Source organism: Marinobacter sp. HL-58, from assembly GCF_001314605.1.
Classification (GTDB): Bacteria; Pseudomonadota; Gammaproteobacteria; order Pseudomonadales; family Oleiphilaceae; genus Marinobacter.
Genome location: NZ_LIHP01000008.1, coordinates 57672 through 109445, shown reverse-complemented (window position 1 = coordinate 109445; position 51774 = coordinate 57672). Strand labels below are relative to the sequence as shown.

The 51774-nt window shown below is 58.8% G+C and carries 43 protein-coding genes; 19 read left to right on the top strand and 24 right to left on the bottom strand.

The features are described from left to right. Positions 1-139: 139 nt before the first annotated feature. Positions 140-409: a hypothetical protein gene (locus HLUCCO03_RS07100; RefSeq protein WP_027830590.1), complete on the bottom strand. Its 270-nt coding sequence runs from the start codon at positions 407-409 to the stop codon at positions 140-142. A 74-nt stretch (positions 410-483) separates the two neighbouring features. Then, positions 484-735, bottom strand: a complete 252-nt coding sequence (locus tag HLUCCO03_RS07095; RefSeq protein WP_155939867.1) for a hypothetical protein — start codon at positions 733-735, stop codon at positions 484-486. 269 nt (positions 736-1004) lie between these two features. Between HLUCCO03_RS07095 and HLUCCO03_RS07090 the strand changes: the two genes are divergently transcribed. Genes HLUCCO03_RS07090 through HLUCCO03_RS07080 form a run of 3 tightly spaced genes read left to right on the top strand, consistent with a single transcriptional unit; the run spans position 1005 to position 5735 of the window. Continuing rightward, positions 1005-2366, top strand: a complete 1362-nt coding sequence (locus tag HLUCCO03_RS07090) for a TolC family outer membrane protein (RefSeq protein ID WP_027830589.1) — start codon at positions 1005-1007, stop codon at positions 2364-2366. After that, positions 2363-3610, top strand: coding sequence for an HlyD family efflux transporter periplasmic adaptor subunit (locus HLUCCO03_RS07085; protein ID WP_197025634.1), 1248 nt, complete (start codon positions 2363-2365; stop codon positions 3608-3610). The genes HLUCCO03_RS07090 and HLUCCO03_RS07085 overlap by 4 nt, the downstream gene beginning before the upstream one ends. Before the next feature lies 1 nt (position 3611). Next, positions 3612-5735, top strand: a complete 2124-nt coding sequence (locus HLUCCO03_RS07080) for a peptidase domain-containing ABC transporter (RefSeq protein ID WP_027830587.1) — start codon at positions 3612-3614, stop codon at positions 5733-5735. Positions 5736-5749: 14 nt separating this feature from the next. Here the strand turns inward: HLUCCO03_RS07080 and HLUCCO03_RS07075 are convergent, their stop codons facing one another. The 13 genes from HLUCCO03_RS07075 to HLUCCO03_RS07015 form a co-directional block, all read right to left on the bottom strand. Continuing rightward, positions 5750-6706, bottom strand: coding sequence for a branched-chain amino acid ABC transporter permease (locus HLUCCO03_RS07075; protein ID WP_155940007.1), 957 nt, complete (start codon positions 6704-6706; stop codon positions 5750-5752). Between the two features lie 41 nt (positions 6707-6747). Next, positions 6748-7635 (bottom strand): branched-chain amino acid ABC transporter permease, encoded by an 888-nt coding sequence (locus HLUCCO03_RS07070; protein WP_027830585.1) that lies wholly within the window; start codon positions 7633-7635, stop codon positions 6748-6750. Positions 7636-7737: 102 nt separating this feature from the next. After that, positions 7738-8952 (bottom strand): ABC transporter substrate-binding protein, encoded by a 1215-nt coding sequence (locus HLUCCO03_RS07065; protein ID WP_027830584.1) that lies wholly within the window; start codon positions 8950-8952, stop codon positions 7738-7740. 85 nt (positions 8953-9037) lie between these two features. Further along, positions 9038-9760, bottom strand: a complete 723-nt coding sequence (locus tag HLUCCO03_RS07060) for an ABC transporter ATP-binding protein (protein ID WP_027830583.1) — start codon at positions 9758-9760, stop codon at positions 9038-9040. After that, positions 9757-10533, bottom strand: a complete 777-nt coding sequence (locus HLUCCO03_RS07055) for an ABC transporter ATP-binding protein (RefSeq protein WP_027830582.1) — start codon at positions 10531-10533, stop codon at positions 9757-9759. Before HLUCCO03_RS07055 ends, HLUCCO03_RS07060 begins: the two co-directional genes overlap by 4 nt. A 77-nt stretch (positions 10534-10610) precedes the next feature. Continuing rightward, positions 10611-11414 (bottom strand): alpha/beta hydrolase, encoded by an 804-nt coding sequence (locus tag HLUCCO03_RS07050; RefSeq protein WP_027830581.1) that lies wholly within the window; start codon positions 11412-11414, stop codon positions 10611-10613. 4 nt (positions 11415-11418) lie between these two features. Further along, a complete protein-coding gene (locus HLUCCO03_RS07045; RefSeq protein WP_027830580.1) occupies positions 11419-11835 on the bottom strand; it encodes a PaaI family thioesterase in 417 nt (138 codons plus the stop codon). Continuing rightward, on the bottom strand, positions 11832-13481 hold the full coding sequence (locus tag HLUCCO03_RS07040; protein ID WP_027830579.1) for an AMP-binding protein: 1650 nt from the start codon (positions 13479-13481) through the stop codon (positions 11832-11834). The genes HLUCCO03_RS07045 and HLUCCO03_RS07040 overlap by 4 nt, the downstream gene beginning before the upstream one ends. A 158-nt stretch (positions 13482-13639) precedes the next feature. Continuing rightward, complete coding sequence (gene mmsB, locus HLUCCO03_RS07035; RefSeq protein ID WP_027830578.1) at positions 13640-14533, bottom strand: 3-hydroxyisobutyrate dehydrogenase; 894 nt, start codon at positions 14531-14533, stop codon at positions 13640-13642. 52 nt (positions 14534-14585) lie between these two features. Next, complete coding sequence (locus HLUCCO03_RS07030) at positions 14586-15671, bottom strand: enoyl-CoA hydratase/isomerase family protein (RefSeq protein WP_027830577.1); 1086 nt, start codon at positions 15669-15671, stop codon at positions 14586-14588. A gap of 12 nt (positions 15672-15683) precedes the next feature. After that, positions 15684-16463 carry an enoyl-CoA hydratase gene (locus HLUCCO03_RS07025; protein ID WP_027830576.1) on the bottom strand — a complete coding sequence of 260 codons (780 nt, stop codon included), beginning with the start codon at positions 16461-16463 and terminating at the stop codon, positions 15684-15686. 29 nt (positions 16464-16492) lie between these two features. Then, complete coding sequence (locus HLUCCO03_RS07020) at positions 16493-17659, bottom strand: acyl-CoA dehydrogenase family protein (RefSeq protein ID WP_027830575.1); 1167 nt, start codon at positions 17657-17659, stop codon at positions 16493-16495. Positions 17660-17668: 9 nt separating this feature from the next. Next, on the bottom strand, positions 17669-19159 hold the full coding sequence (locus HLUCCO03_RS07015; RefSeq protein WP_027830574.1) for a CoA-acylating methylmalonate-semialdehyde dehydrogenase: 1491 nt from the start codon (positions 19157-19159) through the stop codon (positions 17669-17671). Positions 19160-19308: 149 nt separating this feature from the next. On the opposite strand from HLUCCO03_RS07015, the gene HLUCCO03_RS07010 reads away from it, so the two are divergent. The 4 genes from HLUCCO03_RS07010 (at position 19309) to HLUCCO03_RS06995 (ending at position 22877) form a co-directional block, all read left to right on the top strand. Further along, positions 19309-20184 (top strand): AraC family transcriptional regulator, encoded by an 876-nt coding sequence (locus HLUCCO03_RS07010; RefSeq protein ID WP_027830573.1) that lies wholly within the window; start codon positions 19309-19311, stop codon positions 20182-20184. 111 nt (positions 20185-20295) lie between these two features. Then, on the top strand, positions 20296-21351 hold the full coding sequence (locus HLUCCO03_RS07005; protein WP_027830572.1) for an NAD(P)-dependent alcohol dehydrogenase: 1056 nt from the start codon (positions 20296-20298) through the stop codon (positions 21349-21351). Positions 21352-21432: 81 nt separating this feature from the next. Then, entirely contained in the window at positions 21433-22251 is an 819-nt protein-coding gene (locus HLUCCO03_RS07000) for a crotonase/enoyl-CoA hydratase family protein (RefSeq protein WP_027830571.1), read from the top strand. Continuing rightward, positions 22248-22877 (top strand): metallophosphatase domain-containing protein, encoded by a 630-nt coding sequence (locus tag HLUCCO03_RS06995; RefSeq protein ID WP_027830570.1) that lies wholly within the window; start codon positions 22248-22250, stop codon positions 22875-22877. The genes HLUCCO03_RS07000 and HLUCCO03_RS06995 overlap by 4 nt, the downstream gene beginning before the upstream one ends. A gap of 10 nt (positions 22878-22887) precedes the next feature. Here HLUCCO03_RS06995 and HLUCCO03_RS06990 read toward each other — a convergent pair whose 3' ends face one another. Continuing rightward, positions 22888-23436 (bottom strand): glutathione peroxidase, encoded by a 549-nt coding sequence (locus HLUCCO03_RS06990; RefSeq protein ID WP_027830569.1) that lies wholly within the window; start codon positions 23434-23436, stop codon positions 22888-22890. A gap of 72 nt (positions 23437-23508) precedes the next feature. Between HLUCCO03_RS06990 and HLUCCO03_RS06985 the strand changes: the two genes are divergently transcribed. From HLUCCO03_RS06985 to HLUCCO03_RS06970, 4 genes are read left to right on the top strand one after another with little or no spacing between them, the layout of a single operon-like run. Then, on the top strand, positions 23509-25212 hold the full coding sequence (locus tag HLUCCO03_RS06985) for a VRR-NUC domain-containing protein (protein ID WP_027830568.1): 1704 nt from the start codon (positions 23509-23511) through the stop codon (positions 25210-25212). 12 nt (positions 25213-25224) lie between these two features. Continuing rightward, on the top strand, positions 25225-27486 hold the full coding sequence (locus HLUCCO03_RS06980; RefSeq protein WP_292016647.1) for an ATP-dependent DNA helicase: 2262 nt from the start codon (positions 25225-25227) through the stop codon (positions 27484-27486). Positions 27487-27542: 56 nt separating this feature from the next. Continuing rightward, complete coding sequence (locus HLUCCO03_RS06975) at positions 27543-28547, top strand: LLM class flavin-dependent oxidoreductase (RefSeq protein WP_027830566.1); 1005 nt, start codon at positions 27543-27545, stop codon at positions 28545-28547. 27 nt (positions 28548-28574) lie between these two features. Further along, the gene (locus HLUCCO03_RS06970; RefSeq protein WP_027830565.1) at positions 28575-29099 is read left to right on the top strand and encodes an alpha/beta fold hydrolase; all 525 of its coding nucleotides are present in this window, start codon (positions 28575-28577) and stop codon (positions 29097-29099) included. 8 nt (positions 29100-29107) lie between these two features. Here HLUCCO03_RS06970 and HLUCCO03_RS06965 read toward each other — a convergent pair whose 3' ends face one another. From HLUCCO03_RS06965 to recC, 4 genes are read right to left on the bottom strand one after another with little or no spacing between them, the layout of a single operon-like run. Then, positions 29108-29563 (bottom strand): META domain-containing protein, encoded by a 456-nt coding sequence (locus HLUCCO03_RS06965; protein ID WP_197025633.1) that lies wholly within the window; start codon positions 29561-29563, stop codon positions 29108-29110. Positions 29564-29603: 40 nt separating this feature from the next. Next, entirely contained in the window at positions 29604-31793 is a 2190-nt protein-coding gene (gene recD, locus HLUCCO03_RS06960) for an exodeoxyribonuclease V subunit alpha (protein WP_027830563.1), read from the bottom strand. Continuing rightward, a complete protein-coding gene (gene recB / locus HLUCCO03_RS06955; RefSeq protein WP_027830562.1) occupies positions 31790-35491 on the bottom strand; it encodes an exodeoxyribonuclease V subunit beta in 3702 nt (1233 codons plus the stop codon). The genes recD and recB overlap by 4 nt, the downstream gene beginning before the upstream one ends. Then, positions 35488-39057, bottom strand: a complete 3570-nt coding sequence (recC, locus tag HLUCCO03_RS06950; RefSeq protein WP_027830561.1) for an exodeoxyribonuclease V subunit gamma — start codon at positions 39055-39057, stop codon at positions 35488-35490. The genes recB and recC overlap by 4 nt, the downstream gene beginning before the upstream one ends. Positions 39058-39258: 201 nt before the next feature. Between recC and HLUCCO03_RS06945 the strand changes: the two genes are divergently transcribed. The 5 genes from HLUCCO03_RS06945 (at position 39259) to HLUCCO03_RS06925 (ending at position 43373) form a co-directional block, all read left to right on the top strand. Next, on the top strand, positions 39259-39582 hold the full coding sequence (locus tag HLUCCO03_RS06945) for a high-potential iron-sulfur protein (protein ID WP_027830560.1): 324 nt from the start codon (positions 39259-39261) through the stop codon (positions 39580-39582). 245 nt (positions 39583-39827) lie between these two features. Next, positions 39828-40856: a TRAP transporter substrate-binding protein DctP gene (gene dctP, locus HLUCCO03_RS06940; RefSeq protein ID WP_027830559.1), complete on the top strand. Its 1029-nt coding sequence runs from the start codon at positions 39828-39830 to the stop codon at positions 40854-40856. Between the two features lie 107 nt (positions 40857-40963). Then, positions 40964-41578: a TRAP transporter small permease gene (locus tag HLUCCO03_RS06935; RefSeq protein WP_036197177.1), complete on the top strand. Its 615-nt coding sequence runs from the start codon at positions 40964-40966 to the stop codon at positions 41576-41578. 38 nt (positions 41579-41616) lie between these two features. Further along, positions 41617-42900: a TRAP transporter large permease gene (locus HLUCCO03_RS06930; protein ID WP_027830557.1), complete on the top strand. Its 1284-nt coding sequence runs from the start codon at positions 41617-41619 to the stop codon at positions 42898-42900. A 32-nt stretch (positions 42901-42932) separates the two neighbouring features. Continuing rightward, a complete protein-coding gene (locus HLUCCO03_RS06925; protein ID WP_027830556.1) occupies positions 42933-43373 on the top strand; it encodes a universal stress protein in 441 nt (146 codons plus the stop codon). A 21-nt stretch (positions 43374-43394) separates the two neighbouring features. On the opposite strand, the gene HLUCCO03_RS06920 is transcribed toward HLUCCO03_RS06925, so the two are convergent. The 3 genes from HLUCCO03_RS06920 to HLUCCO03_RS06910 all read right to left on the bottom strand — a co-directional run bounded on the left by HLUCCO03_RS06920 (position 43395) and on the right by HLUCCO03_RS06910 (position 48722). After that, positions 43395-45668, bottom strand: a complete 2274-nt coding sequence (locus tag HLUCCO03_RS06920; protein WP_027830555.1) for a GGDEF domain-containing protein — start codon at positions 45666-45668, stop codon at positions 43395-43397. A 204-nt stretch (positions 45669-45872) separates the two neighbouring features. Continuing rightward, positions 45873-46943: a TRAP transporter substrate-binding protein gene (locus HLUCCO03_RS06915; RefSeq protein WP_027830554.1), complete on the bottom strand. Its 1071-nt coding sequence runs from the start codon at positions 46941-46943 to the stop codon at positions 45873-45875. Positions 46944-47045: 102 nt separating this feature from the next. Further along, on the bottom strand, positions 47046-48722 hold the full coding sequence (locus tag HLUCCO03_RS06910; RefSeq protein WP_027830553.1) for a methyl-accepting chemotaxis protein: 1677 nt from the start codon (positions 48720-48722) through the stop codon (positions 47046-47048). A 263-nt stretch (positions 48723-48985) separates the two neighbouring features. Between HLUCCO03_RS06910 and HLUCCO03_RS06905 the strand changes: the two genes are divergently transcribed. From HLUCCO03_RS06905 to HLUCCO03_RS06895, 3 genes are all read left to right on the top strand, one after another. Beyond that, the gene (locus HLUCCO03_RS06905; RefSeq protein WP_027830552.1) at positions 48986-50362 is read left to right on the top strand and encodes a CHAD domain-containing protein; all 1377 of its coding nucleotides are present in this window, start codon (positions 48986-48988) and stop codon (positions 50360-50362) included. Next, the gene (locus HLUCCO03_RS06900) at positions 50343-50696 is read left to right on the top strand and encodes a thiol-disulfide oxidoreductase DCC family protein (RefSeq protein ID WP_197025632.1); all 354 of its coding nucleotides are present in this window, start codon (positions 50343-50345) and stop codon (positions 50694-50696) included. Before HLUCCO03_RS06905 ends, HLUCCO03_RS06900 begins: the two co-directional genes overlap by 20 nt. 153 nt (positions 50697-50849) lie before the next feature. Beyond that, positions 50850-51230, top strand: coding sequence for a rhodanese-like domain-containing protein (locus HLUCCO03_RS06895; RefSeq protein WP_027830550.1), 381 nt, complete (start codon positions 50850-50852; stop codon positions 51228-51230). Between the two features lie 4 nt (positions 51231-51234). Here the strand turns inward: HLUCCO03_RS06895 and HLUCCO03_RS06890 are convergent, their stop codons facing one another. Beyond that, the gene (locus HLUCCO03_RS06890; protein WP_292016646.1) at positions 51235-51696 is read right to left on the bottom strand and encodes a YchJ family protein; all 462 of its coding nucleotides are present in this window, start codon (positions 51694-51696) and stop codon (positions 51235-51237) included. Positions 51697-51774 lie beyond the last annotated feature (78 nt).

The following is a 51774-nucleotide window of genomic DNA, read 5'->3' as shown; positions in this document are numbered from 1 at the left end:
AAACACACAAATAACGGGAAAATAGTGTCTGAATCTTCGATTTTTTGCCGGTTAAACCCAAGATCGGCAAATATCAGCAGTTATTCAGACCTTCCTTAGATATGCAGCACAGTGTTCCCGACTGAATATAATATACGGGTCAATTTAGCTGATCATAAATAACCGAAACGATAACGAAGCCAGCAATTACATAGTCAATGGCTTTATATTTTAAGATAAATTTTGTTAGAGACCAGAATAATCCATGTTTACCGTCGATTTTGTCAACAATTTCCCTTCTTACCGGACGCTCATCCCTGTATAATAATGGAGCTCTTTTTTTAAATAGCTTCCATCTCAAATAACCAATCAAAAAAAACTTAAAAAATATATAAAATGCAAGTACGGCAACTGAGTATTTTATTTCCATACCAAGTTTCCTTGAAGTCAGGCTTCGATCAATTAAAAACTAAGCAAAGCCTGACTTATATTTCTAGTTATGGATCAGGGGTTCCAAGAAGAGGCGAGTGTAGAGATCGCCGATACGGCCTGTACAGCAGGAATCGACGACATCGCTCCCGCTACACCAACCGTTAAACCAATATTCCTGCGAGTTGATTCAGGGGTGTATCGCAATCCGCCCGCATCTACACCATAATCATTTAGCTGGTTCCCCGGATCACTACCTCCACCTGGACCAAGAGTGCCGTAGCCACCACTAACAGTATTAACTTCTGACATGTTCAATTCACGCATACCTATTTCTCCTTAGTCATTGTTTAAACTACTTCCATGTTGCTCCTTCGACCGGTCAATCAGGCAACAACCTGAACCTACCAATAATAATCACGCTTTGCCTACCCGTTAGTTTTAAAAACTGTGAGATTAATCACGCCATATAATATCCACTTGGTAATCTTCCGGATAAATCACTAGGCTCAGCCGCTGAATCAATATATGCCAATGCGGCATAGCGCTTATCAATACATACACAGACTCAACACACCAAAGGATTGGTGAACATAGTGACAACCAAGACCACGCTTTTATTAGTGGCCCTGTCGCTGGTTATCGTCCAGGGAAGCACCAACGCTAACGAGCTTGCAGAGCCCAAAACCGATCTGTATACGCTTTTTGAGCAAGCCGTTACCCACGATCCGGAACTGAGTGCAGCAAGAGCTGCCAGAATGGCTGCTTCAGAGGCGCTGCCACAGGCTCGCTCTGGCCTGCTGCCCAACCTCTCCATGTCTGCGGAGCAGGGGCGGTACGAAAGGCAGACCGAGGCCATCAGTGGCTTTAGTTCTGCCCAGGATGACCACTATTCACGGCAGGTTCTCTCTGCCAACCTCCGCCAGCCTGTTTTTGACCTGCAGGCCTGGTACCGGTTTCGGGCGGGCCAGTCTCTTACCGTTGAGGCGGAAACGGAATATACAGATGCCCTGCAATCCCTGAGCGAGCGCCTGGTTACTGGGTATTTCCGAGTGCTTCGGGCTCAGAGCAGACTGGATGCCAGGCAATCGGAGCAGGATGCGCTTAGCCGTCAGAAAGCACAGATTGAGAAACAGCTTCAGGCAGGCATTGCGTCCCGCATTGACCTACTGGAGACAAGGGCAGAAGAAAGCCGTGTGACTGTCGAACTGGTTAATGCCCGCAGTGAACACGCTCAGGCCTTAAGGGCTCTAGAGGCGATTGCGGGTGTTGCCGTCCACGAGGTGGTTCCGCTCAGACAGATACCGGATACGCACTCGCTGGGCGCTCTTGGTGCGCTCGTTGCGAAAGCGGAGTCCGGCAATCCTCAGTTGTTACTTGCCCGGCAGGAAGAGCTGACAGCCCGCCATAATGCCAGCGCGGCCAGGTCAGCTCATGCGCCAACCCTGTCCCTGGAGCTCAGTGCCCAGCGTGATCTGTCCGATAGCCCGGACGTAACGCCCCCGGGCACGGGTGACCTGACGACAGATACCGCCAGCGTGGCCCTTCGGCTTGAGCTGCCCATCTATTCAGGTGGGCAAACCAGCTCCCGGAGCCGGGAAAGTCATCACCTTCTCGATCAGGCCCGTGAAAACTTCAGGCTCGGACGCACCAACGTTATGAGCGAGCTGGAATCCAATTTCGAGGCCCTGCAAAGCACAAGGCAGGCAATTAATGCCGGGCGCCAGGCTGTTGATGCCCAACGAACGGCGCTCGAGGCTGCCAAAAAAGGCCAGAAAGCCGGTGTTCGAGATCTGGTGGACATCCTCAGGGCACGCCGGGAACAGTTCACAGCGCTGGATGTGCTCAACGAGGCGCGTTACGACTATGTCACCACCCTGGCCCGAATCTATCGCCTTACAGGCGAACTTGGTGAAGAACGCATCAGGCAGATCAACCAATGGCTGGCGAAACGATGAGTCATTCACTGTTCCGGCCGGAAGCGGTTAACCATCAGCGCAATCGCCTGTGGGGCGATGTCATTCTTGCGCAACCTCTTTCAACGAAACTGGCAACCGCCTTCGTCGGCGTCGTATTGGTGTCGCTGGTGAGCTACCTGGCACTTGGAGACTACACCCGAAAGGAGCGGGTGCAGGGATATCTGGTTCCCGAATCAGGTCTGGTGCAGGTTTATCCCGATCAGCAGGGCACCGCCACCGATATTCTGGTGGACTCGGGAGAGGAAGTGGAAGCAGGGGACACCCTGGCAAAGATCACCACGGACCGCTCCACCGGCAACGGCTCAACGGTCAGCACGCTGTTGATTGATGTGCTTAAGCATCAGAAATCCCTGCTCACTCAACGCATCGAACGGGCCGAGGTTCGCAGGGAGGATCGTCGGCATCACCTGACCGAACGCATCAGCAATCTCAAGGATCAAATCGCGCAACTTGACCAGCAGCAGAGTCTCCAGCAGGAGCGGCTGGATCTTGCAAAACAGCGCTACGCCTCCCTGGAATCGCTTCATCAGGAACAGTTGATGTCGGAGAGTGATTATCAGGACCGGTACCAGCTCTACCTCGACGAACAGCAGAACCTCGAGCAACTTGAGCGCTCCCTGCTCACGGAGAAAAGTAACCTGCAGTCCCTGGAATTTGAACTGGCCTCACTGGACGCCGAGACGGCTGAAGAAATTGATCAACTGGAGGCCGAAAAGGCACGGGCCGAGCAGCAGATTATCCAGTTTGACGGTGACAGCTCGTTTACGCTAAAGGCCCCCATTACCGGCACGGTCACCTCACTGCAGTTATCAATAGGCCAGCGGGTTAATCCGCAACAGCCCCTGCTTGCCGTTCTACCGGAGGGACAGCAGCTAGAAGCCGACCTTTTTGTGCCAACACGAGCCATCGGCTTCCTGTCCCCTGGCCTGTCAGTGGATATGCGCTACGATGCGTTTCCCTACCAGCGTTTCGGGACCTATTCCGCGGAGGTCCGTGAGGTGGCAAAAACCGTCCTTTCACCGGAGGATGTCAGCGGGCCGTTAAGACTCGATGAGCCTGTGTATCGTGCCAGGGCCAGGCTTACCCATGACGATGTTGCGGCTTATGGAAAGGATTTCCCTCTGCAGGCGGGGATGATTTTTGAAGCCCACCTCCATCTGGATGAGCGGCCGCTGTATCAATGGCTGTTAAAACCTCTCTACAGTCTGAAAGGGACTTTCTGACATGCAGTCTCCGGTTTCACTTCTTCGATTTTCCGGGCGCAGGCGGCTACCGGTCATTCACCAGACCGAAATGGCGGAATGCGGGCTGGCCTGCCTTGCCATGATCTCGGGCTACCATGGGCATCAGTATGACCTGGTCACCCTGAGGCGCCGCTTTCCTGTCTCACTCAAGGGCGCCACGCTCAAAAGCCTGATGGATACGGCGGATGATATCAATCTGACACCCAGAGCATTGCGGGTGGAGCTCGATCAACTCACCGACGTAAAAACACCCGCCATCCTCCACTGGGACATGAATCACTTTGTGGTTCTCAGGAAAGCCGGGAAACAGGGCGTTGTAATTCACGACCCGGCCCATGGCAAGCGTGAGCTGGACTGGGAAACCGTGTCCCGGCATTTTACCGGCATTGTTCTTGAACTGACGCCGACAAAAGCATTCGAGATAAAGAACGAAAAGCTGTCCATGCGCCTTTCGGACTTCTGGGACCGGATCACCGGGTTCAAGAGGGCGCTGGCCCAGATCCTTGTGCTGTCATTTGCGCTACAGATATTTGCGTTGGGTAGCCCCTTCTATATGCAACTCGTGGTCGACGATGCCGTTGTCAGCCACGATTCTGAACTGCTAAGCGTGCTGGCCCTGGGGTTCCTCCTCCTGATGCTCATCGAAGTCACGACACGCGCCTTTCGTTCCTATGTGATCCTCATCGTGAGCAATACCCTCAATATACAGATGGCAAACAACCTGTTCCGCCACCTGATTCGCCTACCCATGGCCTACTTCGAGAACCGTCACATTGGCGACACCGTATCGCGCTTTGGGTCGCTGGAAAGCGTGAGGGATCTTCTCACCACAGGGTTTGTTGAGGCCATTGTGGATGGGCTCATGTCCCTGATTCTGGTCGTTCTGCTATTCCTGTACAGCCCCAAGCTGGCAGTGATTGTCCTGTTAACGGTGTTTATCTTTCTGATGATCCGGCTTGCCCTGTTCAGGCCGTTCAGAAACCTCAACGAGGAAGCCATTGTTGCCGCTGCCAGTGAGCAGTCGAATTTCATGGAAAGCGTGCGGGGAATACAGAGCATAAAACTGTTCGGAAAGGAGGTTGATCGTCAGACGCTTTGGCAGAATCGCTACGCAGATGTCATCAATACCGGCATACGGCTTGGTAAATTCCGGATCGGGTTTGATACCGCCAACGGCGTGTTGTTCGGGGTTGAGAATATTGTTGTGATCTATCTCGGCGCCGATCTGATTCTGGAAAACGCGCTGACCGTGGGTATGCTGTATGCGTTTGTTTCCTACAAACGGCAGTTTACCGAGAAGGCGAACACCCTGATCGACAAGGTCATCGAGTTCAAAATGATTCGACTGCACCTGGAGCGTATTGCCGACATTGCCCAAACACCGACCGAAAAATCCCTGGACTCCCGCGCCCTTACCCAGCACGGCGAGCAGGATCTGGCGGGAAAGCTGCAGCTTCAGGACATTGCCTACCGCTACTCCCCCAACGATCCTTTTCTCTTCCAGGGTCTCGACCTGACGGTCAGGCCCGGAGAAGTCATTGCCATTGTCGGCCCCTCCGGTTGCGGCAAAACTACGTTGCTGAAGATTATGCTCGGGCTTCTTGAACCGGGTGACGGAGCGTTACTCGTTGACGGTCAGGATCTGGAAAAGGTGGGCCTCAGGCAGTACCGAAGTCAGATTGCTGCAGTGATGCAAAATGATCAGCTTATGTCCGGGAACATCGCCGACAACATCAGCTTCTTTGACCCGGAGCCGAACCAGTCGTCAATCGAAGAATGCGCGCAATGGGCCTGCATCCATGACGATATTCTCGCCATGCCAATGGGGTACAACAGCCTGGTGGGCGATATGGGAACAACGCTTTCCGGTGGCCAGAAACAACGGCTTCTGCTGGCGCGGGCGCTGTATCAAAAACCCCGCATACTCTTTCTGGATGAAGCAACCAGTCACCTGGATTCCGCCACCGAAGACGCCGTCAATGCCAACCTTCGCAAACTCGATATTACCCGAATCATGATCGCTCACCGGGAAGCGACCATAAACATGGCTGACCGCGTAGTCGTTCTGCAGGGTGGCCAGCTACAGGAGATAGCAAAAAACTGACCGGCACACCCCGGTCAGCTCAGATTTTTCTTCATGAAGTTCTGGATCTCCCCAACAATACCGGAGCGGAAGGCAATCACCGCCAGCACGAAGATGGCACCCAGGATGGGGTCCACCCAGTCGCCCAACGGGCCCTGCGAAAGCTGGTATTCCAGGTTTACCACGAAGGTGGCACCTACAACGGGGCCGAGCAGGGTGCCGGTGCCGCCGAGGAGTGTCATGAGGATGACTTCGCCGGACATGTGCCAATGGGCGTCGTTGAGAGAAGCCAACTGGAAAACCACAGTTTTCAGGGAACCGGCCAAGCCCGCCAGGCCCGCTGAGATCACAAAGGCAATCACCTTGTAGCGATCCACGTTGTAGCCGAGAGAGATAGCGCGGGGCTCGTTCTGCTTGATGGCCTTGAGCACCTGCCCATACGGGGAATTGACAATGCGTTGCACCAGCAGATACCCGCCCAGGAATACCGCCAGCACGAAGTAGTACATGGTGACGTTGTTCTCCAGGTCGATGATGCCGAACAGATGTCCACGGGGCACCCCGTGCAGGCCATCTTCACCGCCGGTGAAGGGCGCCTGGACAAAAACGAAGTAAACGAGCTGGGCCAGTGCCAGGGTGATCATCGCAAAATAGATACCCTGCCGCCGTATCGCTACAACAGCAAACAGCAGCCCCAGCACCGTCGCCGCTGCGGTGCCGGCGATAATGCCCATTTCCGTGGTGAGCCCGGTGTGGCTCGACAGCAGATAACCGGTGGTATACCCCCCTGCAGCCAGGAACGCCGCATGACCGAATGACAACAGGCCAGTGAAGCCCAGCAGAAGGTTGAAGGCAACCGCAAACAGCGCGAAACACAGTATTTTCATCAGGAACGTGGCGTAGATCACGGCCGGCGCCAGTATCAACAGTGCCAGTATCACCAGGTTCAGTATCAGCTTTCTGCGCTGGTCCGCCTTCATCTGGCCCATCATTGTTTTCTGGAGTGCACTCTGGTTTTCAGAATTGCTCACGATTACGCCTCCTTACCAAACAGGCCCGAAGGGCGAATCAGCAGTACAATCACCATCACCAGGAAGATGACAGCGGACGAAAATTCGGGATAAAACACCTTGGTGAACCCTTCAACGACTCCCATCAGAAGGCCGGTCGTAATGGCACCGGCAATGGAGCCCATACCGCCGATCACCACCACGGCAAACACCACGATAAGAATGTTCGAGCCCATCACAGGACTGACAGAATAGACGGGAGCGGCCAGCACGCCGGCAAACGCCGCCAGCATGACCCCAAAGCCGTAGGTGATGCTTACCAGCAGCGGCACGTTGATCCCAAAGCCCTGCATAAGCTGGGAGTCTTCCGTACCCGCACGAAGGTAGGCGCCGAGTTTGGTTTTCTCGATCACAAACCAGGTGCCAAAACAGACAATCACAGCAACAAAGATGACCCAGGCGCGATAATAAGGAAGGTACATGAAATCAAGCCGGATCCCGCCCTTGAAGATTTCTGGTACGGGGTAACGCATACCGGATACCCCGTAGATGTTGGTGAGGATTCCCTGGATCATCAGGGCAATACCGAAAGTCAGCAGGAGGCTGTAGATGTGGTCCTGCCCGGCAATGCGCCGCAGCAGGAAATATTCAATCAACACACCAAAGCAGCCAACGACAAGGGGAGCCAGAAATAACGCCACCCAGTAGTTGATGCCCATGGTGTTGAACATGATAACGGTGACCATGGCGCCGAGCATGTACATGGCACCATGGGCGAAATTGATGATCTTGAGCAGGCCGAAGATAACCGCCAGCCCCAGGCTCAACAAGGCATAGAAAGAGCCGTTGATAATCCCGAGCAGAAGCTGGCCGGACAGCACACTCGTGGGGACTCCCAGAATCTCGGTCATGTTACAAACTCCAAAAGCAGTGCAAACACGTGATGCGGCTTGCGTTTCTGCAGGTCGGTGACCGCCCTGCCGGGATTGCGGGGCGGCCCTTCGTTCAGTACATCAGCTACCGGATACGAGTGAGCACTTGCTCTCGGAAAGCGGGCGGTAAGCCTCGTCTCCCGGAATGGTGCGGAGAATCTTGTACAGATCCCACTCATTCTCGGACTCTTCCGGAGTTTTTACTTCCGCCAGGTACATGTCATGCACCATGCGGCCGTCTTCGCGGATCTTGCCGTTGGTGGCAAACATGTCATTGATGGGGGTATCCATCATCTGCTTGCGCACATCGCTGGCCTTGTCGGAACCGGTTTCCTTGACGGCATTCAGGTACTGAATGGTACTGGAGTAGATACCCGCGTGGACCATGGTCGGGCGCACACCGGTCTCTTCCATGAAGCGGTCTGACCACTCACGGGTTTCCTCGTTCAGATCCCAGTACCAGCCTGTGGTCAACTGGATACCCTGGGCGGTCTCGACACCAAGTGCATGAACGTCAGTCAGGAACAGCAGCAACGCCGCGAGAGTCTGGCCGTCCTGGGTCAGGCCGAACTCACCGGCGGTGGTGATGGCATTGGTGGTATCAGCACCGGCGTTAGCCAGGGCAACCACGTCGGCACCGGAAGACTGGGCCTGCAGGATGTAGGACGAGAAATCGTCCGTCGGGAACGGGTGTCGTCTTGTATCGATGACTTCACCGCCGTTTTCCTCCACCACCCGGGTCACATCACCTTCAAGCGCGTGGCCGAACGCATAGTCGGCAGTCAGGATGTACCAGGTTTTACCGCCTTCCTGCACAACAGCCTTTGCAGTACCGTTGGCCAGCGGGTAAGTGTCGTACACATAGTGGATATGGTTCGGTGTGCAGTGTTCGTTGGTGATGCTGGAAGCGGCAGAGCCAGAGACGATACCCAGCGCGTCGCTGCCGTCCAGGAGCTTGGTTACGGCGATGGAGACGGATGAGGCAACCAGGCCTGCCACCAGGTCGACATCATCATCTTCCAGCCAGCGGCGCACGGTGCTGGACGACTGATCCGGGTTGTTACGGTCGTCTGCTGTCAGCACTTCAATGTCCGCGCCGTTGACTTTGCCGCCAAAGTCTTCGATGGCCATTCTCAAAGCAGCTTCCCCGTTGGGGCCGGCGAGGTCCCGGTAGGTACCGGACATGTCTGCCAGGTAGCCAATCTTGACGGTGTTATCGGATATTTCAGCCTGGGCGCCGCCCACAAACATGGCTGAAGCAATCGCTGATGTCAGAAGCTTTTTGGTAATTGTCATTGTTGTTTCTCCGCTACTGTCTTTGCGTTGGTTTTCGGGTTTCGTTGTTGTTGCTTTTGGTGCACTTTCTACTTCAGGGCCCGGGTCAGACACCCAGGTAGCTGTCCAGTAACGACTGCTTGGCTTCAAGCTCATCGGAACGGATCTCCTCCACAATCTGGCCGTGCTCCATCACATAGTGACGGTCCGCCAGGGGTGCGGCGAAATGGAAATTCTGTTCAACAAGGACGATGGTCAGGCCTTTTTCCTTCAGCCTGACCAGCACATCGCCGAGCTTCTCGACGATCACCGGGGCCAGGCCCTCGGTAATTTCATCCAGCAGCAGCATGTTGGCACCGGTCCTGAGAATCCGGGCCATGGCCAGCATCTGCTGTTCACCGCCAGACAGTTTCGAACCCTGGCTGGCGCGGCGTTCGTAGAGGTTCGGAAACATGGAGAAGATTTCCTCCAGCCCCATGCCGCCGCTTCGTACCACGGGAGGGAGCGTCAGGTTTTCCATAACATTAAGTCCGGAAAAAATGCCCCGGTGTTCGGGGCAATACCCGACTCCCAACCTTGCAATGTGGTGAGGAGCACAGGACATGGTCTCCTCACCGTTGATCATGATGGACCCCGTACGACGGCCCACCATATTCATGATGGCTTTCAGGGTGGTGCTGCGTCCGGCGCCATTGCGCCCGAGCAGGGTAACCAGTTCGCCTCGCTGAACCTCCAGGTCAATGCCATGGAGAATGTGGGACTCGCCGTAAAAAGCATGCAACCCGGAGATTCGAAGCTGTTCGTATTCCTTTCGAGGAGCCTTACTCATTCCGCTGCCTCCTGCTTTTTGGTGGCAGTGCCGCCCATGTAAACCTCGCGAACCCGGGGATCGTCAGACACTTCCTGGTAGTTGCCCTCAGTAAGCACAGACCCCTGGGCCAGCACGGTGACCCGGTCACAGAGTTTGCTGACCACGCCAAGGTTGTGCTCCACCATCAGCACAGTGCGGCCTTCGGCTGCCTTGCGCACCAGCTCCACTACCCTGTCCACGTCTTCGCTTCCCATACCCTGGGTGGGCTCATCCAGCAGTAACAGCTCAGGCTCCATGGCCAACGTGGTGGCAAGCTCCAGGGCCCGTTTGCGGCCATAGGCCAGTTCAACGGTGGTGGTATTGGCAAAATCGGCCAGGCCTACGCTCTCGAGCAGCTCCATGCAACGGTCATTGAGGCTGTTGAGGGAGGCACCGGATTTCCAGAAGCTGAAGGTATTGCCCTGGAAACTCTGCAGAGCTACCCGGATATTCTCCAGAGCAGTCATGTGAGGAAAGACGGCGGAAATCTGGAAAGACCGCACCACACCCTTACGGGCTATGGCCGCTGATTTCATGGAGGTAATATCCTCACCCTTGAACAGTATCTTGCCACGGGTAGGAATCAGGAACTTGGTGAGCAGATTGAATACGGTGGTTTTGCCGGCACCATTGGGACCGATCAGAGCATGAATATGACCACGCTGCACTTTCAGGTTAACGTCATCGACCGCCACGAAGCCTTTGAACTCTTTGACGAGGCTTTGGGTCTCCAGAACGAACGTGTCACTCATGGGCCATTCTACCTTTTGTTATTGTAGTGCGTTTACTCTTCCTACAGATTAGATTGACGTATACGTAAACGTCAATGCTAAATCGCACTTTTTTGATCAATATCTATCCGCACAAAGTCGACTATCAGCTGCAGCACCCGGTCTGGTTGCTGTAGATGGGGCGAATGGCCGGTTTCGGGCATAAAAACCGGTGTCGCTTGGCTTCCGATGCCATCCACAATTCGGGTCACCTGTTCCGGAACACCGTATTCATCGTCTTCCCCCTGAATGATCATAGCCGGGCAGCGGATATCGTCCAGCCAGGAGGTAAAATCAAGTGACTGATGAAATCCTTCGTCCAGCCAGATATCCTGCCAGGCATGGAACAGGGCGTCTGTGCGGTCGCCGTGATGGCGCAGAAGTTTTTCCCGAATCCCGTCCTCCGAATAACGCCGGCGCATATCACGAATGCCTTTCAGGGTCAGATGATCCGCCCAGGTATGGGCCGCCATGGTAATCAGTCCCTTCGCACGCGCGCCCAGGGCAGCCGCTGCGATCAGAGCGATGGAACCACCATCGCTGTGCCCTACCAGAATTACTTCTCTGATCTCCAGCGCATCCAGCAGCCGCGGCAGGTACACCGAGCCTTCCCGCTCCAGATAATCGTATGGGCGGGGCAGAGGTTCGTCACTGGACGCGCCATAGCCCTGGCGTTCATACACCAGGGCGTCGAGACCGCTTGCCTCTGCAACTCTGCGGGGAAAGTTTTTCCACAAGGCAATATTACCGAGGGACTCGTGAAGAAAAACCAGCACTGGCCCCCGTCCATTCGGGTGACTCAGCTTCTGCGCCTGTACCCTGATTCCGTCACCCAGCGGAACCGCAAGATCGGTGACTTTCATGCCGTCACCGCCTGGCAGGAATACTGTAGGTAATGGTGGCATGGGCGACCGGATCTTCCATGCCTTCGGAATGGACGAATACTTCACCCACCCCGGTGGCCCTGCCGATACGCAGCATGTTCGCCCGGGCGCGAATCGGGCTGTGGGCTACCGGCTTGCGCAGGAAATTGATGTTCAGATTGCTGGTGACCGCCAGCGGCACCAGGCCAATCTTGCCCAGCAGCGCGGCATACAGAGCCACATCCGCCAGGCCCATCATGGCAGGCCCGGAAACGGTGCCACCGGGGCGCAGGTGTTCCTCGTCCACCTCCAGCTTCATTTCCGCCCAACCATCCCCAAGCTTCTCCAGGGTGCCGTAACGGGCACCCTGGGGAAACTGTTCGGCAAGAAAGGCCTGCAACTCCTCGAAGGTAACGATCATCCCTTTATCTCTTCCTTCGCCTGGTTGCGCAGAACAAAGCGCTGGATCTTGCCACTGGGGGTTTTCGGCAACTCATCCACGAATTCGATTTCCCGTGGATAAGCATGGGCAGACAGGCGGTGACGCACCAGTTCCTGCAGCTCGTCTTTGAGGGCGTCTTCGCTCTCCGGTTCCTGTCCGCCCTTGATCACCACATAGGCCTTGATGATGGAGCCCCGCTTTTCGTCGGGCTTGGCAACCACACCGGATTCCGCCACGGCCTTGTGCTCCAGCAGGGTGCTTTCCACATCCGCCGGCCCGACACGGTAGCCGGCTGTGGTGATGATGTCGTCATCACGGCCGCTGAAGGAGAAGCAGCCATCACCATGGTTTACCACCATGTCGCCGGTCAGGTAGTAGCCGTTAACGAAGGGGTCCTTTTCGCCCCAGGTATAGCCGTCAAAGTGGAACAGCGGCGAGGCCTTGACATCCACCGCCAGCTGGCCGATCTCACCCGCACCCACCTCTTCGTTCTTTGCATTCAGCGCAACCACTTTGTGGCCAGGGGACGAATACCCCATGGAGCCCGGGCGCACCGGGTGCTCAAGGCCATGGAAGTTGCAGCAGGTCATGCCGGTTTCGGTCTGGCCATAGTGGTCTTTCACCGGGCAGAAATGGCGCCGTTCGATCCAGTTCACCACTTCCGGATTCAGCGGCTCGCCGGCACTGCTGGCCACCCGCAGCCCCAGGTTTTCACCTTCCGGCAGTACGTGATCATTGGCCTTCAGCAGCCGATAGGCGGTAGGCGCCGCCGCCAGGTTGGTGATTTTGTATTTGCGGATCATGTCGTAGGTGGTTTCCGGGGTGAATGCGCCCGGGTTGAAATGGGTCGCATGACCCATCAGCAGCGGGCCAACCACCGCATAGTAAAGCCCGTATGCCCAGCCGGGATCCGCCACGTTCCAGAACACGTCATCGTCCCGCAGGTCGATGGCATATTTCATGTAGACATAGAAAGCCAGCAGTGCCTTGGCGGGAACCGCCACACCCTTGGACTTGCCAACGGTGCCGGACGTGAACATCTGCAGAAAGGGGTCACTGCCCTTGATCAGCACCGGCTCGAACTGGTCCGACTGCTCTGCCAGAATCTGCTGGAAGTCCGGGATGTCGCCACTCACCTCGGCGGCGTTGACGCACACCACCGGCGCACAGTCTTTCACTTCAGTGAGCTTGGGGTAGTTGACCGGATCCGTCACCACCAGCTTGGTCTGGGCACGCTCGAAACGGTATTCGATGGCGCCGGGGCCAAATGCCGTAAACAACGGCTGGTAGACAGCACCGGCCCTGAGGGTACCGGCAATAACAATAAGCAGTTCAGGGCTGCGGGGCAGCAAAGCCGCAACGCGATCGCCCTTGCCGATACCCCGGGATTTCAGGTAATTCGCAAAACGGGCGGACTTTTCTTTCAGCTCGGCAAAAGTGAGCTTGCCGGAGCCGCCATCAGGCTTCTCATAATACAGCGCGACCCGCTGTGGGTCGTCTGCCCATTTGTCGCAGATTTCAGTACAGACGTTCAGGCCCGTATCCAGGCTACCCTCCAGGATCTCGGCTTCGAGACTGGCGGGATCGAAATTGTCATAGACCGATTGGTATTCCGGGAGGCTCATAGTCCATTCCTTTTGTTTTTGTGGACGGATTCTGTTCTCAATGTGTAGCACAGGCTATAGTTTACGTAAAGGTAAACTTTTAGCTAAAAATAAACGCCTTCAGAACCCGATGGCATGGCTGAAAACCCTGCCCGGAAAATCCTGAAGGCGCCGCCTGTTCAGCCCTGTTCGCGGTAATAGAATTTCTGGATGCTGGAGAAGTCCAGCCCTCCATTACCTTCGCTCGCATGCAACGCGAACAGGTTCCGGGCCAGCGATCCCATCGGGATTGGCGCCTGGTTTTTAACGGCGTTATCAAGGGCCAGGCCCAGGTCCTTGTTCATCAGATTGACCAGGAAACCACCTTCGTAGTCACGGGATGCCGGCACGCCGTCCATCACGCCGGGCCAGGGGTTGTAGACATTCAGTGCCCAGTTGCCGCCGGAGCTCTGCTTCATGATTTCCGAAAGCACGGCAGGATCCAGTCCATTCTTCACGCCCAGGGCCAGAGCTTCACTGGTTCCACTCATCAGGATGGCCAGGAGCATGTTGTTGCAGATCTTGGCAATCTGTCCGGCACCATGGGGGCCGGCGTGGAAGATGTTCTTGCCCATGCCTTCGAGGATCGGCTTGGCGCGCTCGAAGGCGTCCGCCTCGCCGCCACAGATAAAGGTCAGGGTGCCGGCTTTGGCGCCGCCCACCCCACCGGAGACCGGCGCATCCATAAAGGTAATGCCCGCCGAGACTGCTGCCTCGGCCACGCCCTTGGCGGTTTCCGGGGCAATGGTGGAGGAATCGATCACCAGTGTGCTGGATGGCAATTGCTTCAGTAGGCCATTTTCACCCAGATACACGGACTCCACATGCTGGCCCGCAGGCAGCATGGAGATAACCACTTCGGCGCCCTCCACCGCATCCTGTATGGTCGCCGCGGATTTCGCACCTGCACTGGTGAGCGCCTTGACCGCCTCCGAGGACAGATCAAACACCGTGACTGCGTGGCCTGCCTTGACGAGGTTGGTCGCCATTGGGCCACCCATGTTGCCAAGACCGATAAACGTGATAGTCGCCATATTATTGTTCTCCGCTTTTTGATCCGATTTGATCAGGTCTGTTCTGTTTGTTTCAGGGCTTCATGAAGAACCGGTCAATCCACTCCGGGTCAACGCTCTCCAGGGTGGGAAAATGCCAGCGTGGCTTCCGGTCCTTGTCGATCAACAGTGCCCGTATGCCTTCGGCGAATTCACCCATTTTCAGGCTGCGCAGGGACAGGTGGAGCTCCTTGTCGAACACCTGGGACAGGCTGTCCAGGGGCGTGTTGTGAAAGTGCCGCCAGTGCAGGGTCAGTGAAGCCGGCGATGCCGCCGCAACGGTTTTTACCGCCTTGATCAGCCAGGGGTCCTCACCGGCGTACTGGCCCAGCTTATCCACCACCTCAACCAGTGAATCACCGTCGGTGAGTGCCTGGATGACATCAAAGTGCTCCCGCACCACGGCCCGGGGCATCGCCTCGGCCGAGCCAGCCTCGAACCGTCGCAACACCCTGCTGACAACCGCATGAGCTTCGTCGCCGAAGGTCGACTGCTGCAGGGCCTGCTTGACCTCATCACGCATGTCATGGCGGATGAACCGGTCAGCCAGACCGGTAAACAGGGCATCAGCGCCGTTCATCTGGGCACCGGTCAGCCCCAGGAACAACCCGGTGCGCCCCGGCATCCTGTTGAGAAACCAGCCTGCCCCGACATCCGGATAAAGGCCGATGCTCACTTCCGGCATCGCCACCCGCGAATTCTCGGTGACCACCCGGTGGGAGCCGCCCACCATCAGGCCCAGACCACCGCCCATCACAAGGCCGTTGCCCCAGACGATAAACGGTTTCGGGTAGGTGTGAATCTGATAGTCCAGTTCGTACTCGTCAGTGAAAAAGGTTTCCCCTTCACTGGCGGACTTGTTGCCCGAGCGGGGCTCGGTCATGTCGCGGTAAAGCGCCACAATGTCGCCACCGGCGCACAGGGCCTTGTCGCCCTCGCCTTCCAGCCACACGGCTCCAATACCGTCATCGGCCGCCCACTGATCCAGCTTCGCCTTCAGCAGATGGATCATTTCCAGCGACAGGGCATTCATGGCCCTGGGCGCATTCAGCCGCGCGACACCGATACGGCTGCCACCGGCGGCTTCCAGTTCTTCAAAAATAATGGCCTGGTTGCTCATAGTTCGTCCGGCTTATCGGTTTTTCCATTCCGGAGTGCGCTTCTCAAGGAACGCATTCACCCCTTCCCGCTGATCTTCGGTGCTGAACAGTTCAATGAACAGCTCCCGCTCCATGCGCCAGCCATCATCGTGGCTGCGGCCATCCCGGGCACTCATCACCAGGGTCTTGCAGCGGGCCACCGAGGACGGGCTCTGCTTGCCAGCCATCTGCGCCAGTTCCAGGGCCTTGTCCAGGGATGCACCCGAAGGCACCACCTCTTCCACCAGGCCAATGCTCAATGCCTTGTCAGCCTTGATGCGTTCACCGCACAGGATCATGCGCTTGGCCCAGCCCTCACCAACCAGCCAGGGCAGGTTCTGGGTGCCGCCGGCACAGGGCAACAGGCCTACGGTCGCCTCCGGCAGGGCCATCTGGGCATGTTCTTCAGCAATGCGGATATCACAGGCCATGGCACACTCCAGGCCACCGCCCATGGCATAACCGTTCACCGCCGCAATGGACACACCACGGAAACGACTCAGGGCATTGAATGCCTGGCCGAATGCCTGGGCCATTACACTGGCATTGGCGATATCGCCGTCAGCAAAGCTCTTGAGATCCGCACCGGCGGAGAAGAACTTCTCCCCCTGGCCGGTGACCACCAGGGCAAAAATGTTACGGTCCGCGTTCAGCGCTTCGATGGCGTCTTCCAGCGCCTTCAGGGATTCCCGCGTCCAGGTATTGGCCGGCGGGTTATTGATGGTAAGGATCGCGGTGTGGTCGCGTTTTTCCAGCTGAATCAGTTCGCTCATATCCATTCTCGCTTTTTATTCGATGGCGGTTATTGAATAGCCTCGGCTACGCCCGGCTCCAGCAGCCGGCGAGCCACGATCAGCCGCATGATTTCGTTGGTACCTTCCAGAATCTGGTGAACCCTCAGGTCACGCACATAGCGTTCCAGCGGGTATTCGCGGATATAGCCGTATCCACCGTGGAGCTGGAGCGCCTCGTTGCACACCTCAAAGCAGGCATCGGTGGCGAAGCGTTTGGCCATGGCGCAATGGAGCGTGGCCTCCGGGTCGCCCTGGTCCAGCCGGTAGGCGGCCAGGCGAACCATCTGCCGGGCCGCTACCAGATTGGTGGCCATGTCGGCCAGCTTGAACTGCAACGCCTGGAAGCCGGCCAGCGCCTGGCCGAACTGTTCACGTTCGTGCATGTAGTTGCGGGATCTGAGCAGAGCCGCGTGGGCTCCACCGATGGAGCAGGTGGCAATATTCAGGCGTCCACCGTCCAGCCCCTTCATGGCAATCATGAAGCCCTGGCCTTCCTCACCCAGGCGGTTGTTGGCCGGCACACGGACATTTTCGAAGGTAATCTGGCGGGTGGGCTGGCTGTTCCAGCCCATTTTCTCCTCCGCCTTACCGTAGTGGATGCCGTCGCTGTCTGCGGGCACCACGAAGGCGCTGATGCCTTTGGGGCCGCTGTCCGGCGCACCGGTACGGGCCATCACCACCAGCATCTGGGTACCGCCGGCGCCGGAGATGAACACCTTGCTGCCGTTAAGCAGGTAGCTGTCGCCGTCCCGGGTGGCCTTGGTGCGCAGGTTACCGGCGTCGGAGCCGGCACCCGGTTCGGTCAGGCAGTAGGAACCCAGCCACTCGCCGCTGGCCATTCTCGGGGCAATCTGTTCCTGGATATCGGTATTACCGAATTGCGCCACCATCCAGGTCGCCATGTTGTGAATGGTGATGTAAGCCGCCGTGGAAGGGCAGGCAGCGGCCAGCTCTTCCACGATCACGCTGGTATCCAGCCGCGACAGCCCCATGCCACCCTGGGCTTCCGGGGTGTAGATGCCGCAGAAGCCCATTTCGCCAGCCTCGCGGATCACTTCCACCGGGAACACATGATCCGCATCCCATTTTGCCGCGTGGGGCGCCATGGCCTTTTCCGCAAAGGCTTTGGCAGCTTCGCGGAAGGCCAGCTGATCTTCCGTCAGATCAAAGTTCATGTTTTCCCCTTACCGCATGCGGATGGAGAAGTTGGTTTCGGCAACCGCATCGCTGTTGAACCAGCGGGCTGTGATGGTCTTGGTTTCGGTATAGAACTTCACCGCCTGCTTGCCATAGGCATGCTGGTCACCGTAGAAGGAGCCCTTCCAGCCGGTGAAGGAGAAGAACGGCAGGGGTACCGGAATGGGCACGTTGATACCCACCTGGCCCACTTCGATTTCGTGCTGGTAGCGGCGTGCCGCGCCACCGGAGCTGGTAAAGATGGAGGTGCCGTTACCGTAGGGGTTGTCATTCACCAGGGCGATGGCATCCGCCAGGGTATCCACTTCCATGCACGACAGCACCGGGCCGAAGATTTCTTCCTTGTAGATATCCATGTCCGGCTTGACCCCGGAGAACAGGGTCGGGCCCACCCAGTTGCCGTCCGGCAGACCGTCGACGGTACAGTTGCGGCCGTCCAGCAACAGGTTGGCACCTTCCTGTTCACCACGGGTAATCAGTGATTCCACCCGTTCCTTGGCTTTCCGGCTGATGATCGGGCCATAGCTGGCAGACTTGTCGTTCCAGGCACCCGGCTTGACCGCGGCCAGGGCTTCCTTCACTTCCGGAATCCAGGCCTGGGCCTCGCCCACGAAAACCGCCACGGAAATAGCCATGCAACGCTGGCCTGCCGCACCCACGGACGCGCCGACCAGAGCTTTCACAACCTGGTCCTTGTCCGCATCCGGCAGCACCACCATGTGGTTCTTTGCGCCGGCGAAGCTCTGGACGCGCTTCATGTTGCGGGTACCGGTTTCGTAGATGTAACGGCCTACCGGCACGGAGCCAACAAAAGAGACGGCCTTGATGGCCGGGTCGGTCAGCAGTACATCCACCTGCTCCTTGCCACCGTGAACCACCTGCAACACACCCTTCGGGGCACCGGCTTCCTCGAACAGCTCTGCCAGGCGCATGGGCGTCAGCGGATCCTGCTCGGAAGGCTTGAGGATAAAGGTGTTACCGCAGGCAATGGCCATAGGGAACATCCACAGGGGAATCATGGCCGGGAAGTTGAACGGGGTAATACCGGCACACACACCCAGGGGCTGGGTGTAGGAATAGGTGTCGATTTCGCGGGCCACGTTTTCGACAGTCTCGCCCATCATCAGGGACGGGATGTTAGCCGCATGTTCCACAACCTCGATACCACGCCAGACATCGCCCTTGGCATCCTCAAAGGTCTTGCCGGTTTCGCTGGAGAGGATCTCGGCAATTTCATCGTGGTGCTCTTTCAGCAGCGCCTGGTAACGCATCATCACCCGGGCACGCTCGGAAACCGGGGTTTCTTTCCAGGCCTTGAACACCTCGCCGGCATTTTCAATGGCACGACGCATTTCCGCGTCGGTGGTACAGGGTGCCTTGGCAATAACTTCGTTGGTGGCCGGATCGGTAACGTCGATCCACTGGTCGGTCTGGCTCTGTACAAACTCGCCAGCGATATAAAGGGGTACGTTCTTCATAGTGATGTTCCCTGTCATTGTTGTAGGTGTAGGGGTCAGTGCCCTCAGGTTGTCATCGATCCTAGCACAGGCACCTGCCGCTTCATGATTGACTAAGTTTCGACCATGATGGATTATCTTTCGTTACATGAACAATGCAGCCAACGATTATGACCAGGACCTCCCAATGGCCGGTACCGCCGGACAGTATCCGTTATGTCATTCCGGACCCGGTAATACGTAGCCTGTCACGGCACCCCCTGACCCGGGACCTGTATCCCCTGGCATTCGGCCACTACCGCCGTGCGGCGGGCCATCACATGCACAGGGAACACCATAATGACGATCTTCTGATCCACTGCACCGAGGGGGAGGCTTACCTGAGTGTAGAAGACGAACCCTGTGTTGTCCGCGCCGGCGATCTGGTGCTTCTGCCTGCCGGGGCCGCCCACCGCTACACCGCTGCGCCGGACAACCCATGGACAATCCATTGGGTCCATTATGCGGGGCCCCTGGCGGAGAATTTCCGTGAACATATGGGATTTACCGATGGCATCCGCATCCAGCATATCGGGCGGCAGCCCAGGTTGCTGGTGGACTTCAACGGCCTGCTGTCTGTGAGGCAAACCGGTTTCCGTACCCCGGGGCTGGTGCATGTAGCCAACCGCCTGCGGCAATTACTGGCAGCCGTGCCTTTGAGCGTCGGCGAAGCAAGCCACGCCCAGCAGCCGGACCTGGATATCATCCACAACTTCATGCGGGAGCACCTGGACGAGCGCATTACCCTCAGCCAGCTGGCGGACCTGAGCGGCCTGTCGCCGGCGCATTTCGCCACCCGCTACCGGGCACTGACCGGGGTTTCCCCGATACAGCATTTTCTGCACCTGAAAGTGGAGCAGGCCTGTCAGCTACTGGACACCACCGACCACTCCTTCACCCAGATCAGCAGCCTGCTGGGCTATGACGACAACTACTATTTCTCGCGACTGTTCAAGAAGGTCATGGGCCAGTCCCCCACCGATTACCGCCACACCCATCGCCATTAACGGGCCATGATATTCCTTTAACAGAAACAGCTTGCGGTTGAAAAACTGATTCATACCCGAAGTTAATACGTATCACCCCACACATTTACCGGCAAAAAGGACAGACTGACCATGGCGAATACCAAAGCCTATGCCGCAAAATCCGCCGACTCCGGGCTGGCCCCGTTCAGTTTCGATCGTCGCGACCCACGCCCGGACGATGTCTCCATTGAAATCGACTACTGCGGTGTGTGCCATACCGACATCCACTTTGCCCAGAATGACTGGGGCGTGACCGAATACCCGGTGGTACCGGGCCATGAGATCATCGGCCGGGTCACCGCTGTTGGTCCGGATGTGAAGAAATACAGGGTTGGCGATACCGTGGGCGTCGGCTGTATGGTGGACTCCTGCCGCAGCTGCTCTGCCTGTGAATCCGGGCTTGAGCAGTACTGCCTTGATGGCATGACCGGCACCTACAATGGTGTGGACCGCCACGACGGCTCCATTACCTATGGCGGCTACTCCGACAAGGTGGTGGTCAGCGAACGCTTCGTGGTCAAGATACCGGAGAAGCTGGACCCCGCCTCCGCCGCCCCGATTCTCTGTGCCGGCATCACCACCTACTCACCTCTTCGCCACTACGGCGTCAAGGCAGGCGACAAGGTGGGCGTAATCGGCATGGGCGGCCTTGGTCACATGGGCGTGAAATTCGCCAAAGCCCTGGGCGCCGAAGTCACTATCTTTACCCGATCCGAAGCCAAGGTGGCCGAGGCAAAGAAACAGGGTGCGGACCATGTGATTATTTCCACCGACGACGACCAGATGGAAGCCGCCGCCGAATCCTTCGATTTCATGCTGGACACGGTACCGGTACAACACGACCTGAACCGGTACCTGAACTGCCTGAAGTATGATGGCAGCCACATCTTGGTGGGCCTGCTGGAACCAGTAGAACCGGCCCTGCAAGCCGGAGCCCTGGTGATGAAGCGCCGTGTACTGGCCGGCTCACTGATCGGCGGCATGCCGGAAACCCAGGAAGTGCTGGATTTCTGCGCCGAGCACGGCATAACCTGTGATGTGGAGATGCTCGACATCAAAAACATCAACGAAGCCTACGATCGCATGAAAAAAGGTGACGTGAAGTACCGCTTCGTGATTGACATGCAGACACTGAAAGCCGCCTGAAGCAGCTGACGCCGGGGCCACCCTGGTCCCGGCGAGGATTCGGGCGAATCTCTGCCAGAACAATAACGATCAGGAGGCCCCGTGACCCGCCCACCCGTCTACACCGAGTCCAGCGGTGCAGTACTGACCATAATCATCAATCGTCCTGAGAAACGAAACGCCGTTGACCGCGAAACCGCCAATGCCCTGCGCCAGGCGTTTACCGATTTTGAACAGAATGACGAACTGAAAGTGGCCGTTCTCTGGGGCGAAGGGGGCAATTTCTGCGCCGGTGCGGATCTTGAAGCCATCGGCGATCGGCAACGGCGTAACGAAATCGAAGCGACCGGTACCGCACCCGGCCCCATGGGCCCTTCCCGAATGGCCCTGTCAAAACCGGTAATTGCTGCCGTATCCGGTTATGCCGTCGCCGGAGGGCTGGAACTGGCGTTGATGTGCGATATGCGCGTGGCGGAAGAATCCGCCGTTTTCGGGGTGTTCTGTCGCCGTTGGGGCGTGCCGCTGATTGACGGCGGAACCGTGCGTCTGCCGCGTATTGTCGGCCACGGCCATGCCATGGATATGATCCTCACCGGACGGCCGGTCCGCGCAGAGGAAGCAAAATCAATGGGGCTGGCAAACCGGATAGTGGCCGATGGAAAGTCACGATCGGCCGCGGAAGCGCTAGCTGCCGACATCGCTGGTTTCCCCCAGAAATGCCTCCGCGCCGACCGGCACTCCGCCATTCACCATTGGGACATGAGCCTGGACAATGCGCTGGCTGCAGAGGGTGCTGGCGGCTATCCTGTGATTTTCGAGGAGGCCATTGAGGGCGCCGGACAATTTGCCGCCGGCGCCGGGCGACATGGCACTTTCGGAACAGCCAGCAAACCCGACCATCCCGGTGAGAAGACGTCATGAGACTGGTCTGCATATCAGATACCCACAGCATGCATCGCCAGGTGACGGTGCCGGATGGCGACATCCTGATTCATGCCGGCGACTGCCTGGGTGTGGGCACCCTGGACGAACTGGAGGACCTGGACAACTGGTTTTCCGAGCAACCCCACCGCCACAAGATTCTGATTGCCGGCAACCATGACTGGTGCCTGCAGGACGAACCGGCTGAGGCGGAAGCGCTGATCCGGAACGCCATTTACCTGCGGGACAGTGGTGTGGAGATAGAAGGCCTGAAATTCTGGGGCAGCCCCTGGACGCCGGTATTCTTCGACTGGGCCTTCAACCTCCCCCGGGGCGAGGCTATCGCCGAGCGCTGGGCCCAGATTCCGGCAGACACCGACATACTCATTACTCACGGCCCGCCGGCGGGCATTCTCGACCAGGTAATCACCGCAAACGATTCACAGTCTGTAGGCTGCGATGATCTGACCGGCGAACTCAAGAGGCTGGATCTGAGGGTGCATGTCTTCGGACATATCCACGAAAGCTATGGCCAGAGGCCGATGGACCAGTGCCTGTTCGTCAATGCCAGCACCTGTAATGGCAGATTCAAGCCACTGAACCCACCGGTCGTTATTGATATCTGAAGCCGTGGAATCAGTCGTCGGCAACAACCTTTTCAATGGCACCACGGAGCTCGGGATCGTCCGGCGTCACACGGCTCGGGAAAGCATCGACCACTTCGCCCCGGGCATTGAACAGGTACTTGTGGAAATTCCAGCGCGGCGGACTGCTCTGGCTGCTGATGGCCTGGAACACAGGGTTGGCGTCGCTGCCGGTAACCGCCGTAGGCGCAATCATGGTAAACGTGACACCAAAGTTCTTGAAGCAGACATTGGCAGCCTCTTCCTCGGTGGCTGCTTCCTGGCGGAAATCGTCACTGGCAAAACCGACCACAACCAGGCCCTTGCCACTGAACTCCTTGTGCAGTGCTTCCAGCCCTTCGAACTGGCCGGTGTAACCACACCTGCTGGCGGTGTTAACCACCAGCATGGGCTTCCCGGCGGCCACATCGCACAGGTTTACCGAATCCGATGAATGCAGCCTGCGCAAATCGTGGTCCAGAAAGGCCGGGCACTCGGCGGCCATCAGTGATGCGGAAGGCCACATGAAAATCATGGCAAACAGAGCAATCAGGGCTCGCATCGGGGCTTCTCCATAGGGCATCATCAATCACAGTTATACATTTACGAAAGGCTCCGTCAAACAGTTTCCAGAATGTCCACACCAGAACTGCACACCTCCGTTCCAGGCACCGCCGACCTGGATAATCCGCTGTACTATCTCGAAAACTTCGAGACGGTGGTGCGCTGGGTACGACAACATCACAGCGATCTGTTGACTGATAAAGAAACCGGGCTTATCAATAACCTGATGGCACTGGAGCAGCCGGCGCGGGCGCTGCTGGCGCGCATGGTGATGCGCACCGGCGAGTTGTTCCGGGTGGAGAAACTCAACTACCCAGAACTGGGTGCCCCGGTACCGGAGGCAGCGGAAACCCTGGCGAGTATGGGCTGGGTTGATGCAGCCCCGGACCTTTCCCTGGCCGATGTCTTCCGCCTGTTCACATTATCCGAATTGCGCCCGGCCCTGGCCGACCGGATCACCGCCGCCGGCTTGCCGGCCAACGCCGCCAAGGGCCTGATGAAAGACATCCTGCTACCATTGCACCCCGATCCCGCTCCGGTGGATCAGTGGCTGAAAGGCCTTCCTACCCGCGTGATGCGCCTGAAGCATATGCCCCTGTTCGACCGGCTGCGGCTGATGTTCTTCGGCAACCTCCGCCAGAGCTGGTCCGATTTCGTACTGGTGGAGCTGGGCCACCAGCAATACGAGCAGGTACCCCTTTCCACTGAATCCCGGGCCTTTGACGAACGCGATGATGTCGACCGTTATCTCGTAATGCACCACTGCCGCGAGCGCCTGGACGAAGGTGAGTCCCCGGACTCGGTCTGGCAGGACGTGCCCGCCGCATCGGATAACCCCTGGCTGGAAAGCCGGCGCGGTCGGCTACTGTTCGAACTGGGCAAACTGGCGGAGCGGGCCGGCGACACCACACTGGCGCTGAAGGCCTATGAAAGCAGCGGGCAACGGGAAGCCCGGCTGCGGCAGTTGCGGCTGCTGGAGCGGCAAAAGCGGTATCAGGAGGCCTGGAACATTGCCACGCTTGCTGCCGCCGAGCCCCGCTTTGGCGCGGAGGAGCGGGGGCTGGAGCGCATCCTTGCAAGGCTGTCGAAAAAGCTGGGGGAACCCCGGGCCCGGCCACCCGAACGCCCGGCAGTAACGGCTTTCACCCTGACCCTGGACAACCCGGGCGGGCTATCGGTGGAGTGGGTCGCCATGGAACACCTGAACGAGCCGGAAGCCCCGGTGGCCTATGTGGAAAACACCCTCATCAACGGCCTGTTCGGCCTGCTGTGCTGGCGCGCCCTGTTTGCGCCGGTTCCCGGGGCTTTCTTTCACCCGTTCCATACCGGGCCGGTGGACCTGTACCGGGAGGACTTTGTTCAGCGCCGGCAGGCCCTGTTCGATGAATGCCTGGGGCATCTGGCCGCCGGAACCTATAAAACCGAAATCCGCAAAACCTGGAAACAGAAGCAGGGCATCGCCTCCCCTTTCGTATTCTGGCCGGCACTGCCGGAAGACCTGCTGGAACTGGCCCTGGAGTGCATTCCCGCCCGCCATCTGGAGCTAATGTTCCGGCGCCTTCTGGCTAACCTGCGGGAGCACCGCAGCGGCTTTCCGGACCTGATCCGCTTCCAGCCCGGCCATACAGACCCGGAGCGGCGCCATGAAATGATCGAAGTAAAAGGCCCCGGCGACCGCCTGCAGGACCACCAGACCCGCTGGCTGGAATTCTGCGCCGGCCACGGCATCCCCGTTTCTGTTTGCTACGTTCGCTGGTCCGGGGCCACGGGATGAGTGAGCTGCGGGATGAGTGAACTGAAGGTAGCCGTGCGAACTCTCTGTGAATTCGCCGCCCGCCAGGGTGACCTGGACCTGCGCTACACCCCGGCGCCCACCTCCGAAGAGGGCATTGCCGGCCATGGCGCGGTACAGGCCCGCCGTGGCCCCCGATATCAACGCGAAGTACCCCTGGCTGGCCAGAGCGGCGGGCTGATGGTCAGCGGTCGCGCCGACGGATACGACCCGATTGCCGGCCGGCTCGAAGAGATAAAAACCCACCGGGGCGACCTGTCCCGGGTACGGGAAGCCCAGCGTAATTTGCACCGGGCGCAACTGAGAGTTTACGGGGCACTGCTGTGCCGGCAGGAAAAGCTCAAGCAGATCGAACTGTCACTGATCTACTACGACGTGGGCAAGGACAAGGAAACCCCCGTTAACGAAACCGCCAGCGCCGAAGAACTCTGGCAGGAACTGGAAGCACTGTGTGCTGTTTATAGAGGCTGGGCGGAACAGGAAGCCAATCACCGTGAACAGCGGGACCAGGCCCTGTCACAGCTGGCGTTCCCCTTTCCCGACTTCCGACCGCAGCAGCGCGCCCTGGCGGAAACGGTCTACAGGAACAGCCTCCGCAACCGGAAACTGCTGCTGGAAGCACCCACCGGCCTGGGCAAGACCCTGGGCACCCTGTTTCCCGCCCTGATGGCCATGCCGGCGGCGGGGCAGGACCGGTTGTTCTACCTCACCAGTCGCAACACCGCCCGCCATCTGGCGGTGGATGCGGTTCATCTTCTCAGGCAGAAACAGCCAGGCCGGCTGCCACTGCGCACCCTGGAACTGGTGGCCAAGGACCATGCCTGCGAGCACCCGGACAAGGCCTGTCATGGGGATGCCTGCCCACTTGCCAAGGGCTTCTTTGACCGCCTGCCCGACGCCAGGGCCGAAGCCGCAAACCATCCTGATGCGCTGACCCAGCCAGTGCTTGCCGACATCGCCAGCCACCACGGCATCTGCCCCTATTTCCTGGCCCAGGAAATGGCGCGCTGGTGTGATGTGGTGGTGGCCGACGTCAACCGGATGTTCGACCAGTCCGCCCTGCTCCATGCCCTGGTGCGCCAGAACGACTGGAAGGCCAGCCTGCTGATCGACGAGGCCCACAACCTGGTGGACCGGGCCCGGGGCATGTACTCGGTGGAACTGAGCCAGGCCCGGCTGCTGCGGATAAAGCGGCAGGCTCCCAAAGCCCTGAAACCCAAACTGGACGGCGTCTCCCGCGCCTGGCAATCGGTGATCCGCGACCACGCACCGGACATCAGCCGGGAACCGGTCATCCTGGATAATCTGCCCGGCAATCTGACCGGTGCCCTGAACCGGCTGGTCTCCGCTATTACCGATTACCTGGCGGACCACCCGCCGGACCTGGCCCTGCAGGAACTGATGTTCGAGAGCCTGGCGTTTACCAGGCTTGCTGACGTGTTTGGCGACCACTCCCTGTGCGAACTGGTCCGGCCCGGCCGTGGCAAGGCACAGCTGACCATCCAGAACCTGATCCCGGCGGACTTTCTCAGCCCGCGATTTGAAGCCGCGGACAGCACCCTGCTGTTCTCCGCCACCCTGTCACCGGGCCTCTACTACCGGGACCTGCTGGGCATGCCCGAGGATACCTGTTTCCAGTCATTGCCTGGCCCGTTCAACGCCGATCAACTTGAGGTGCATTTCACCCCGGATATCAGCACTCGACAGCAGGACCGCGAACGTTCGCTGGCACCCATCGCGGAACTGATCGCTCGGCAGTACCGGGAACGCCCCGGCAACTACCTGGCGTTTTTCAGCAGCTTTGCCTACCTGAACCGGGTGAGGGATACGCTTGTCAGCCTGGCCCCGGACATTCCCGTTCGCAGCCAGCAACCGGGCATGTCCGGGGAGGAGCGCACAGCGTTTCTGGATGACTTTCGCGCCGATAATCCGGGGGTTGCCTTCGCCGTGCTCGGGGGCGTATTCAGTGAAGGCATCGACCTGCCCGGCGACCGGCTGATCGGCGCCTTCGTGGCCACCCTGGGCCTGCCGCCCTTCGATACCTGGCACGAAATCCTGCGCCAGCGGCTGGAACAACGCTTCAGCGCCGGCCAGGCCTACACCTACCTGATTCCCGGTCTGCAGAAAGTGGCCCAGGCCGCCGGAAGGGTTATCCGCACCCCTGAGGACCGGGGCGTTATCTGGCTGATTGATGACCGCTTCCTGCAACCCCGGATACGGTCCCTGCTGCCGGGCTGGTGGACGACAAACATCTGACCACAGGGCTGACAACTTTTGTTATGCTGCCGGATAGTTCAAATCCGGAGCATTCAATGTCGCAGACATCCAATGGGCAATTCCCTCCCTACTCCCTTCTGGAACTCGCCTCGGTGCGCGAGGGCGATTCTGTGGGGCAGACCCTGGCCAACAGCGTGGCCTACGCCCGCCACGCGGAAAGTCTGGGTTTCCAGCGATTCTGGCTGGCCGAGCACCACAATATGGAAGGCATCAGCAGTTCCGCCACGGCGGTGCTGGTGGGGCATATCGCGGGGGCGACGGAAACCATACGGGTAGGGTCCGGCGGCGTCATGCTGCCCAATCACCCGCCGCTGGTGATCGCTGAGCAGTTCGGCACCCTGGAAAGCCTGTATCCGGGCCGCATTGACCTGGGCCTGGGCCGGGCTCCGGGCACTGACCCCATTACCAGCCGCGCCCTTCGCCGGGACGGCATTGGGGCAGAGCAATTCCCCGAGGATGTTGCCCGGCTGCAGACACTGCTGGGCCCGCTCCGGCCCGGCCAGCAGGTCAAGGCCATTCCCGGTGCCGGCACCAATGTGCCCATCTGGCTGCTGGGTTCCAGCCTTTTCAGCGCCCAGCTCGCCGCTATGCGGGGCCTGCCCTACGCTTTTGCCGGCCACTTTGCGCCCCGTCTGTACCGGGAGGCCATCCAGACCTACCGGAACAATTTCCAGCCCTCCGAACAGCTGGACAAGCCCTACGTGATACTGGCAGTGCCCGCTGTTCCGGCTGACACCGATGAGGAAGCGCGGTTCCTGGCGACCACCAGCTACCAGCGCATTCTGTCCCTGTTCCGGGGCCAGCCCCTGTGGATGCGGCCGCCGGTAAAATCCATGGATGGGCTCTGGAACAGTGGTGAAAGGGCAGGCGTGAAAGATTTCCTTTCACTGCAGTTGCTGGGCAGCGAGGACAGCATTCGCGAACAGCTGGAGCAATTGCTGCAAACCGTGGAGGTGGACGAACTCATGTTCACCGTGGACCTGTACGACCCGGAAAAACGCCGGCACGCACTGGATATTCTCGCCGCGACCCGGCACTGAACCCGTTCACAGGAGGTGGTAACCGCCATGTCTGATATACATGTCTTCCTGTCCCACGGCCTGGAAAGCGGCCCGGGCGGAACCAAGGTGCAGGCCCTGAAAGCGGAGGCCGAGACCTTTCCCGGCGTGACAGCCATCGCGCTGGACCACCGCAGCACCAAAGACCCGGCGGAACGCCTGCGGCAGATGAAAGACGCCATGGCGGAAGCCGGCGCCCGACCGGAACGCACCATCCTGGCCGGCTCCAGCATGGGTGGCTGGGTCTGCGCCCGCACCAGTGCCGAAACACCGGTACTGGGGTGTTTCCTGCTGGCGCCGGCGCTGGCGATGTCTGCCTATCCCCAGTCCAGCCCACGCATACAGGCCCGCCATACCCAGATCATTCACGGCTGGGATGACGATGTGGTGCTGCCCATGCCGGTGATCGAACTGGCCCGCGAGCAGAAACTGCCACTGCTGGTGCTGCCAGACGGGCACCGGCTGGAGAACAGCCTGGAGCGGCTGGTGAGCGAATTCAGGGAGTTTATGGCCAGCTGCCTGGCCGCAGACTGACCGGCCGGCTATTTCATCCGGGTGGCTTCGAACACTGCCAGTTCTTCCCCGGCTTCACCCAGCAAACGCAGCTCGATACCCTCCAGGTTGACGCCAACGGTCTTGGCGAAGGCGGCAAACAGCAGTTGCTCAATCAGGTTGTCTTCGCAGGTGCTCTCGGCGCTGCTCATGGAATCAAACAACAGGTTCTCGCCTTCCACCTGGTATTTGCCCATGTACTGGTTGCAGCCGCTGTAACCGGTGACCCGGCCATCGTCCAGAAACAGTATGTTGGCTTTCTGTTCGCTTTCAGTTTCCGGAACCTCCTCGCCGGCCACGGACACCAGCTGCCAATAGGTATTGGTCAGCGGCATGGCGACGATATCGCCGGGGCCATCGGAGACGGAGGAACCGGCACAACCTGCCAGCAACACGACCGCGAACAGCATTGCCACAAGCCCCCTGGGCGATATTGTTCCTTTCATATTCATTCCTCCTGTACCTTCGTCCGCAGCTGCTCCACAGTCATACCAGCAACCTGGCCAGCCCCGACGCCCTGATCACACCACGGCCCACGGCTTCCTTCAACACCCCTTCCTGGCTTACCACCAGGCTCAGCCAGTGGCGGGCGCGGGTGATGCCGGTGTATACGAGTTCCCGGGTCAGTACCGGGGTGAGCCGGTCCGGGATCACCAGGCAGGCATGGGTGAACTCCGAGCCCTGGGACTTGTGCACCGTCATGGCGTAGACGGTCTCCAGGGACTGCAGCCGGCTGGGGGAAATCCAGCGGATGGTGCCGCTGCCGTCGCTGGACGGAAAGGCCACCCGCAGGGTCTCGACCGGCTCGCCTGCCTCGTCACGATCCCAGGGTACGCTCAGGGTCACACCGATATCGCCGTTCATCAGGCCCAGATTATAGTCGTTTCCGGTAATCAGAACCGGGCGGCCGGCGTACCATCCCTCGATCTGGTCTATCAGGCCGGCGCGGCGCAGGCGCTCGGCAATTTCCCGGTTCAGCCCTTCCACCCCGAACGGGCCCTGGCGCAGCGCGCACAACACCTTGAAGTGGTTGAACGCCTTGAGCACGTCGGTTGCCCAGGCATCCCACGGCTCGCGCCCTTCCACGTCATTAACGGCGGCCTCTGGCTTCTGATCCTTGAGAATACGGAGATAATGCCCGTAACCCACAGGTGGCTCAACCGGCTCATCGTTGACCAATCGCCCCACCCCATTGTTACTGAACCGCTCCGGGCTGCCTGTAAGCGCATGGTCCGCCAGCAGGGCCACTCCGCCGTCTTTCCCGTCCCGGCGATGAGGACCCTTTTCAGGTGCCAGCCAGGCCACGTCTTCGAAAAACTGCTGCCGGCACTGATCCACCATCCGCCGGTCCAGACGACCGGCGTTGGTGGCCGAGGCCAGCACACCGATGCCGCTGTGTTCGTCAAAACGGTAGCTCTTGCGCAGCATGGCCACGCCCTGGTCCAGGGGCTGGCCCTCAAGGTCCACCAGTTCCGGCGGCAGCGGGCATCCGGTCACCGATTGCAGCCAGCGGGCGGTCTCCGGCAGGTAATGGGCCTTCTCGGCACGTTGGCAGAGTTCTCCCAGCACCGCACCGGCGTCCACCGAGGCCAGCTGGTCCTTGTCCCCCAGCATGATCAACCTCGCCCCGGCCGGCAGGGCGGCGAAGACGGAAGCCATCAGGTCCACGTCCACCATGGAAGCTTCGTCGATCACCAGGATATCCAGTGGCAGGGGGTTGTCTTCGTCATGGCGGAAACTGCGGGAACCGGGCCGGCTGCCCAGTAACCGGTGCAGGGTGGTCACCTGGGTCGGGATGGCGGATTTGTCAGGCCGGCCCGGCAGGTTTTCCAGGGGCAGCTTGTCGACCGCGCCGCCGATGGATTCACTCAACCGGGCAGCGGCCTTGCCGGTGGGAGCGGCAAGACGGATGCGCAGGTAAGGGCTGGCTTCGCCTGCTCCCGCCGACTCACAGGCCACCGACTGCAACGCCGCCAGCAGGTTCACCACGGTGGTGGTCTTGCCGGTACCCGGGCCACCGGTGATCACACTGAAGCGATTCCTGGCCGCCAGGGCACAGGCGATTTTCTGATAGTCGGGCTCGTCAGTGCGTCCGAACAGGGCATCCAGGGCTTCGCCCAGAAGCGCTTCGTCCGCCAGTACCGGGGGATTGTCCAGGCGTGCGCGGATGCCCGCAGCGATGGCCTGTTCGTAGCGCCAGAAGCGACGCAGGTACAGCCGCGAGCCATCCAGTACCAGGGGTGTGCCATGTTCGCCATTGCCAACCGCACTGCTGCTGCGCAGGGCATCCAGAAGCTGGTCCGGGCTGGCATCGGCAAACAGGTCCGAGGGCCGAAGGCTGTCGGGTGGCAGCGAGCTCGCTCCTTCCGGCGGCAGCACCAGTGTCGGTTCGGTGGCCTGGCAAAGGAGATTCACGTCCAGGCACACATGCCCCCGCCCCACCTGGTGGGACACCATGGCCGCCAGCAGCGCCAGCATGGCGGACGGTCGCTCGCCCTGTTCACCGACCATGGTGCAGATAAACGCCGCAAAGGCATGGTCCAGGGCTCGGATCCACTCCCGCTCCACCCAGTCATCCAGCAGGGCCAGGGCTTCGGCGGCGGTATCTGGCGCCCGCACGGGTTCGGTTTCAGGCGCGTCGAACAGGTCCGGAATGTAGCCACTTTCCTGGGTCATGCTGCCCCCTCCTCCTGGCCGCTGAACAACCGGTCCAGCGCCTCGATCAGTGCTCGCGGCGGCCGCTCGTTGAAGGCACCGGCACCCGGCGACTCGCAGCCCCGCAGGAACAGGTACACCGCACCCCCCACGTGTTGATCATAATCATAATCCGGCAGGCGGGCTTTCAGCAGCCGGTGCAGCGCCAGCAGGTAGATGACGTACTGCAGGTCGTAGCGGCTGTCGAGAATCTTCTGTTTCATCACCTCGGGGATGTAGGCCTGGTCGTCCTCCCCCAGCCAGTTCGACTTGTAATCCAGCACGTAGTAACGGCCCCGGTGCTCGAACACCAGGTCGATAAAGCCCTTGAGCATACCGTTGAAGGTGGTTTCATGGGCTTCGGGCCGGGCTTCGCCATCAAGGGTATGCTGGCGAACCAGGGCGTCCATAACCCGGGTATTCACCTGGTGGCTCTCGAACCAGAACTCCAGCTCCGGACGGAAGGTTTCAAGGCTTTTCAGGGAGCAGTTTCCAGCACTCTCCGGCAGCGGAATGTCCATGGTGATCAGGGTGTGAAGCCAGTTTTTCAGGGTGTCCGCCCAGTCGCTCCAGTTACGCAGTTTGCAGCGTCGTTCCACCAGTTCGTGGAGTTCATCGGGCTCCTCCGTCACCTGGCGGAAGCCCCGGGTTGCGCACCACTCCAGGATGTCGTGCAGGAAGGTGCCGGGGCCGGAGCCCCTGGGGAAGCTGTGCTGGTTGAACGGCTGCGGGCCTTTGGCAGCAGTGTCGTCGGGGATAACCGCTTCGGCTGGCTCCTCTCCCTCCCGCAGGTTCTCCTGTTCCGCGTCCTCGCTGGCGGGTGCAAACTCGTCACTGAAGCCACTGCGGGCGCCGTAGGTGATGGCGGAATAGCTGGCAATCCACCAGTTCTCCCGGGCCTCGCGGACCGGTTCCAGGGCATTGCCGAGTTCCGGCTCCTCTTCACCGGTATAGACCTCGTCACCGGGCTCCGGTAGCGGGGTTACCTGTATCGCTGGTTCACCGTCCGCCATGGCCTGCAGGAAGGGACTCAGGTCGGAATCGGTGTCACTTGCGTCGCGGCCAATCAGGTACCCGAGACCGCTCTGGCGCCAGCCCCGGATTCCGGCCGTGCCCACCCAGGTGGCATGGCGGGAGCGGGTCAGGGCCACGTAGAGCTTGCGGATGTCCTCCCCCAGCCGCTCCCGGTCCGCCCGGGCCAGGGTGTCTTCATCCGGTTCCAGGGATACCTGCAGTTGACCGTTATCGTCGTGGTACTTGATGAAGGCCTGGTTTGGTTTTTCCTCGCGGAATTCGGTGGCGAATGGCAGGAACACCAGGGGGTATTCCAGGCCCTTGGACTTGTGCACCGTCACCACCTTCACCAGGCCCGCATCGCTTTCCAGGCGCATGGTGCGGTGTTCATCCTCGTCGTCGGACTCCCGCAGCATTTCCGTGTAGTGATGGATCAGAGCGTGTTCACCGTCCAGTTGCTGGCTGTCCTGCTGCAGCAGCTCGGCGATATGGAGGATGTCGGTTAGCCCCCGCTCGCCGTCAGGGCCCGCCAGCAGTTTCGCGGGCACTTCGTAATCCATCAACAGGCGGCGCAGCATGGGCAGCACGCCCTGATGTTGCCAGAGCTCGCGGTAACCCTGGAAACGCCTGATTTCCCGGTCAAGCGCATTCTCGTCACTGAGCAGACGGTCCAGGTCCTGGTAGGCCAGGCCCATGGTGGGGGTGGCCAGCGCGGCGCGGATCAGCGACAGCTGACCCGGCTCGGCACAGGCCTGCAGCCACTGCAGCAGCTCCAGTGCCTGGGCGGACTGCAATACGGAGTTGCGGTCGGACAGGTAGACACTGCGAATCCCCCGCAGGCCCAGCGCCCGCCTCACCGCATCCGCCTCGTCGCGTTTGTTGACGAGGATGGCGATGTGCTCCGGCCGCAGTTGCTCGAAGGGCTCGCCTTCGGCCCGGAAACCGGCGGCGCCGTTTTGACCAAGATTCAGCAGGCGGGCAATCTCCGCCGAGCAGGCGTCCGCCATGTCTTCCCGGCCCGCGTTCTTGGCAACAGGCCGCTCGTCCGCCAGGGTCCAGAAAGTCAGCGGGGGCTGGGGCTCGTTCTCAACACACCACTGCCGGTCGGTCCCTTTGGCATTCACCGGATTGAAGGGCAACGGGTTGTCGTCACCGGCCCGGAACAGAAAGGCCCCTTCCGGCAGGGACTGGTCGGCCCGGGCAAACACCCGGTTAACCCCATCCACCATGGCCACGGCGCTGCGGAAGTTAGTGCCCAGGGTGTAGGTGCGGCTGCTGACTGCCCGGCGCGCGTCCAGGTAGGTGTAGATATCGGCGCCGCGGAAGCCGTAGATGGCCTGCTTGGGGTCACCGATCATCAGCAGGCTGGTGTCGTGGTCATTGCTGGCGACCCGGTAGATACGGTCGAAGATGCGGTACTGGACCGGGTCGGTATCCTGGAACTCGTCGATCATCGCCACCGGGAACTGGCGGCGGATGGTTTCGGCCAACCGGCCACCCTGGGGGCCACCCAGCGCCTCATCCAGGCGGGTGAGCAGGTCATCAAAACCCATGCTGGCCAGGCGCTGTTTTTCACTGTCCAGGCGCCGGGCAATCCAGCAGGCGGCGTGGTTGAGAATATCCGCTTTCGCCACTGGCATGGCTTTCAGGGCGGGCAGCAGTTCCGCGACGGCATCCATGGCCGGGTGGTGGGGCGGCTCGTCATCGCCGGTCCACTTTTCCACAAAGCCATCGGTTTCAAGGGAATCGAAGCCCTTGCTGCGGTTTTTTAACAGAAAACCCGTGGGTTCGACCGCGTCAGTGGCGGCCCATTCTCTCAGGCAATCCACTGCCTTCTGGATGGAGTTTTTGGTCCCGCCATGCAGGGGCTTGGGCTTGCGCTTGCTGGTTTCCGCCAGCAGTTCCGTCAGTTCGTCACACCAGGCCGGCCAGGGCGCCTTGAGTTCCCGCAGCCTCTCCTCACGACGGCGTTTTGCTTCTTCCGCGGCGGCCACCGGATCCTGTTCCGGCGCTGGCAGGGCGTCAACGTGGGGCAGCAGGTTACGGACCGACTTACGCAGGCTTTCGGGGGTCTGCCAGTGATCCAGCACTTCGCCCATCAGTTCCGGCGGCAGGGGATAGATAAAAGTGCGCCAGTAATCCCGGACCACATCGTCGAGCAGCTCGGTCTGGCTGGTTTCCAGGGTCTGGCGGAAGAGGCTGCCGCTGTCGAAGGCGTGCTCGCTGAGCATGCGGTTACACCAGCCGTGGATGGTGGACACCGCCGCTTCGTCCATCCACTCAGCCGCCAATAAGAGCTTGCGGCGACAGGCGGGCCAGTCTGCCGCCGGGCAGGCATTGCGCAAGTTCACCAGTGGATCCTTCGCCGTGGCAGTGGTGTCAACGGTTTGCGGATCCTCGGCAAACAGGGCCGCAGCTTCGGTGAGGCGGGCCCGTATGCGGTCCCGGAGTTCCTTGGTGGCCGCTTCGGTGAAAGTCACCACCAGCAGGTGGGGCGGCATGAGGCCCTCACCCAGGGGCTCTTCCACGGTGCGGTGACCCAGCACCAGGCGCACGTAGAGCAAAGCCAGGGTGAAGGTCTTGCCGGTACCGGCGCTGGCCTCGATCAACTGGCTGCCACGCAGGGGCAAGGTCAAAGGGTCGAGTTTGCGGACGTTCCCGGTCATTTGGCTCTCCCCGCTTGCTCCGCATGCCAGAGTGGTTCGTAGAGGGCGGTCACCAGTTGCGGGAACTGCTCACCGGCGAGCAACTCTTCGGCATCCGGCCAGGCCCGGTGCAGGTAGCCTTTATCCCGGGCCAGGGCCTTTTCATAGGCGTCCGACGCTTTTTGCAATGCGCTGTCTTCGCTGCCCTCACCCCGGGCGGGATACAGCCCCCTGAGATAGGCAAATGCAGCCCCCGCTTCCACCGGCAGTGGCCGGGTCTGGCCCTGCATCCAGAACTCAAGAATGGTGTTGAGATGTTCGCCTGCGGCTGCGCGGTCCATGGGTAACAGGGTAACCAGCCGGTTTTCCTCCTTGGCAATCACCAGGGTGTGGAAGTCCTCGAAACACAGGTTGCCCGCCAGGTGCATCACCCAGTGGTCCAGCAATGCCGGGAAACGCAGCTGGCGGGAGTTGGTGGGGCCTTCAAGCAGATTGCTGCTGGCGATAACCACCCGGCACAGACTGCCGTCCGGGCGGGTTCGCAGGTTGCCGAGTCGGTCGCTGAGGGCCACGGCATTGTCACCATTCTCGAAGTGGTAGTCGAAGCCTGTAGTTTCTTCCACGGCCTCTGGCCAGAGGGTCAATGCCTCCCGGTAGCGCCGGTGCAGGTCCGGCATACGGGCCTCCAGCTGCTGCGTCAGCACGTGTTCCGTCAGCCCCATACCCAGTTCTCCGCGCCGGGCCATACTGGCCAGGGAGGCCTCCATATACTGCTGCAATTCGTCCTCGCCGTCGGCTTTCATCACCGCCTGGCGGATCAGCTCGTCTTCCAGCCGCCAGTGCTGCAACCCGTCCATGGCGAAGGCCTCGTTGTCGGTATCCAGGGTCTCCACATCGGTAAAGCGCACCTGAAGGCGGCGCTGGTAGAAAGTCTCGACTGGCCGTTTCAGGAAGGTACCGATATCAGCCAGGGTGATCGGGTCGACCGGTGGCAGGTAGGGCACTGCCGGCTGTTCCGCTTCGGATTCCCGGGACTGGTGGGCGCTGAGCCATTCGCTGTCGTAGGTGAACAGCCGCCGGGCAGCCATGACAGAGTTCACTTCCGGGGAGCCGTTCTCGCCTGTCCCCTGGTTCTCCGCCGGGAAATACTCGCGGCTGAAGGGCTGCAGGGGATGCTCGATAGTCAGGGCTGCGGAGGCTTTCTGGTCCGACCCCGGCACCTGCCAGACCGCATCCAGGTGATCCCGCAACTGGCTCACCAGCACCGACGGCGGCCGCTCCGAATCATCCCTGATGCTGCGCCCCACCCAGCTGATGTATAGCTGCTCCCGTGCCGACAGCAGGGCTTCCAGGAACAGGTAGCGGTCGTCTTCCCGGCGGGAGCGGTCCCCGGGGCGGTAGTCCAGGGCCATGAGGTCGAAGTCCACCGGTGGCCGGGAGCGGGGATAGTCGCCATCGTTCATGCCCAGCAGGCACACGTGCCGGAACGGAATGGCCCGCATCGGCATCAGGGTGGCGAAGTTGACCTTGCCGGCCAGGAAGCGCTGGTTGAGCCCGCCTTCTTCCAGCCCTTCCAGCAGGATTTCACGAACAATAGTGAGGGGCAGCTCCTGGTCGCCCATGCCGGCACTGTCGCAATCCTGCAGCCACTGTTCCGCCTGTCGGCGCAGGCGATTGACCAGCAGCAGCTCGTCGTCGGACAGGTCACTGAAGAAGCGCTCCAGTATCGACTGCAGCAGGTCGAGCCAGGCTGCCGGCGTGGCGGTATCGCGGAGCTGGTGCCAGAGCTCTTCGAGGCGGTCGATAAAGCGGCAGAGGTTGCCGGCGACGCTGGCCTGAAGGCCGCCAATTTCGTCAAAGGGTTCAATGCCCTGCCAGGGTTCATCCCGGCCGGTGCCATAGCCCAGCAACATCCGCCGCAGGCCCGCCTGCCAGGTGTTGCGCGCCAGGCCAGCGGGCAGATCCAGGGTGCTGCGGTGGTCGCTGTGCAGCCCCCAGCGAATGTTGGCCCCCTCCACCCACTGGCGCACCAGCGGCAAATCGCCTTCGGAGATACCGAAGCGGTCGCGCACCGCCGGCACTTCCAGCAGGCTGATGATCTCGCTGACCCCAAAACGGCTTTCCGGCAGGGCCATCAGGGTATCCAGCGCGATCAGCACCGGTTGACGGTGGCGCTGGCCCTGGTCGGAAATGGTGAACGGGATAGCGCGAGAGGACGACGCCGGATAGCGGCCGAACACCGCCTGGATGTGGGGTGCGTAGGTATCCACATCCGGCACCATAACGATTACGTCCCGGGGGCGCAGGTCGGGATTGCTGTTGAACGCGGCCAGCAACTGGTCGTGGAGAATTTCCACTTCCCGCTGCGGGCTGTGGGCGTTGTGGAACACCACGGAGTTGTCCCGGAACGGGTCCAGGGTCCGACCCTGTTCCAGCATCTCCTGCTGCGAGGTCAGCGTGCGGATATCGTTCTGGATCTGGTTCAGTAGCGCCGGCTGTGCCGCATCACCATGTGGCGTGAAAATATCAATGCGTCCGTCCGGTGTGGCAATGCGCCCGTCGTAGGTTTCCGGGTTGTCGAATTCATCCAGCAGGCGGATATAGTCCCGGCCCTGTTTGCCCCAGGCAGCCAGCAGCGGGTTGGCGTGCTGGTGCAGGTCGTCCGGATCGGTCAGGGCTGACAGTTTCGGGTGAGTCAGTCCCCGCTTGCGCGCGGCATTCAACAGGTCACGGTCGCTGATGATATCGGCCCAGTAAAACTCGCTAGGGTTGTGAACACAGAGCACCACCTGGCTGACCCGGCTGAGAATCGACAGGGCCTCCAGCGCCTGCTTCGGCAGTGACGATACACCAAACACCACAATGCGGCGGGGCAGGTCGGCGGGGCGGTCGGACGCCTCGAGTGATTGCCCCTCTGCCATGAACCGGGTATGGATCCGGGAGCGGCTGGTGCCCGAATACTCCCCCACATCCTCCACAAGCTTGCGCCACAGTACCGGCTGCCAGCGCAGCTCCTCCCTCAGTTCACGGTGCTCGCCCCGGGCCATCTGCAGGCGGTCATGCCCCGCCTCCCAGTCTGCCAGCCAGTCGGCGCGGAACACCTGGTACTGGTCGAACAGATCGGCAATCTTGCCCGCTAGCTGGTAACGCCGGGTTTCAGTATCCGCACCGGCCATGAATCGGTGCAGGGGCGCGAACACATCGTCTTCGGCAATCAACCGCGGCAACAGGCGGAACAGGCGCCAGACCAGGCGGGACTTGTCGAACGGGGATTGCTCCGGCACCTCCGACGATGGAAGCACCGCCCTATAAGCCTGCCAGATAAACCGGGCCGGAAACAGGAAATCCATGCCGGCGGCGATACCCATGCCGCCCCCGGTCTCGCCCTTTCCGCCTTCAGACGGATCCTCTGCCAGCGCCAGCTTCAGCCACTGGGCAATGCCGTTGCTCTGCACCAGGAAGGTTTCACTTTCCAGCGGTGGCAGGGGGCTGTTGCGGCAGATCCACACCACCGCCCGGCGCAGGTCTTCCAGATGGTTGGCATGGATGGCGTGAAAGCCGGGCTGAATGGTTGACGTTGCTGGCATACCTGCTCTGCGTGGTTGTCCGGAAATCAGACCTGAAAGCCTATCACAACTCCAGCGGGAGTCTGGCCAGAGGCCATCAGATTGACCCATATCAGGTCACAGTCATCCGTTCTTGCCTATTTATCGAACAACTTTGTACGCTTGTGCAAAACAACAAGAAAATTAAGTGAACCCAAAAAATGATGAAGAGAGAGAATCACTATGAGCAAAGTCAATGAAAGCCGCCGTGTATTCCTGCGTACCGCCGCACTGGGCGTAGCCGCCATTCCGTTGGCACGGTTTGCGACCCATTCTCCTCAGGCTAAAGCAGAGACACCCAAAGCCGAGGACGGGCACGCCCTGGACTACGTCAACGATGGCGCCGATTCCGATCACGAAAAGTACAAGGAAGGCAGCCAGTGTGATGGCTGCGCTTTCTGGGCCGGCGAAGAGTCGGACGGCTGGGGCAAGTGTCGCCATCCGGAATTCAGTGACGTACTGGTCAATGCCAAAGGTTGGTGCAACACCTGGGTACCCAAGGGCTGATCCCGATAACTCACAGGGGCCACTCCGACCATGCCACTCCGTCGGAGTGGCCTCGCCCCCCAACGCACCGTTTCAGGGCGAAATCTGCCCAATACTTCTTTAATTCCGAATATTTACCTCACACAGAGCCAGACCGGCAATTCCTGAAAATCTATTCAGCCAATTTCTTGCGAAAATGTCATTGTTTTGCCAGTCTTTATGAATGTAACAATAATTTGCAGCAAAAAATAAACGGAGAAGACACGATGAGCAGCTTGAGCAAATTCAAAAAACTGGCGGGTATCTCAGCGTTCGCCCTTGCGGCGATGACGGCAGCCAACTCCCTTTCTGCGGCAGAATGGAAATACGCCCACGAGGAGTATGAAGACGACGTTCAGGACGTCTACGCTTACAAATTCAAGGAATACATCGAGGACAACTCGGACCACACCCTGAAGATCTACCGCTTCGGCGAGCTGGGCGAATCCGATGACATCATGGAGCAGACCCAGGCGGGTATTCTCAACTTTGTTAACCAATCTCCGGGCTTTACCGGTTCCCTGATTCCCGAAGCGCAGATCTTCTTCATTCCCTATCTGCTGCCGACGGACCTTGAAACCGTGATCGAGTTTTTCAACGAGAGCAAGGCGATCCACGAGGAGTTCCCGAAGCTTTACGCCGAAAAAGATCTTGAACTGCTGAAAATGTATCCTGAGGGCGAGATGGTCATCACGCTGGATGAGAAAGCCACCTCTCCGGAAGATCTGAACAACAAGAAGATCCGGGTTATGACCAACCCGTTGTTGTCGGAAACCTACGACGCCTTTGGCGCCACTCCGACACCACTGCCCTGGGGCGAAGTGTATGGTGCTCTGCAGACCAACATGATCCAGGGCCAGGAAAACCCGATCTTCTGGATCGAGTCCGGCGGTTTGTATGAGGTATCTCCCAACCTCATCTTCACCGGCCACGGCTGGTTCACCACCGCAATGATGGCCAACAAGGACTTCTTCGATGGCCTGTCTGGCGAAGATCAGGAACTCATTCGTAAGGCGGCCGACTATGCCTATGATGAAATCCTCGAACACATCGATGGCCTGGCCGACGAAGCCCTTGCGAAAATCGAGGAAGCCAGCGATGAAGTGACCATAACCCGTCTGGATGAAGAACAGATTCAGGCCTTCCGCGATCGCGCTCCCCAGGTCGAGGAAGAGTTTGTCAACATGACTGGTGAGAGTGGCAAGGCGCTTCTGGAACAGTTCAAGAAAGACCTGGAAGACGTCGAGTCTGACTGACCGCAATGACAGGCCGGGATCCCAAGCCCGGCCTGCTTTCGTTCTAACAAGCCTCTATGACACCCGCACGTGCACTGTCATAGGTTGAATGTGCTGGAGCGCCCGAGATGTCAGAAAGTAAACGGGATGACATAGTCGAAAAAATCGAAGAACTGGAAGATACCGGAAAATTCGAATCCGGCCTGCCAGGCTTTCTTGGAACCATTGATGAAGCCATTGCCAAGACCGAAGCAGTCATCCTTGCAATGGGTGTGATACTGATGGCCCTCAACACCTGCGTGAATGTCATCATGCGATTCGGCCTGGGCAAGGGCCTGTTTTTCTCCGACGAAATCAATCGGGTTCTGATTGTTCTTATTACCTTTGCAGGGATTGGCTATGCCGCTCGTCATGGACGCCATATCCGGATGTCGGCCATCTACGACACACTTCCTGTCATGGGGCGCAAAGTCCTGATGATCATAATCGCCTTCTTCACTTCAGTGGTTATGTTTTTCCTCTGTTATTACTCATTTGGCTACATAGAAACACTGTACGGCCGCGGGCGAGTTCTTCCTGCCCTCAACATGCCGATCTGGATCATGTATGTCTGGGTCCCCATAGGCTTCGCCATTACCGGCATCCAGTATCTGCTGACCGGTATAAAGAATTTCACCAGCAAAGATGTCTACCTCTCGACCGGTGTGGTCGACGGTTACGCTGACACTGAATCGGAAGTCTGAACCGGCACCCCCCGGAACAAGAAAGGAAGGACGCGCTCATGGCGACAACTCTCATGCTGATAATGATCGGGCTGCTGCTGCTTGGCTTCCCGATGATGGTTCCACTGATTACTGCGGCTGTCGTCGGCTTCGTCATGTCGTTCGACGGCTTCGGGCAGATGGAAACCTTTGTTCAGCAGATGATGGGCGGGATCCGGCCGTCATCGCTGATTGCAGTACCCATGTTCATACTGGCGGCTGACATCATGACGCGGGGCCAGTCTGCGGACCGGCTGATCCACATGGTCATGGCCTTCATCGGCCACATCAAGGGTGGACTGGCCATCAGTACCGCCACCTCATGTACGCTGTTCGGGGCGGTTTCAGGCTCAACCCAGGCTACCGTGGTAGCGGTTGGCTCTCCACTGAGGCCAAAGCTGCTGAAGGCAGGTTATTCCGATTCTTTCTCCCTGGCACTGATCATCAACGCCAGCGATATTGCTTTCCTGATTCCCCCCAGCATTGGTTTCATTATTTACGGGGTTATTTCCGAAACGTCCATCGCCGAACTGTTCATTGCGGGCATTGGCCCCGGCCTGATGATCCTGGTGATGTTCTCGATTTACTGCCTGATCTATGCCTATCGTCATAACGTGCCAACCGAAGAGAAAGCGTCGTGGGGTGAACGCGGCGTTGCCGTCCGTGAGGCCCTCTGGCCACTGTTTTTCCCGGTCATTATCGTTGGCGGTATCTACGGCGGCATTTTCAGCCCCACCGAAGCAGCTGCGGTTTGTGTGCTCTATGCGTTCTTCCTGGAATTCGTTGTTTTCCGCTCCCTGTCGATTCCGGATGTTTATCGAATTGCAAAGTCCACCGGCCTTATTACCGCGGTGGTATTCATCCTGGTGGCGGTTGGTAACGGTTTCTCCTGGATCATTTCCTTCGCTCAGATCCCACAAGCCATACTGGAAGCGTCCGGTGTCAATGAAGCGGGCCCAGTGGGTGTGATGATCGCCATCTGTGTGGCCTTCTTCATCGCCTGTATGTTTGTGGACCCGATTGTGGTGATTCTGGTTCTGACACCGATCTTTGCGCCCGCCATCGAAGCAACCGGCCTGGACCCGGTACTGGTTGGTGTACTGATTGTGCTTCAGGTTGCCATAGGCTCAGCAACACCGCCCTTTGGCTGCGACATATTCACGGCCATTGCGATATTCAAACGGCCCTACTGGGAAGTTATTCGTGGCACGCCGCCTTTCGTTTTCATGCTGATAGCGGCAGCGGGGCTGATTATCGCCTTCCCGCAGATTGCACTGTTCCTGCGTGACATGGCGTTCAGCTGAAAACTGTCGAGACCGAATTCAGGGAGAAGAACATGTTCAAAAAGATCCTGGTGGCCATTGACGGATCCAAGTCCTCCTTCAAGGCTATGGACAAGGCGGTTGAACTGCAGAAACTGACGGAAGCCGAGATCTACCTGCTTTGTGTGTACAAACACCACAGCCTGTTTGAGGCATCACTGTCCATTGGTCGCCCCGAAGGTATGGATATTCCCGACAAGGCGCTGTCGGAGTATGCCAAGGAAGTGGTCAATCACGCCAAGGCCAAGGCGAAGGAAAATGGGGCGGTAAAGGTCCGAGGTTTCGTCAAGGCAGGACGGCCCTCGAGTGTTATCGTCAAGTTTGCCCACGACAAAGAGGTAGACCTGATCGTCGTTGGCAGCCGCGGCACCCATAGCGATAAAGACGGCATGCTGCTTGGCAGCGTGTCACATCGCGTCGCCTCCAAGGCCAAGTGCCCCGTTCTGGTGGTATGAAGAGCCCGGTGACCTGGCTCTTCAATACATCTCCACCCTGTCCCGACCGGCCTCCTTGGCTCGATAAAGCGCCCGGTCGGCGAGCCCCAGCAGGCTATCCGGGGATTCGCTGCATTGCGGCCAGCTTGCAACACCTACCGAGATAGTGACATGACCCAGGTCAGTGTCGCCGTGTCTCACCGGCATCAAGCGAATCGCCTTCGCCAGCTCCCGTGCCTTCTCGCAGGCCGCATCAGCGCTGGACCCGGCCATGATGATGACAAACTCCTCGCCCCCGAACCGGCACACCACATCACTGTCACGGAAATGCCTTGCCAGCACATCCGCCACGGTCTTCAGCGCGGCGTCGCCGGCCTCATGGCCATGGGTGTCATTGAACTGTTTGAAGTGATCAATATCAACGATCAACAATGACAGAGGCTGTTCACTGCGCAAGGCGACGGCCGATTCATGCTCGAAGAGCTGATCGAAATACCGCCGGTTCTTCAGCCCTGTGAGTGCATCTTCATAGGAATACTTGTGCAACTCCTCCCGCAGGCCGATGCTCGAAAGCGCGATGCCGATTTTCTGCACCCCCTGGCTCAGTGCCTGGAAGAGCCTGGCGGTGCCATAGTCCGTGCTGTTTGCAGATATTTCTTCGGGCACCTCGAGAAACAACAATGCCAGGGTTATCTGCCCTTCGGCTGCTGTCTGGATATTGATCCACAGGCACAGGGAACCACCACTTTCTTCTTCCCAATTCGTCCAGGTCTGGCCAGGATCGACAGTGTAACCGGCCGGGATCAGTGTTTGCGGTGGTGGTCCCTCGGGTGTTTCAATCCTTGCGAGGGATTCCGGCTCCCCTGCGTAACCCCAGCGAGTCAGCAAGGCATACGCTTTGCCATCCTCAATCCTCTGATACAGCTCTCCTCTGAGCGGGCTGCAAAGATCCGGCAGCCGGCGGGCCAGAACCGGGAACGTCTGATTCAGGGTGATACAGTCCTGCAATTCGGCAATGATGTCGTTGAGGATACGGGTTTTCTCATTTTCGAATGTCAGCAACCGAACCCGGGCCTGTTCAAGACGGGCCAGTTTTTCTGCCTTTTCGGTTCGCTCGGCAACCTGCTGTTCCAGTGACTGGTTCAACTGATGCAACGCCTCCTGGTTCCGGGCGTAGTGCCACAGTGAAATCAGTACAACCGACAGGGAAAATATCAGCGTGCCCCAGCTGACCGGAACCCGCCACCAGGGGAGGAAACCATGGGCAACCGCCATATCCACCACCAAAAGACTGCAGAATATGCCATAGGTAGCCAGTATGACCTGCTGCTCAATCCGTAACTGACGAAAACGCCTGGCCACCACCACCGCAATTGTAACCAGGGACACAAGTAGCAGTGCATCGAAAGGCGGGAACGTGGAAGACAGGTCCACAATCCCGGTTAACGCCAGCCCAAGTGCAGCAACCAGATACACCAGGTGTATTTTCCAGACCAGGTTGATCAGCCATGGGCGCTGGTCCGTGAACCATTGCTCCAACAGTAACGCCATCGCCACAGGTAACATGTAGTAGGAGCCGGCAGCCAGAAAATCCCACGCAAGCGGCGCATTCCAAAGTAACTGGCTGGCCTGGCTTTCAGAGAGGAGCATCAGTGCGGATGACAGGGAAAACAGAGCGATACTGGCAAAGCTCTTCTTTTCCGTCTGAAGCAGGGCGAATATCAGTGCCAGTAATGCAATCAGGCCCGAGAAGCCGGCAATAACCAGTGCCTCGAGGGAGTTCTCCAGAATAAACAGGACAAGATCCGGCCTGTTCATGATGGACACTTCTCCCCACAAGCCTATATCGGTGTAATCCGAGAAAATGCGAAAGTATATCTGCTTGCCTTCGAACCCTTCTGGCAGCGCTATTGCGTGCCAGGGCCATCCTTCGAACTGCCCCCGGCCCTGATCATCGAAGGTTCCGTACTGGTAGATTCTCTCACCATCCATCCAGACCTGGACAATCAGGTCCACACTGTAGATGTAGAGGACAGGTTCCTGCCATTCGCCCGCAGGCAGCGTGACCCGATACCAGACGTTTTCACGCCCATCCCTGCCAGGTGGGTTGGATGGAAACCCGATGGCCTGCCATTGCCCGGGAGCATCAGCCTGTGTCCACTCCGGAATACCATCAGCAGAAAAAGGGGAATCACCCCAGCGATATTCCCAACCCTCTGTGATGTCAACGGCAGCTGAAGCCGGCTGCGCGATACAAAAGCTCAGAATGATAAGGAGGACCAGGCTTCCGGCCTTGGCGTTGCACAGCATCTGCATACAGTAACGGCGCCTGTCGCTAGGGAATACAGTATCTGTATTATAGAACAACCGTGCCCTTAAACACTCTCCGGGCACGATAATCACAGAATTGGACGACGTCGGGTGGGGGGCTCACCGTCCAGGATGTCCAGATTCAGTGAGCCCATCGCGATTTTGCGATTGAACGCCTTGAGGACGTTCTTCAGGGAGAGAAGGTTTCGTTCATTCCCCGGAAATACTGTTCAGATAAGCCTTGTCGGAAATGTTTGTCCACTGGCGTACCTGTTTCAGGTAATCCCGCTGGGAGTTGATAATCTCCCGTGCCAGTTCGTCCTTCTCGGCTTCCTCGGCCAGCAGCTTATTTGTTGCCTCACGCAGGGCTTCGATGACCTCCGGCGGGAACGTCTTGTGGGTCACGTCCGGATAGTCTTCCTTCATACGGTCCCAGGCTACGCCACTTTCGTGGGTGCTCTGGGTATACATGTCGTAGGCCGCAGTGCGCATCGAAACCCGCAGAATTTCCTGCAGCTCAGCGGGCAGTTTATCCCAGGTTTTCTTGTTGATGAGGAACTGTACCTCCGCGCCCGGCTCTTGCCAGCCCGAGTAGTAATACTTGGCAATCTGGTGGAAACCCATGTTGAAGTCCAGTGCCGGCCCCACCCATTCCAGGGCGTCAATAGTGCCTTTCTCCAGCGCGCTGTAGAGTTCGCCCGGCGGGATGTTGGTAACCGCTACACCGAGCTCGGACATGACTTCGCCGGCAAATCCTGGGGTGCGCATTTTCAACCCGTCCAGGTCATCCACGCTCTCGATTTCGTCGCGGAACCAACCGCCCATCTGGTTGCCGGTGTTGCCGCCGGGGAACGACAGCAGCCCGTGGGGACGATAGACCTTTTCCATCAGCTCCATGCCACCACCGTGATAGAACCAGGCGTACTGCTCCTGCGCAATCATGCCAAAGGGCACCGTGGTGAAATACATGGCGTTGGGGATTGAGCCTTTGTAGTAATAGGAGGCGGTATGACCCATGTCGTACTGGCCGCCTTTCACCAGATCAAAGATACCAAACGGTGCCTTGTGTTTGTTGGAGGAATCGATCCGGAATTTGAGCCGGCCACCGGACATTTTCTCGGCCATGGCAGCCATGTTGCGTGGCGTTTCGCCCAGGATCGGGGAGTTAGGGCCCCAGGTTTCGGCCAGGCGGATGGTGAAGGTTTCCTGGGCTACCAGCGAGGAACTCGCGGTGGCCAGCACCAGGACAAACGCAATTCTGGACAGTTTTTGAAGTATCATGGTGGGTCAGCTTCCGTTTTTTTTGTTAACGATCAGATCATCCACATCATAGCCTGCTGGCGGGCTGACGCCAATCTCAGTCCGCCAGAAGAGAAACGACGCCTATACCTTGAACTGGCCTACCAGGTCACGCAGGTTCTCACCCAGCCGTGCCAGCTCATGACTTGCTTCATTGGTCTGGGTGACACCGGTGTCGCTGCGCTGCGCTGCATCGACAATACGCACCACGTTCTGGTTGATTTCTTCGGCCACCTGGCTCTGTTGCTCGGCCGCAGTGGCAATCTGCGTGACCTGGTCGTGGATATGGCCCACAGACTTCTCGATGGTACGCAGGGCGTCGGTGGCGTGATTGATTCTTTCAACAGTCTCACTGGACCGGGTGCGGGAGGCGTCCATCCGCTCCACCGCCGCACGGGACTCGGTTACGAAACCATCAATCATGCTGCGGATCTGGTCCGCGGATTCGGCGCTGCGCTTGGCCAGCTGACGCACCTCGTCCGCAACCACCGAGAAGCCACGGCCATGCTCACCGGCACGGGCCGCTTCAATAGCCGCATTCAGGGCCAGCAGATTGGTCTGATCGGTAACCGCGTGGATCACATCCAGAACCTGGGTAATCTCATCGGTCTTCTCAGCCAGGTTACTGATGCGGGTGGAGCTTGCTTCAATTTCCTCGGACAGCTGATTAACGGATGACTGGGCATTGGCTATGGTCTCACCGCCATCCCGCGCCAGCCTGTCCGCATCGGAAGCGGCACTTTCCACCTCGTTGGCATTGCCGGAAATCTGCTGGATAGTCGCGGCCATTTCATTGATGGCCGAAGCAATCTGATCCGTCTCGGAGCCCTGCTCCTGGACGGAGGCGCGAGTTTCATTGGCTACCCGGCTGAGTTCCTCTGCGGCAGAGGCAACCTGATCGGTAGTGGCTCCCACTTCCCGAATGGTGTCCTGGATCTTCGTGACGAAGGCATTGAAACGACTACCCAGCTCCGCAAGTTCATCGTTACCTTCATCCGGCAGACGGTGGCGGAGGTCGCCTTCACCTTCTGCAATATCCTTCATCAGGGCAATCACCTGGTTCAGCGGATTAGTAACAGTGCGGCCGACAAAAATACCAATCAGCAGCGCGATGATTACCACAACCACCGTTACCAACACGATAAAACCGAGGGTCTCTGCAATCTCTTCTTCAATATCTTCCCGGGCCGCGGCAACCACTCTATCGATATCAGTGACATAAACTCCGGTACCGATCATCCAGTCCCAATCGGAAATAATGGTGGAGTAGGAAACTTTAGGTTCCACTTCGCCTGATTCGGGGTTCGGCCAGTCGTATCCGAAAAACCCGTCTTCTTCAGCCGCATCGAACAGGGAGCGCACCAGTTTCTGCACGTCCGGATTTGTTGTAGGGCCTTCCCGTGAGGGATCCGGCGCATACGCCAGGTTTTCCAGATCCCGGGCATAGGCAAACACATAGTTGCCCCCTTCGAAGGAAATGGAACGCAACCGATCACGGGCTTCCTCGCGAGCCTCTGCATCCGACAGTTCCGGATCATTCTTGGCTTCCATGATGATTGAGCGGGCCGTGTCTACCAGGTTCTTCAGCCCCTCCTTCCGCGAATCAAGCAGGCTGGCCTCCAGGCGCTCAAGCTCGGCTTCGCCGCCGGTTTTGATCTCGTCAACAGTAATCCAGGCAAGGCTGGCCGCCGTAACAAGTACTGGCACGAGAACACCCAGCAAAAGGCGGGAGCGTATGCGTAGCCTGCTCAGTAATGTCATAAAGGATTACTCCGAACAATTGAATATTTCGCGTGATTATCCACAACCTGAAGCTGTGGTGTGTTCCAGTTTGTATCGGCGATGTAAACGAATGGAGGCGAATCCCGCGGAGATCGCCACAAGCCATTAATGTACTGGGTTTATTTGTTAGAAGTGTTGTCGGCCAAGCTGCGGAGAACTTGAACCAGGGTTAGACTAAAGGTCTAGTATCCAACGACCAATCCATCAGACGAGTTGCCACGAAAGCCGCTGCCGAGGTGCAGATGAAACACCTGTATCTGATTCGCCATGCCAAATCCAGCTGGTCCGATGACAGCCTCCGGGACCATGAGCGCCCCCTCAATAACCGCGGACTGAACCAGCTGGGCCCCATGGGCAAGGCAGTCAGGGCCGAAGGTGCCCTTAAAGGTGCCGTCTATTGCAGCAATGCAACCCGGGCTATCCAAACCCTGGAAGGTTTGATGCCGCAGGATTCCCGGGAGAATGTGCATATTGCACCTGTCATTTACACCTTCAATCACGAGGTACTGCTTGACTGGCTACGCGGCCGGGAAGAAGACAGCATAACGCTCATCGGGCACAATCCGGCCCTGGAGGATCTGGCGGGCTTCCTGCTGAAACACCCTCCGGAAAATATTCCAACCTGCGGCTTCATGCACATTTCCTTACCCATAAAACGCTGGGACAGACTGGCGAAAAATACGGGCCGGCTGGAACAGTTTCTTACGCCGAAAGATATCAGCTACAAACAGTTCAATCGCAAACGAAAAAAGATCATGACCGCGGCCGATTCTCCCCTGGCCCGGCATATTCCCGAGGCCCTGCAACACCAGTATCAGCGAATGCGTGATCTGGAGGCGGGAGTTATTCGGGGCTACGACGACGAGTTTCTTCACCAGTACCGTATTGCGATTCGCCGCAGCCGCGCCATCACCGAGTCCGTCAACGAGATCAGTGCTGACGCTGAAGTACGAAAGGCGGTAAAGACGCTGAAAAGACACGCCCGCGCCACCAGCCACCTTCGTGACCTGCACGTCTTTCTGGGTGACCTGGAGCACTGGCTACAGCAACCAGAGTACGGCAAAGCCCTTGCCAGTTCCGGCGCCCACAGCTATTTCGAAAACCTGGCAAACAGAGAGCACCTGAAATTGGTCAGACGCCTGACCAGTAGAAAATACCACAAGGATATGGACCACTGGTCCAACCTTATTACCTCACGCCATTTCAAAAAAATAACCCGGAAGCTGGCAACCGGAGACATCCGGAACGCTCTTAACAAGCGTATAGAACGGTACAACAGTCTGTTGCGACAGCTGAATCACGAGTCACCGGATGAAGCAGTGCACACCCTGAGAAAGCTTCTGAAGCGTATACGTTACCTGGCTGAGCTGGACAAACCTGCCTTCGGGGACATGCTGAAGGAGCTCAAACGATACCAGCAACGATTCGGTGATTTTCAGGACCTGCATGTGCAGATCGACATGTTGCAGGCATTTCGCGACAGCATTTCAACAGAGCCGGGAATGCTGGAATCCGTGGCAGGCCTGAACAACCTGATTGCCAGTCTCGGCGCCGAAAAAACCAGCGTACGGGATGAGATACTGACTTTTGGAGATCTTGATGGACACTCTGTTCTATGACGGCCAATGCCCCCTGTGCTCGAGGGAAATCGGCACCCTGAGAAAACTGCAGCGGGGTGACCTGATCTTTGCCGATATCCATGCTCAGCGAAACCGCAAGGGTATGCTGCCCGATCGGGAGGCTTTGCTTCGCCGGCTTCACCTGCTGACCGGTGAAGGCGACTGGGTAGTGGGCCTGCCGGCCAACGTTCGCGCCTGGTCCCACACCCGTTTCGGCTTCTTCTTCAAACCGCTGCTGTGGCCTGTCATCTACCCGGTTGCGGCACGTATTTATGAAAACTGGGCTGACAAGCGCTATGATCGGAAATACGCTTGCAGCACTTGCGAGGTGTGACCGGGCCACAAAACTACCCGGATCCACCCGGCGAATATGGCATGCCCTGAAGTTCCCTGGCGCCCGGTGCGTCAATTGGGCACACCAGTGATGACGGTCGCCCCGCCAATGCCTTACCCTGTGCGTAAACGTCCATCTTTTAAGGAAGTCATCATGAAAACTGCACACGATCTTGTCGCCGAAGCCAAGAAGGATATCCACGAAGTCCCGCTGGATCAGGCGGAAGATGCCATCAAAAAAGCCGATTTACTGCTGGATGTGCGCGATGCCGACGAGTATCGGGCAGGTCATATTCCGGGAGCGGTCAATATTTCGCGGGGGCTGCTGGAGTTCAAATTCACCAATGATCCCGCATTTGAAAACCGTGACATGAACATTGTCTGCTACTGCAAGAACTCGGGCCGGGCGGCCCTGAGTGCAAAGTCTCTCAAGGAAATGGGTTATATGCACGTACAGTCTGTTGCCGGTGGTTTCGACGCCTGGCAGGAGGCAGGCAAGCCAGTAGCAAAGCCGGAACTGCCGTCGTTCGAGTAAAAAGTCATGACAGGCAACAGGCTTTATATTTCTTGCCACTCCCGCACGGGCAGGGTTCGTTCCTGCCCGGCTTGAGGGCACCTTCGCTGGTATCCCCACTGACGTAATACCAGCGGCCGCCTTCCCTGGCAAAAGTGGATTTCTCTTCCAGAAACCCCCAGCCCTCTCCGACACGATAAATGGCCCGGAAGTGCACGCTGCCGTCGTCCACCTGGTGCCCGGATGACAGTATCTGCAGCGATGTCCACCGGGGGGATTCCGAGAGATCGAGCGCTTCTGGCCGGGTACTGGTATGCCAGGTAGCCTTGAGGTAATCAGACAGGTTCAGGACAAACGCGGTATACCTGGAGCGCATTAATGCCTCCGGGGTAGGTGCCGGTTTGCCCCGATGATAAGGCTGGCAGCAGATGCTGTAGGATTCCCTGCTGCCACAGGGGCAATGTTCTGTTGTTTCCGCTGCGATCATCCGCTTTTCCCTGTGCGTTCCGAAACCGGGTAAATGGTTCATTTTAACAGTTTTAGTTGCCCGGCCGCTGTGATATCA

Bases quoted from the DNA above. Each gene is read 5' to 3' on its own strand.
- HLUCCO03_RS07100 (WP_027830590.1), bottom strand. From the start codon at position 409: ATGGAAATAAAATACTCAGTTGCCGTACTTGCATTTTATATATTTTTT.
- HLUCCO03_RS07095 (WP_155939867.1), bottom strand. From the start codon at position 735: ATGCGTGAATTGAACATGTCAGAAGTTAATACTGTTAGTGGTGGCTAC.
- HLUCCO03_RS07085 (WP_197025634.1), top strand. From the start codon at position 2,363: ATGAGTCATTCACTGTTCCGGCCGGAAGCGGTTAACCATCAGCGCAAT.
- HLUCCO03_RS07080 (WP_027830587.1), top strand. From the start codon at position 3,612: ATGCAGTCTCCGGTTTCACTTCTTCGATTTTCCGGGCGCAGGCGGCTA.
- HLUCCO03_RS07075 (WP_155940007.1), bottom strand. From the start codon at position 6,706: ATGATGGGCCAGATGAAGGCGGACCAGCGCAGAAAGCTGATACTGAAC.
- HLUCCO03_RS07070 (WP_027830585.1), bottom strand. From the start codon at position 7,635: ATGACCGAGATTCTGGGAGTCCCCACGAGTGTGCTGTCCGGCCAGCTT.
- HLUCCO03_RS07065 (WP_027830584.1), bottom strand. From the start codon at position 8,952: ATGACAATTACCAAAAAGCTTCTGACATCAGCGATTGCTTCAGCCATG.
- HLUCCO03_RS07060 (WP_027830583.1), bottom strand. From the start codon at position 9,760: ATGAGTAAGGCTCCTCGAAAGGAATACGAACAGCTTCGAATCTCCGGG.
- HLUCCO03_RS07055 (WP_027830582.1), bottom strand. From the start codon at position 10,533: ATGAGTGACACGTTCGTTCTGGAGACCCAAAGCCTCGTCAAAGAGTTC.
- HLUCCO03_RS07050 (WP_027830581.1), bottom strand. From the start codon at position 11,414: ATGAAAGTCACCGATCTTGCGGTTCCGCTGGGTGACGGAATCAGGGTA.
- HLUCCO03_RS07045 (WP_027830580.1), bottom strand. From the start codon at position 11,835: ATGATCGTTACCTTCGAGGAGTTGCAGGCCTTTCTTGCCGAACAGTTT.
- HLUCCO03_RS07040 (WP_027830579.1), bottom strand. From the start codon at position 13,481: ATGAGCCTCCCGGAATACCAATCGGTCTATGACAATTTCGATCCCGCC.
- mmsB (WP_027830578.1), bottom strand. From the start codon at position 14,533: ATGGCGACTATCACGTTTATCGGTCTTGGCAACATGGGTGGCCCAATG.
- HLUCCO03_RS07030 (WP_027830577.1), bottom strand. From the start codon at position 15,671: ATGAGCAACCAGGCCATTATTTTTGAAGAACTGGAAGCCGCCGGTGGC.
- HLUCCO03_RS07025 (WP_027830576.1), bottom strand. From the start codon at position 16,463: ATGAGCGAACTGATTCAGCTGGAAAAACGCGACCACACCGCGATCCTT.
- HLUCCO03_RS07020 (WP_027830575.1), bottom strand. From the start codon at position 17,659: ATGAACTTTGATCTGACGGAAGATCAGCTGGCCTTCCGCGAAGCTGCC.
- HLUCCO03_RS07015 (WP_027830574.1), bottom strand. From the start codon at position 19,159: ATGAAGAACGTACCCCTTTATATCGCTGGCGAGTTTGTACAGAGCCAG.
- HLUCCO03_RS07010 (WP_027830573.1), top strand. From the start codon at position 19,309: ATGACCAGGACCTCCCAATGGCCGGTACCGCCGGACAGTATCCGTTAT.
- HLUCCO03_RS07005 (WP_027830572.1), top strand. From the start codon at position 20,296: ATGGCGAATACCAAAGCCTATGCCGCAAAATCCGCCGACTCCGGGCTG.
- HLUCCO03_RS06995 (WP_027830570.1), top strand. From the start codon at position 22,248: ATGAGACTGGTCTGCATATCAGATACCCACAGCATGCATCGCCAGGTG.
- HLUCCO03_RS06990 (WP_027830569.1), bottom strand. From the start codon at position 23,436: ATGCGAGCCCTGATTGCTCTGTTTGCCATGATTTTCATGTGGCCTTCC.
- HLUCCO03_RS06985 (WP_027830568.1), top strand. From the start codon at position 23,509: ATGTCCACACCAGAACTGCACACCTCCGTTCCAGGCACCGCCGACCTG.
- HLUCCO03_RS06980 (WP_292016647.1), top strand. From the start codon at position 25,225: ATGAGTGAACTGAAGGTAGCCGTGCGAACTCTCTGTGAATTCGCCGCC.
- HLUCCO03_RS06975 (WP_027830566.1), top strand. From the start codon at position 27,543: ATGTCGCAGACATCCAATGGGCAATTCCCTCCCTACTCCCTTCTGGAA.
- HLUCCO03_RS06970 (WP_027830565.1), top strand. From the start codon at position 28,575: ATGTCTGATATACATGTCTTCCTGTCCCACGGCCTGGAAAGCGGCCCG.
- HLUCCO03_RS06965 (WP_197025633.1), bottom strand. From the start codon at position 29,563: ATGAAAGGAACAATATCGCCCAGGGGGCTTGTGGCAATGCTGTTCGCG.
- recD (WP_027830563.1), bottom strand. From the start codon at position 31,793: ATGACCCAGGAAAGTGGCTACATTCCGGACCTGTTCGACGCGCCTGAA.
- recB (WP_027830562.1), bottom strand. From the start codon at position 35,491: ATGACCGGGAACGTCCGCAAACTCGACCCTTTGACCTTGCCCCTGCGT.
- recC (WP_027830561.1), bottom strand. From the start codon at position 39,057: ATGCCAGCAACGTCAACCATTCAGCCCGGCTTTCACGCCATCCATGCC.
- HLUCCO03_RS06945 (WP_027830560.1), top strand. From the start codon at position 39,259: ATGAGCAAAGTCAATGAAAGCCGCCGTGTATTCCTGCGTACCGCCGCA.
- dctP (WP_027830559.1), top strand. From the start codon at position 39,828: ATGAGCAGCTTGAGCAAATTCAAAAAACTGGCGGGTATCTCAGCGTTC.
- HLUCCO03_RS06935 (WP_036197177.1), top strand. From the start codon at position 40,964: ATGTCAGAAAGTAAACGGGATGACATAGTCGAAAAAATCGAAGAACTG.
- HLUCCO03_RS06930 (WP_027830557.1), top strand. From the start codon at position 41,617: ATGGCGACAACTCTCATGCTGATAATGATCGGGCTGCTGCTGCTTGGC.
- HLUCCO03_RS06925 (WP_027830556.1), top strand. From the start codon at position 42,933: ATGTTCAAAAAGATCCTGGTGGCCATTGACGGATCCAAGTCCTCCTTC.
- HLUCCO03_RS06920 (WP_027830555.1), bottom strand. From the start codon at position 45,668: ATGCAGATGCTGTGCAACGCCAAGGCCGGAAGCCTGGTCCTCCTTATC.
- HLUCCO03_RS06915 (WP_027830554.1), bottom strand. From the start codon at position 46,943: ATGATACTTCAAAAACTGTCCAGAATTGCGTTTGTCCTGGTGCTGGCC.
- HLUCCO03_RS06910 (WP_027830553.1), bottom strand. From the start codon at position 48,722: ATGACATTACTGAGCAGGCTACGCATACGCTCCCGCCTTTTGCTGGGT.
- HLUCCO03_RS06905 (WP_027830552.1), top strand. From the start codon at position 48,986: ATGAAACACCTGTATCTGATTCGCCATGCCAAATCCAGCTGGTCCGAT.
- HLUCCO03_RS06900 (WP_197025632.1), top strand. From the start codon at position 50,343: ATGGACACTCTGTTCTATGACGGCCAATGCCCCCTGTGCTCGAGGGAA.
- HLUCCO03_RS06895 (WP_027830550.1), top strand. From the start codon at position 50,850: ATGAAAACTGCACACGATCTTGTCGCCGAAGCCAAGAAGGATATCCAC.
- HLUCCO03_RS06890 (WP_292016646.1), bottom strand. From the start codon at position 51,696: ATGATCGCAGCGGAAACAACAGAACATTGCCCCTGTGGCAGCAGGGAA.